This window comes from Enterobacter cloacae complex sp. IR5422 (assembly GCF_049238165.1).
Lineage (GTDB): Bacteria > Pseudomonadota > Gammaproteobacteria > Enterobacterales > Enterobacteriaceae > Enterobacter > Enterobacter roggenkampii.
Genome location: NZ_JBMKHT010000025.1, coordinates 1 through 56,872 on the forward strand (window position 1 = coordinate 1; position 56,872 = coordinate 56,872).

Here is a 56,872-nt window from a genome sequence, read left to right on the forward strand (position 1 = left end):
CGGGTCTGGCGGCGTTTACTGGAAAACTCACTGTCGGCAAAAGTCAGTTGCTGGCTCATCCGGTTACTCATTCTGGGTTCAGGTTACAACACGATGATCTCACATCTCGGACTTATTCGCACCTTCCCTAAGTATTAGCTTGAAATTTTGGCGGAAGATCACAGGAGTCGAACCTGCCCGGGAACGCTGGCGTCCCCAACTGGATTTGAAGTCCAGCCACCTCACCGGAGATGACGATCTTCCGCGCCTGCATTGCTACATGGAGGCGGGGCGCATTATAGCTACTTTCAGGCATTTACCACATACCCCACACCACTTTTTTCACCTCTCTTTTGACCTGCACCCCCCTGTTTCAGTTAATTCTTAAGAAAATCCTCAGGTTAGCCTTTCGTGCTCTCCAGTATTTACCGCGATCACAAAAAACAAGAAACGTAATCTGCTAACCAGAAAACGCAATACCCGCCGTTGAAACAATGGTTTAAAACCAATGCAACCGGTCTCAGCGCCCCCTACAGCGTGAAGGATAAAAAAAGATGAGCGAAGTACTGTCAGTAAAAGAGAAGATTGGCTACGGCATGGGAGACGCCGCCAGCCACATCATTTTTGATAACGTCATGTTGTACATGATGTTTTTCTATACCGATATTTTCGGCATTCCCGCCGGATTTGTCGGCACCATGTTCCTGCTGGCCCGCGCGCTGGATGCGATCTCCGACCCGTGCATGGGGCTGATTGCCGATCGCACCCGCAGCCGCTGGGGCAAGTTCCGCCCGTGGATTTTGTTCGGCGCGATCCCGTTCGGCATCGTCTGCGTGCTGGCCTACACCACGCCGGACCTCAGCCTTAACGGCAAAATGGTTTACGCCGCCGTTACCTACACCCTGCTGACCCTGCTCTATACCGTGGTCAACATTCCTTACTGCGCGCTGGGCGGCGTGATCACCAGTGACCCGACGCAGCGTATCTCCCTTCAGTCCTGGCGCTTCGTGCTGGCGACGGCGGGCGGCATGCTCTCTACGGTGCTGATGATGCCGCTGGTGAAGCTGATTGGCGGCGACGATAAGGCGCTCGGCTTCCAGGGCGGGATTGCCGTGCTGTCGGTGGTCGCATTCCTGATGCTGGCGTTCTGCTTCTTCACCACCAAAGAGCGCATCCAGGTGCCGCCGAGCACCACCTCCATGCGGGAAGACCTGCGCGACATCTGGCACAACGACCAGTGGCGCATCGTCGGCGTGCTGACCATCCTCAACATCCTCGCCGTCTGCGTGCGCGGCGGCGCGATGATGTACTACTGCACCTGGATCATGGGCTCGCCGGAAGTGTTCGTCGCGTTCCTGACCACCTACTGCGTCGGCAACCTGATTGGCTCCGTGCTGGCGAAACCGCTCACCGACTGGAAGTGCAAGGTCAGCATCTTCTGGTGGACCAACGCCGCGCTGGCGGTGGTCAGCGTGGCGATGTTCTTCGTGCCGATGCACGCCACGGTGCTGATGTTCGCCTTTATCTTCGTCATCGGCGTGCTGCACCAGCTGGTGACGCCGATCCAGTGGGTCATGATGTCCGATACCGTCGACTACGGCGAATGGACTAACGGCAAGCGCCTGACCGGCATCAGCTTTGCGGGCACGCTGTTCGTGCTGAAGCTCGGTCTGGCGCTGGGCGGGGCGATGATCGGCTGGATGCTGGCTGGCGGCGGCTACGACGCGGCGGCCAAAACTCAGAACAGCGCGACCATTAGCATCATTATCGGCCTGTTTACCCTGGCCCCGGCGGTCTGCTACGTGCTGAGCGCCATCATCGCCAAACGCTACTACACGCTGAAAACCCCCTTCCTGACCAAAATCCTGGGCGAGCTGGCACAGGGCGCGCGCCGCAATCAGCAGGAATTTGAAACCCTGCCGGTCAGCAAAGAATTGCAGAACTAAGAGGACGAAAGCATGAAAATCAGTGATGGAAACTGGCTTATTCAACCGGGCCTGAACGTGGCCTGTCCGGTTCAGGTGTTCGACGTGGAGCAGCAGGGCAATGACCTGGTGGTGTATGTTGCGCCGCGCGACGTGCGCGAACGCACCTGGCAGCTCGACACGTTGATGTTCACGGTGCGCCTGTTTGCCCCGCAGGAAGGGATTGTGGGGGTGCGCATCGAGCACTTCCAGGGCGCGCTGAACAACGGCCCGCACTATCCGCTGAACGTTCTGAAAGACGTGAAGGTCGAGATTGAAAACAACGCCGATTTTGCCGAGCTGAAAAGCGGCAGGGTCAGCGTGCGCGTCACCAAAGGCGAGTTCTGGGCGCTGGATTTCCTGCGCAACGGCCAGCGTATTACCGGCAGCCAGCTGAAAAATAACGGCTACGTGCAGGACAGCAATACCCACCGCAATTACGTGTTCGAACGTCTGGATCTGGGCGTGGGGGAAACGGTCTACGGCCTGGGCGAGCGTTTTACCGCGCTGGTGCGCAACGGCCAGACGGTCGAAACCTGGAACCGCGACGGCGGCACCAGCACCGAGCAGTCCTACAAAAACATCCCGTTCTACCTGACCAACCGCGGCTACGGCGTGCTGGTGAATCACCCGGAAAACGTCTCGTTTGAAGTGGGCTCCGAGAAAGTCTCTAAGGTGCAGTTCAGCGTGGAAGGGGAGTATCTGGAGTACTTCGTGATCGACGGCCCGACGCCGAAAGAAGTGCTGAACCGCTATACCCGCTTCACCGGGCGTCCGGCGCTGCCGCCTGCGTGGTCATTTGGCCTGTGGCTCACCACCTCGTTCACCACCAACTACGACGAAGCGACGGTCAACAGCTTTATCGACGGCATGGCCGAACGGGACCTGCCGCTGCACGTGTTCCACTTTGACTGCTTCTGGATGAAGGCCTTCCAGTGGTGCGACTTCGAGTGGGATCCGGTGACCTTCCCGGACCCTGAAGGGATGATCCGCCGCCTGAAGGAGAAAGGGCTGAAGGTCTGCGTGTGGATTAACCCATACATCGGCCAGAAATCCCCGATCTTCCGGGAGCTGAGAGAGAGGGGCTATTTGCTCAAGCGTCCGGACGGCTCCCTGTGGCAGTGGGACAAATGGCAGCCGGGGCTGGCGATTTACGACTTCACCAACCCGGATGCGTGCCGGTGGTATGCCGACAAGCTGAAAGGCCTGGTGGATATCGGCGTCGACTGCTTCAAGACCGACTTTGGCGAGCGTATTCCGACGGACGTGCAGTGGTTCGACGGGTCCGATCCACAGAAGATGCACAACCATTACGCCTACATCTACAACGAGCTGGTGTGGAACGTGCTGAAAGAGACGGTGGGAGAAGAAGAGGCGGTGCTGTTTGCCCGCTCCGCGTCCGTGGGTGCGCAACAGTTCCCGGTTCACTGGGGCGGCGACTGCTACGCCAACTATGAGTCGATGGCCGAAAGCCTGCGCGGTGGGCTGTCGATTGGCCTGTCCGGCTTCGGGTTCTGGAGCCACGATATCGGCGGGTTCGAAAACACCGCCCCGGCGCACGTCTACAAGCGCTGGTGCGCGTTCGGGCTGTTCTCCAGCCACAGCCGCCTGCACGGCAGCAAATCCTACCGCGTGCCGTGGGCGTACGATGACGAGTCTTGCGACGTGGTGCGCCACTTCACCCAGCTGAAGTGTCAGCTGATGCCGTACCTGTACCGTCAGGCGGCGCTGGCGCGCGAGTTCGGCACGCCGATGCTGCGCGCGATGATGCTGGAGTTCCCGGACGATCCGGCGTGCGATTACCTTGACCGTCAATACATGCTGGGGGATGCCCTGATGGTCGCTCCGGTGTTCTCCGAGGCGGGGGACGTGCAGTTCTACCTGCCGGAAGGGCGCTGGACGCACCTGTGGCACAACGACGAAATTCAGGGCAGCCGCTGGCATAAGCAGCAGCACGATTTCATGAGCCTGCCGGTCTACGTGCGCGACAACACGCTGCTGGCGCTGGGTAACAATAACCAGAAGCCAGACTACGCGTGGCACGAGGGGACGGCCTTCCAGCTGTTTAACCTGGACGATGGCGCAACGGCGGTAAGCGAAGTGCCTGCGGCGAACGGCGCGGTGGCGTTTACGCTGAAGGCGTCACGTCGGGGCGACATCGTGACCTTTACCGGCGCGGGAGACGCGCAAAACTGGTCGGTGTGTTTGCGCAACGTGCAGAAAGTGCACGGCGTGAAGGGCGGCTCGCACGCGGGCAGCGAGTGGGGCGTGGTGGTGAAAGCCGAGGGGGATGAGGTGGCGGTTCAGCTCTGAGGTGGAAAATGCCCGGTGGCGCTGCGCTTACCGGGCCTACGGTAATTATGCGGTCTGATGCCCTCACCCACAGGGAGAGGGAACCAAAACCTCGTAGGCCGGGTAAGGCGAAGCCGCCACCCGGCTTTTTACTGTGCCGGTGCCATCGCCGACACCACGCCGCCCGTCATCGTCTGCTCTACCTGCTGCTTATCCATATTCACCGCGCTCAGCTTCCCATTCACCGTTGGCTTCAGCGGCGCACTGGCTTGCACGCTGCCGCTGGCGGTGAGCTGAATATTGCCGTCACCTGCAATCGGCAGCGCAGGCCAGCCCCACTGCTGCAGCACGCTGAGCGGAACGCCGCGCCCGTTGAGGCTCACCGTGGTCTGCCGCTGCGGCAGCTGGGAAACGGTCGCCGTGGCTTCCAGAATACCTTTCTCGGTAAATGCGCTCAGGTCGGTAATATTCACCGTGGCGGCGTTGGCATTCAGCGCCAGCGACGGACGGCGCACGTCCACGCGGTTAAAAGTCGCCGCCGCGCCGTTCAGGGTTGCGCTGCCGCCCCAGACGCCCCACTGGCGATCTTTCACCAGCTGCAGGTTTGCGCCATAGCCGTCCAGCGAGGTGATCTGCCACGGGAAGGCGGGATCGATGTCGATCACCAGGTTGCGGCTCAGGCCAAATTTTTGCAGCGTGACGCTGTTCAGCCATTCCGGCAGAGGCGCCATCCACAGCGCTTTCCAGTTTTGCGGCAGGGTATACTCCAGCCCGGCAATGGCGACATCGTCCAGCACCAGCGCTTTACCGTCGCGCAGCCAGTTACCGGACGTGCGCACCATGCCGCCTTCCCAGCGGGAGGTGAACTGGCGCAGCGCCATGCCCTGCGGGGAAAACTCCGCATTCAGGATCGGGTCAAACAGATGCAGCGAGCCGTAGATAAACTCGCTGGCGTTCATCGACAGGCGGCCTTCCTGGCTCTGCCAGTCACCTTTGCTCAGCGTCAGGTTGCGCAGGCTTAAATCGAGGTCGGTCACCGCCCAGTCCGGGCCCTGAAGCCGGGCGTCGGTCACGTCCAGACGACCAATCTGCAGAGAGGGGATAGTGGCCAGCGGTGCGAAGAACGCCGTCAGCGTTTTATCGCTCTGCAGGCGGATCTCGTTCAGGCGCATCGTGTCGATAATCCAGCTCCCGTCGGCGTTGCGCAGGGCCGAGCCGGTGAGCGAGCCCCGGGCCATATCGGCGCCAATCGTATTCAGCACCACTTCCTTGCCGTTAAGCTGGCCCTCGATCAGCACGTTGGTGGCCGGTACGCCGTTGAGGGTCAGCGAGCCTGCGCTCATCTGGATCTGCGCGTGATTACCCAGCACGTTGCCCGCTTCCGGCTGCCACGGGCTGACGCCGCCCGTCACCTTCTGCGCGCTCAGATCCCATTCGGTATTCGGGCTGTTAAAGGCCATATTGTTCAGCTGCAGGCGATCCGCCTGGAAGGGCAGCGGCGCGGTCTGCGGGGAGAGATTCAGCGTGCCGTCGAACAGGGTGATGGTGTCCATGTGCAGCGGATCGGTTATCTGGCGGCTGCTGAGGCCGATATCCACTTTTTTGGCCACCAGCGTGGCAGGTTTACCGTCCCGGCCGAAGGTGACGTTTTCCAGAATGATGTGGGATGGTGACGAAAAGCGGTGATTCATCTTGTCGAAACTGAGCTCGTAGTCGGTATTCACCGTTACCCAGCTGCTGACCTGAGTCGCGCCCCAGCGGGTCTGGAGCAGAATATAGAGCGCCAGTATCACAATGAGCAGGGCTACCAGAAGATAGACGAGTAGCTTTCCAATAAATTTCATGGTCTTCCATCCCGCAAAACGCACATAAGGGAGTTATGCACGATTTATGCGCAATCCTCAAGGCGGGAATGGTGTAAATAGATGTCACGGCAGACATTGACTGCCTGCCGTGAAGGGGATCAGTTCTTTTCAGGCGGGAAAACGAGGTTCAGCACGATAGCGGTGATACCGCCCGCGGCAATGCCGGAAGAGAGCAGGTTTTTCACCCAGTCCGGGGCAAACTGCAGGATCAGCGGCTGCTGAGAAACGCCCAGACCGACGGCCAGCGACAGCGCAATAATCATGATTGCGCGGCGGTTCAGCGGCTCGCGGGAGACGATACGCACGCCGGAGGCCGCGATCGTCCCGAACATCACCAGCGTTGCGCCGCCCAGCACCGGCTCAGGGATGTGCTGCACAAAGCCGCTCACCGCCGGGAACAGGCCGAGGACGATCAGCATCAGCGCCACCACGAAGCCGACATAGCGGCTGGCCACGCCGGTCAGCTGGATCACGCCGTTGTTCTGACCGAAGCAGGAGTTCGGGAAGGTATTGAAGACCGCAGAGACAAACGAATTCAGACCGTTCGCCAGCACGCCGCCTTTCAGGCGCTTCATGTACAGCGGGCCGGAAACGGGCTGCTCGGAGACGTCGGAGGTGGCGGTGATGTCGCCGATGGTCTCCAGAGAGGTGATCATAAAGACCAGCATCAGCGGCAGGAGCAGACCCCAGTCAATGCCCAGACCGTAATACAGCGGCGTAGGGACAGTGATCAGCGCGCTGTTGGCTGGCGCGGCGTTCTCCGGCAGCATGCCCAGCGCCCACGCCAGCAGGTAGCCTGCCGCCATGGCGATCACCAGCGAGGCGACGCGCAGGTAAGGGTTACGCTGACGGTTAAGCAGAATAATGATGGCCAGCACGACGCCCGCCAGCAGCAGGTTTTTCGGCGCGCCGAAGGTGTGGTCGCTCATCGCGGCATAACCGCCGCCGATGGAGGTGAGGCCCACCTGAATCAGCGACAGGCCGATAATCATCACGACGACGCCGGAAACCAGCGGGGTGATGACGCGGCGAGCCAGGTGCAGAACGCGGGAGATCACCATCTCCGTACAGCTGGCCAGCATCAGGGTGCCGAACAGCGCCGCCATCATGGTTGGAACATCCGCGCCGCCGGTTTTCAGGGCCGTACCGCCCATGATCAGCGGCGCCACAAAGTTAAAGCTGGTGCCCTGAATAGACAGTAAACCCGACCCCACCGGACCCCACGCTTTAATCTGGATAATCGAGGCCACGCCGGAGGCGAAGAGAGACATGCTGATAATGTGCTGCGTGTCCTGCGCCGGTAAACCGAGTGCCTGACAGATCAGCAGCGCCGGGGTGATCACCGCAACAAACATCGCCAGAAGATGCTGGCAGGCGGCGAAAAGCGTCTGCGGCAGCGGCGGGCGGTCTTCAAGGCGGTAAATCAGTTCGCTATTTTGCTTCTGCGCAATCGGTTGCGCATCAGGCGACTCTATGGTGTTAACGGACATCGGCGGCAATCCCACGGTGGAAAAGCGGGCATTTTATCTGACCACCTGGTAAAAGCAAACGATTGCCAGCAAAAAAAGACAAGAAAATCTGCCGCTGTGAGCAGGTTTTCTACATCCGATGAGGAAAAAAAATTACACTTTTTGCGCCGGAAGCTCATGAAGAGCGCAAACCGGCCCAGGATAACGCCGCGTGTGTATGGAACACGCGCAAAAAAGGAGCCTTCTATGATTCATCTCGATACGTTGTCGACCCTTGTTGCCGCAACGCTGGTGTTACTGCTTGGCCGTAAGCTGGTACATAGCGTTTCCCTTCTGAAAAAATACACCATTCCTGAACCTGTCGCTGGCGGCCTGCTGGTGGCGCTGGCCCTGCTGGTGCTCAAAAAAAGCATGGGCTGGGAAATCGATTTTGACATGTCCCTGAAAGACCCGCTGATGCTGGCCTTCTTTGCCACCATCGGCCTGAACGCCAACCTGGCAAGCCTGCGGGCGGGCGGTAAGGTGCTCGGCGTATTTTTGATTGTGGTGGTGGGGCTGCTGCTGATGCAAAACGCGATTGGCATCGGCATGGCAACCTTGCTGGGGCTGGACCCGCTGATGGGGCTGCTGGCGGGGTCGATTACGCTGTCAGGCGGTCACGGTACCGGGGCGGCGTGGAGTAAATTGTTCGTCGAGCGCTACGGTTTTGAAAATGCAACGGAAGTGGCGATGGCCTGTGCCACCTTTGGCCTGGTGCTGGGTGGCCTGATTGGCGGCCCGGTGGCGCGTTATCTGGTGAAGCATTCCACCACGCCGGACGGCAGGCCGGACGACGAGCTGGTACCGACCGCCTTTGAAAAGCCTGACGTTGGGCGCAGTATTACCTCGCTGGTGCTGATTGAAACCATCGCGATGATCGCCATCTGCCTCACCGTGGGCAAAGTGGTTGCGCAATGGCTGGCGGGCTCCGCGTTTGAGCTGCCGACGTTTGTCTGCGTGCTGTTTATCGGGGTGATTCTGAGCAACGGCCTGGCGCTGATGGGCTTCTACCGCGTGTTTGAACGGGCGGTGTCGGTGCTCGGCAACGTCTGCCTGTCGCTGTTCCTGGCGATGGCGCTGATGAGCCTCAAGCTGTGGGAGCTGGCCTCGCTGGCGCTGCCGATGGTGGCGATTCTGGCGGTGCAGGCCCTGTTTATGGCGCTGTACGCCATGTTTGTCACCTGGCGCATAATGGGCAAAAATTACGATGCGGCGGTGCTGGCGGCGGGTCACTGCGGGTTTGGTCTGGGGGCAACCCCAACGGCTATCGCCAACATGCAGGCGATCACCGAACGCTTTGGGCCATCGCACATGGCGTTTCTGGTGGTTCCGATGGTCGGGGCGTTCTTTATTGATATCGTCAACGCGCTGGTGATTAAGCTGTACCTGATGCTGCCGATGTTCGCCTGAAATCAGGCGTTGGAATAGCGTTCGGTTTCCGGCATCCAGCGCTCAATTAACGCTGCCGCCTGCTCGGGGTAGCGTTCATGAATGTGGCGGGCGAGGCGCTGAACCTCGGGGATCATGGCCTGATCGCGCAGTAAATCCGCGACTTTGAATTCCGCATTCCCCGTCTGACGCGTGCCCAGCAGTTCACCGGGTCCGCGGATCTCCAGGTCTTTTTGCGCAATCACAAAACCGTCGTTGCTGTCGCGCAGCACCTGCAACCGCATCTGGGCGGTTTTCGAGAGCGGCGCTTTGTAGAGCAGGACGCAGTGGGACGCTACCGCGCCACGGCCGACGCGCCCGCGAAGCTGGTGGAGCTGGGCAAGGCCAAGGCGCTCCGGGTTTTCGATAATCATCAGGCTGGAGTTCGGCACATCCACGCCCACTTCGATGACCGTGGTCGCGACCAGCAAATGCAGCTCGCCCTGTTTGAACGACTGCATCACCGCCTGCTTTTCAGCGGGCTTCATGCGTCCGTGAACCAGACCCACGTTTAGCTCCGGCAGGGCGAGCTTTAACTCTTCCCACGTGGCTTCGGCAGCCTGCGCTTCCAGCAGTTCCGACTCTTCAATCAGGGTACAAACCCAGTAGGCCTGACGCCCTTCGTGGGTGCAGGCGTTGCGCACGCGGTCGATGATATCGCTGCGACGCGTGTCAGGAATGGCAACCGTCGTGACCGGCGTACGGCCCGGGGGGAGTTCGTCGATGGTGGAGGTATCCAGATCGGCGTAAGCCGTCATCGCGAGCGTGCGCGGGATCGGCGTGGCGGTCATGATCAGCTGATGCGGGTGGAAGCCCTGCTGCAGTCCCTTTTCCCACAGCGCCAGACGCTGATGCACGCCGAAGCGGTGCTGTTCATCGATAATCACCAGCGCAAGGCCGTTGAACTGCACCTGCTCCTGGAAGATAGCGTGCGTGCCGACAATCATCTGCACCTGCCCGCTGGCGATGGCTTCCTGCTGCGCAAGCCGCGCTTTGCCCTTTTGTTTTCCTGCCAGCCAGCCTACTTCAATCCCCAGGGGCGCGAACCAGGCGCGGAAATTGTTGGCGTGTTGTTCCGCCAGCAGCTCGGTCGGCGCCATTAACGCGACCTGTTTACCGTGGGCAATGGCGCGCAGGGCTGCAAGGGCGGCAACCAGCGTTTTACCGGAGCCTACATCGCCCTGTACCAGGCGCATCATCGGCACGTCGAGCGCCATATCGCGTTCAATCTCGGCGGTGACGCGCGCCTGCGCACCGGTGGGTTTAAACGGCAGAGAGGCCAGCAGCTTATCTTTGAGCGCATCATTCTGGCTTAACGGCTGAGCGTGGAAACGCTGCGCGCCAGCGCGAAGCGCCAGCATGCTCAGGTTATGGGCCAGCAATTCCTCAAGGATAAGACGCCGTTGGGCGGGGTGTTTGCCGCTTTCTAAGTCGCTAAGCTGCAGCGTGGGCGGCGGACGGTGCAGGGTTCGCAGCGCTTCGGGCAGGCTCATCATGCCCTGCGCCAGCTCGGGTGGCAGCAGCTCGGTAATGGCGCAGGTGTCCAGCAGCTCCAGCGCCTGATCGGTAAGCTTACGCAGCGTCGCCTGCTTGATACCTTCGGTCGTCGGGTAAACCGGGGTAAGTGTCTCCTGCAGTTCCGGCGTGCTGAGATCGCCCTGCACGCGGTACTCGGGGTGGATCATCTCTGCGCCGTACTTCCCGCGTTTGGCTTCGCCATAGGCCAGCACCCTGCGGCCTGTCGCCAGGCTGTTTTTCATCGCCGCGCTGAAGTTGAAGAAACGCATGGTGAGAATGCCGGTGCCGTCGCTGATCTGGCAGGTCATCATCCGGCGTCCGCCGAAGGTGATGTTGCAGTTCAGGACTTCGCCTTCAACGGTGGCGTAAATGGCGGGAAGGAGATCGCCAATCTTATAAAGCTGGGTGCGGTCTTCATAACGCAGGGGGAGGTGAAGCAGGAGATCCTGCACGGTGTGCAGGCCAATTTTGGCCAACTTACTGCTTTGCGCCGCGCCCACGCCCGTCAGGCTGTTGAGCGGGATAGCATCCAGCAGGCGGCCTTTCATCGCTTACCCGGCGTACTGCATGGTGGCCCACCACTCGGCATCGGCTTCAATTTCGCCCTGCGCGTTGACGTGGGGGTAAGGCAATTTTTTCTGCTTCGCAACGCGAGCCAGCACCGGATAACCGCCTTCAAACAGCAGGCGCTGCTGTTCATTTTCCGGCAGCATGCTGTTGCTGCGCTCGTACATGCCGGCGTTCTGACGCTGGCGCTGCGCTTCATACAGAATGAGCGCGGATGCCACGGAGACATTGAGAGACTGGACCATACCGATCATTGGAATGATGATGTCCCGATCCGCCAGATCCAGCGCTTCCTGTGAGATCCCGGTTTTCTCCTGACCCATCAAAATGCAGGTCGGGCGAGTGTAGTCGATCTCGCGAAAATCCACGGCTTTAGCGGACAGGTTAGTGGCAAGGATTTGCATCCCGCGCCCTTTCAGGTGCGAAACGGCATCGCCAATTGTCTGGTGAGATTTGACGGAAACCCAGCTGTTACTGCCTGCCGCCGCCGAGACCATGGTACGCATCCGGTGACCCGGCCAGACGGCGTGCACTTCATGCACACCGACGGCATCGGCGGTACGGACGATAGCAGAGACGTTATGCGGCTTATGGACCTGCTCCATGCAGACCGTCAGGTCAGGCTGACGCCTGGCGAGCATTTCGCATATCCGCGCGTAACGTTGTGAATTCATACCACTAGTTTCGGTTACGGGTGACTTTAATCACGTCCGGCATGACGCGGATCTTGCGCATGATATTCGCCAGATGCACGCGGTCGCGGGCGGTCAGACGAATAAAGGCGCTGTACACGCGGCCATCTTTTTCTTCCGTATTCAGGCTTTGAATATTGGAAGAGGCCGTGTTGATCGCTGCCGTCAGGTTCGCCAGGGCACCCTGGTGGTTGAACATGTCCACCTTAATCTCGGTGATAAATTCCTGCGCCGTCTCTTTATCCCACTCGACCGCCATAAACTTCTCGGCTTCTTTCTGGTAGCCGCGAATGTTACGACAGGATTCGTGGTGGATAACCAGCCCTTTACCTGGGCTGACGTGCGCAATAATCGGGTCGCCTGGAATTGGACGGCAACATTTTGCGAAGGTGATCAGCACCCCGTCCGCGCCTTTGATTGGCAGATGAGCATGGCCGGATGCGCCTGGCGCAGAAGGTATTGCTTCGCCCTGCTGCAGGTTTTTCGCCACCACGACGCTCATGGCGTTGCCCAGACCAATTTCCGCCAGCAGATCGTCAAGAGACGTGAGCTTCATACGGTCGAGCTCGCGCTGGATATGCTCCGGTGGGATCTCAGCCAGCTTGCGGCTGCCGCCCAACGCGTGGTTGAGCAGACGACGCCCCAGGCTGACGGAATCATCACGCTTGAGATTTTTCAGCAGCTGACGGATTTTAGCGCGCGCTTTGGAGCTCACGACAAAGTTCAGCCAGGCCGCGTTCGGACGTGCGCCCGGCGCGGTAATAATTTCCACCGTCTGGCCGCTGGCGAGCGGCTGAGACAGCGGGTAAGGTTGTCTGTCGACGCGCGCGCCCACGCAGGCATGGCCGATATCGGTATGCACGGCGTAAGCGAAGTCGACCGGCGTTGCACCCGCAGGGAGTTCGACAATGCGACCTTCGGGGGTGAAAACGTAAATCTCATCCGGGAAGAGATCGGATTTCACGCTCTCGATAAATTCAAACGAGCTGCCCGCACTCTGCTGAAGTTCCAGCAGGCTCTGCATCCAGCGCTGGGCGCGGATTTGTGCGGTCGTGCTGCTTTCGCCACCGTGCTCTTTATAGGCCCAGTGCGCGGCAACACCCATCTCTGCCATCTGGTCCATGTCTTCGGTGCGAATTTGCACCTCAACAGGCACGCCGTGCGGCCCGATCATCGAGGTGTGCAAAGATTGATAGCCGTTCGCTTTTGGAATGGCGATGTAATCTTTCATCCGCCCCGGACGCGGTTTGTAGAGGCTGTGCATCTGCCCCAGCACGCGATAGCAGGTGTCCGAGTCATGGACAATGACGCGGAAGGCGTAGATATCCATGATCGAGTGAAAACGCTGCTCTTTGAGCACCATTTTGCAGTAGATGGAGTACAGGTGTTTCTCGCGACCGCTGACGCGGCACGGAATTCCCGCTTCCTGCAAGCGCCCTTCGATTTCAGAGAGGATTTTTTGAATCATCTCCTTACGGTTGCCGCGTGCGGCTTTCACAACCTCTTTAATCACGCGATAGCGGTTCGGGTACAACGCTTCAAAACCCAGCTCTTCCAGCTCGGTTTTAATGTGGTGAATACCTAAACGGTGCGCCAGCGGACTGTAGATTTCGAGGGTTTCACGGGCAATGCGGCGACGTTTATCCGGGCGAAGTGAGCCCAGCGTGCGCATGTTGTGGGTGCGGTCAGCGAGTTTGATGAGAATGACGCGGATATCCTGCACCATCGCCATAATCATCTTGCGGAAGTTTTCGGCTTGCGCCTCTTTCTTGTCGCGGAAATTCAGCTTATCAAGCTTAGAGACCCCTTCCACCAGTTCGGCAACGCTTTTGCCAAACAGCTGTTCCATGTCCTGGTAAGTGGCAGGGGTATCTTCAATCACGTCGTGCAGCAGCGCGGCCATCAGCGTTTCGTAGTCGAGTTTCATCTCGGCCAGAATACAGGCCACCGCTACCGGGTGCGTGATGTAGGGTTCACCGCTTGAACGTGTCTGGCCCTCGTGAGCGTCACGTGCAACGAGATACGCCTGCTGAAGACGCTTAATCTGGTCTTCAGGCAGGTAGATTTGAATCAGTTGATTCAGGCTTTCAAACAGATACAAGGGCGACCCGCAGGTTTAATTAACGACGACCTTCAGCAATAGCGGTTACGGCCTGCAGTTCTGCGGCTTCCTGCTCTTGCTGCTCCTGGCGCTCACGCACGTCGAGGATCTGGTTGTTGATCAGACCTTCTTCGATTTCGCGAAGTGCAATAACGGTGGTTTTATCGTTTTCTTCCGGTACCAGCGGATCTTTACCGCCTACCTGCATCTGACGAGCGCGACGCGCGGCGACCAGCACCAGGTCAAAACGGTTACCAATTTTCTCTACAGCGTCCTGAACAGTTACGCGTGCCATACTTAAAATGCTCCACAGGTGAAGAAATGACTGGGCATGATACTGAAAGTGGGTTCAGTCTGCCAACAGTTTGGTGATTAATGCGTCATGTCGCTGCTTCTGGCGGCTCATACGCAGACGTTCTGCACGAAGAATGGTTTTGAGATCGCTCAGTGCGGCATCAAAATCATCATTCACAATAAGGTAATCATATTCCGCGTAATGGCTCATTTCTGCAACAGCCTGTTCCATACGCTTTGCGATGACTTCTTCGCTGTCCTGACCGCGCCCACGCAGGCGGCGATCCAGCTCATCTTTCGATGGCGGTAAAATAAAGATACTGCGCGAGTCAGGCATTTTCTTGCGAATTTGCTGTGCACCCTGCCAGTCGATATCCAGGAACACATTCACGCCCGTGGCCAGAACCTGCTCAATGGTTTCACGCGAGGTACCGTAGTAATTACCGAATACTTCCGCGTGTTCAAGAAACGCGTCTCTGCCGATCATCGCTCTGAACTCGTCGTGATCCACAAAGAAATAGTGTTCACCGTGCACTTCACCCGGACGCGGCGCTCGCGTGGTGTGAGAAACAGAAACCTGTGTGTCGTACAACGGTTGGGTTTTTAACAGTGCCTGAATAAGGCTGGATTTACCCGCGCCACTAGGGGCAGAAACAATATACAGCGTGCCTTGAGCCATGAGAGTCTTTTGTATGTGTTAACGAAGAAGTCCTACATACGGGCTTATTATACACGTCACTGCCGTGTGACGTAGCCTTTGTCACACTTTTTCCCCTGGATTATTGAATTTTGCGTGCCGTTTTCAGGTTTTATCTGTGGTTTTCAGCAACCCAAAGAAATACCGGATAGCGTCTCGCATTGTGAATCGTTGCCGTTAGCGTTGTTTCAGGCATCGGGATATACCTCCAGCAACACAAAGGAGGAGTAGCAATGTGGCGATGGATAAGCGGGTTAATGCTCTTGTGGAGTGGCTATGGCGCGGCGGTGTGCCCGGTGTGGTCGCAGGCAAAAGCTGAGAAAGAGATGGCGTCGTTAAGCGCGCAAATCAAACGCTGGGATGACGCTTACTGGAAGCAGGGCGTGAGCGAGGTCAACGACGAAGTTTACGACCAGCTTAACGGGCGCTTAATGCAGTGGCAGCACTGTTTTGGCAGTGAGCCTTCAGAGGAGAAACTCCCTGCGCTGGTGGGAAGCGTAAAACATCCTGTTGCCCATACGGGCGTACATAAAGTGGCCAGCAAAGAGGAGTTGAGACAGTGGATACGTGCGCGGCAGCATCTGTGGATGCAGCCCAAAGTTGACGGTGTGGCGGTAACGCTGGTCTATCGTGACGGAACATTAACCCAGGCCATCAGTCGTGGTGATGGCCTGAAAGGGGAAGACTGGACCGGGAAGGTGCGTTTGATCCCGACTATTCCGCAAAAGCTCACCGGCAAGCTGGCGAACAGCGTCTTACAGGGTGAGCTTTTCTGGCTAAGCGACAATCACATTCAGCGGCAGATGGGCGGGATGAACGCTCGCGCAAAGGTGGCGGGGGCGATGATGCGGCAAAAGGATAACTCAGTTTTGAGCAAGATCGGCGTGTTCATCTGGGCCTGGCCGGATGGGCCGAAAGATATGCAGACATCTTTAGCTGAGCTGTCTCAGGCCGGTTTTACGCTGTCGGCACGGTATACGCTACCCGCCGAATCTGTTGATGCCGTCGAGAAACAGCGCGCCGCCTGGCACGTAACCGGATTACCCTTTGCCACGGATGGCATTGTGGTGCGTTCGGAGGATGCGCCCGCAGGGGAAGGCTGGTTACCGGGCGAAGGCAACTGGCTGGTTGCGTGGAAATATGCGCCTGCAGCCCAGGTGGCCGAGGTGAGTGATATTCATTTTTCCGTGGGGCGAACGGGCAAAATGTCCGTTGTAGCCGCACTGGAACCTGTGCAACTGGACGATAAACAGGTACGGCGGGTGAGTCTGGGCTCGGTGGAGCGCTGGCAGAGGCTGGATATTGCCTCAGGGGATCAGATACAGGTCAGCCTGGCCGGGCAGGGTATTCCCCGGTTTGATAAGGTGGTCTGGCGCGGGACGGACAGACATAAACCCGAGCCTCCAGCCTCGCGTTATCATGCGCTGAGCTGTTTCTATGCTTCTCCGGAATGTATGGAACAGTTCTTTGCCCGACTGACCTGGCTCAGCTCAAAGCAGGTGCTTGATATTGAAGGATTAGGCGAGTCAGGCTGGCGCACCCTCTGGCAGGCACATCATTTTGAACACCTCTTTTCGTGGCTGTTATTAACGCAGGCGCAAATGCAGGCTACGCCTGGCTTTTCCTCCGCGCGCGGACTGGCGCTCTGGCATCGATTTAATCTGGTGCGCGAGAAGCCATTTATCCGCTGGCTCATGGCATTGGGTGTTCCGCTGACACAGGCTTCGCTGAAGGCGATGGGGAACGTAACGTGGCAGACGCTGAGCGAACGTAACGTAAAGAACTGGCAAAGCCTGCCGGGAACGGGAGAGAGGAAGGCGCGACAAATTGTTGCCTTCATCCACGACCCTGGCGTTGCCGGGCTGGCATCCTGGTTAGGCAAGCAGGGTCTGCCTGGATTTTAGAGCGAGCTTGCTTTAGCTTTGCGCCAGGGGGTATGTCTGTCTGGCGAACTGAAGGTTTCGCGGAGCTGATCGTAGTCATAGATGTGGCGGCCGCCATCAATTACCGGGATAAGTGTGGGAGCCTGATAGCACGCCGCAAGCACCGAGCTGCATTGATCAACACCCGTTGTGATTCCAAGCCACGTCAACATCAACTCATAATTGCTTGCTGTGGGCCACGCTTCATGCACCCACCCCACCGATCTTTTTTGAGCATTCAGGGCTTGCTGGCTATACCAGATAAACTGGGGGACCTGGTAAGCCTCTTTGCTTGGGTTGCGTGAGCCATGCATATAGATGGAGTTCAGCTGCGGGTTTTTTTCCAGCCCATGGTCTGAAAAATAGAGCAGAGAGGATGCGCTGCCCTGCAGACGTTTAGCTACTTCGCCAATGAAGTAGTCGGTAAACAGAATCGCATTATTGTAGCAATCTTCATACTTGTTGCCGGTATGCAGAATATTTGCGGATGGCGGATACCGATCGCAGGCCATCTCATGACTGCCGTTGATATGCAGGAAAATTAACTTCCTGCCGGGGGCTTTAAGCGCCTCATCCAGGGCAGGTAAAAGCTCGGTGTCATAACGGGTTTCAATCCACTGGGCTTTATGGCTAATAGAAGCAATCGCCACAATATAGTTATTGCTCTTGCCTGTATTACCCTGGGCGCTAATCCATTCGGTGTGATAGCCCGTTTTTTTAGCGACGCTAACGATATTGTCAGCAAGCTTATCGGTGGTGAAGTGGTCTGGATCAGCTTTACTTAATATCATCGGCACGGAAAGCACGGTGGCTGACGCAGGGGCAATAGCATTGCTAAAAATGAGGGAGTCCTTCGCCAGCAAGGATTCCACTGGCGTGGTATCCTGGTGAAAACCGTAGAGCTTCATATTGCTGCGACGTGCGGATTCACCCACGATAACAACATAGTTTTCGATGCCCGTTTCATGATACTGCAACGCAGGATAATTGACGCTGTGCTGGCTAATTTTCTCCGCCAGCGCGTTATCGCGATGGGCAATAATGAACTCTGCGCCGGTGTAAAATGGCGTATTGGTTAAAATCCGGGAGCTTAGCGGATAATAAACTTCAAGGTCGTGGCGTTTTTTTAGCCAATTTGCCGTCGAATACCAGCCAAAATAAACGGCAAGAAGAACGAAGCCGATAGTTTTGACGCGGGAAGAAACATGCTCGCTAGCTGCTTTGATTGCGAACCAGGTGACAATAAAGTAAGCAAACGCGGCTGGTAAACAGTGCAGGTATAAACCTGACATGCTTTTCGCTTCGGCAACGTGAGTGCCGAGAATACTCATCGCGAATACCGTGTTAAATTCGCTCTGGTAGACGCTCCAGGTACTGTAAGCAATCGCAAAATTTAACGTGAGCAGGGCGGTTAAAAAAAATGCGAGGATCTTGCCGGGAAGCGAGCGAAAGATCGCTGCGGCGCAGACCAGTAAGAGCGCATTACAAATCGCAATGCGCACTGCGAATCGCGCAGGTTGTGTTAAAAATACTGGCCATAACTGAATCAGCACGGAAACGAGCAGCAAAATTAAAAAATGGCTGCTGAGTTTTTTATTAATAATCAGTGCTGACGTTTTGGCAAAGGACATTGTTTTAACGCAAGTTTATGGGGACAAAGATGCGACAGTTTATCGCGTTTGGCCCGGTTATATGAGATAACAAAAAGTGCTTTTTACTACTTTGTTGTGGTTTTGTTGAGAATTCAATGTGTGTCCTGCGTGTAATGAAAAACAGGCAATCCCAGTTTTAAGCGCAGTGCCAGCAAGCGAGCCGTAAAGCCAAATAATAACGTGGCAATGACCACAACATCATGGCTCGAAACATAATGTTGTAAAGCAATATACAGAACGGCAGACGCAAAGGATATTCCGGCGTAAAGCTCTTTCTGGAAAACCAGTGGAATGCGCTTGCAGAACATATCGCGCAGCACACCGCCGAATACGCCCGTGACCACGGCGGCAATGTTAGCGATAACAGGTCCTTCCCCCATATCGAGCGCGATTTGTGCTCCGATAATCGAGAAAACCACCAGACCTAAAGCGTCAAGGACTAAAAACAGGCGGCGAAGATGGGGCATGACGGGCGCCACTATGGTGGTTAACACGGCAGCTGTCGCCACGATAATGACGTACTCGGGGTGTTTGACCCAGCCAAGCGGATAATGTCCCAGCAGAATATCGCGTACCGAGCCGCCGCCCAGCGCGGTCGCTGTAGCAATAATGATCACGCCGAAGGTGTCCATACGGCGACGTCCGGCAGCAAGTGCGCCGGTCATGGCTTCTGCGGTGATGCCAATGAGATAAAGGATGTGAAGCAGCATATTTCCTCCGGTGTGAACGCGGGGGAGGTTAGCGATTTGTGCGCAAGATCACGATTGAGTTTTTCTAAGGCGACTGCGTTTGCCCTATAAATTTTTATCAATTTATGTTGAATAAGCTTGATGAAAGGCGGTGACGCGCAAAATCAGGTGCCGGAATGGATTAGAAATAATAATGGGTGGTGCCGTCGACACCACCCGATAAGGCATTACTCAATATTCTGGATCTGCTCGCGCATTTGCTCAATCAGCACTTTCAACTCAATCGCTGAATTCGTCACTTCCGCATTGATCGACTTAGACGCAAGAGTGTTCGACTCGCGGTTGAACTCCTGCATCATAAAGTCCAGACGGCGGCCTACCGCTTCTTTTTTCTTAAGAATGTTGTAGGTCTCTTTAACGTGCGCTTCCAGACGGTCCAGCTCTTCAGCGACATCAATACGTTGCGCCATCAGCACCAGCTCTTGTTCCAGACGGGTGTTTTCCAGCTGAACTTCTGCCTCTTCCAGTTTGGCGACCAGGCGCTCGCGCTGCCACTGCAGCACTTCCGGCATATGGGTGCGAACCTTAGCCACTTCTGCACTCACGCCTTCAAGGCGCTGCTCAATCATCGCTTTCAGCGCCTGACCTTCGGTTTCGCGGGCAACGATAAAGTCATCCAGCGTGCCGTCGAGGGCGGCCAGAATTTCAGCGGCAATCGCGTCCAGATCCTGCTCGCCGGCGGCCATGACGCCAGGCCAGCGCAGAATATCAACCGGATTGATTTCGCCTTCATCGCTCTGCATTTTGACCCAGTTCGCCGCATTCACGAGCTGTTTCGCCAGTTTTTCGTTGAGGATCAGCTCGCCCTGTGCGCTGGCATCAGGCTCAAAGCGCAGGTTACATTCCACTTTACCGCGAGTCAGGCGCGTACGGATACGCTCGCGAACAACAGGCTCAAGGCTGCGGAACTGCTCCGGCATACGGAAATACGTTTCCAGGTAACGCTGGTTTACCGAGCGCATTTCCCATGTAGCGCTACCCCAGCTACCCTTGATTTCACGCCGGGCGTAGGCGGTCATACTGCGGATCATAGACATTCCCGTTTTTAAAGGAGAGATGGGGGGATTATAGCTTTCGGGGGCTTCTCAGGATAGGAATAAGCGTCCTTTATCCGTATAATGCGCAGCCACATTCGTTTCAAGCCGGAGAATCCATCATGCGTCCATCAGGTCGTAGCGCCAATCAGGTGCGTCCCGTCACCCTGACCCGTAACTATACAAAACACGCTGAAGGCTCCGTGCTGGTTGAGTTTGGTGACACCAAAGTGCTGTGTACCGCATCCATCGAAGAAGGCGTTCCGCGCTTCCTGAAAGGTCAGGGCCAGGGCTGGATCACCGCCGAGTACGGCATGCTGCCGCGCGCGACCCATACCCGTAACGCCCGTGAAGCGGCAAAGGGTAAGCAGGGCGGTCGTACCATGGAAATTCAGCGTCTGATCGCGCGTGCGCTGCGCGCCGCCGTTGATCTGAAAACCCTCGGCGAATTCACGATTACCCTGGACTGCGACGTGATTCAGGCCGATGGTGGCACGCGTACGGCCTCTATTACCGGCGCCTGTGTAGCGCTGGCCGATGCTCTGAACAAGCTGGTTGCTGCCGGTAAGCTGAAAACCAATCCAATGAAAGGCATGGTTGCGGCGGTCTCCGTAGGCATCGTTAACGGTGAAGCGCTTTGCGATCTGGAATACGTTGAAGATTCCGCTGCAGAGACAGACATGAACGTGGTGATGACCGAAGACGGTCGCATCATTGAGGTGCAGGGCACGGCAGAAGGCGAGCCGTTCACCCACGAAGAGCTTCTCTCCCTGCTGGCGTTGGCCCGAGGGGGAATCGAATCCATTGTCACGACGCAGAAAGCGGCGTTAGAAAATTGATTTTAAAGGCGACCAATGAGTCGCCTTTTTTTTGCCTGTAAGACAGAAAAACCAAAGGAGCTAATCCATGAAATCGTATCAGCGCCAGTTTATTGAGTTTGCGCTTAACAAGCAGGTACTTAAGTTTGGCGAATTTACGCTGAAATCCGGGCGTAAAAGTCCTTATTTCTTCAACGCCGGGCTGTTTAATACCGGGCGCGATCTGGCACTGTTAGGCCGTTTCTATGCCGAAGCGCTGGTGGATTCCGGGATTGATTTTGACCTGCTGTTTGGCCCGGCCTATAAAGGCATTCCGATTGCGACCACTACCGCGGTGGCGCTGGCGGAACATCATGATCGCGACGTGCCGTACTGCTTTAACCGCAAAGAAGCCAAAACCCACGGTGAAGGCGGGAATCTGGTCGGCAGCCCGCTGCAGGACCGCGTCATGCTGGTGGACGATGTGATCACCGCGGGCACGGCGATCCGCGAATCAATGGAGATTATCCAGGCCAACGGTGCAACGCTGGCTGGCGTGTTGATTTCGCTGGATCGTCAGGAGCGTGGTCGCGGAGAAATTTCCGCCATTCAGGAAGTGGAGCGGGATTACAACTGCACTGTGACGTCAATAATCACCCTGAAAGATCTGATTGCGTATCTGGAAGAGAAGCCTGAGATGGCGGACCATCTGGCAGCGGTAAAAGCGTATCGCGAAGAATTCGGGGTTTAAGTGCATTGCCCGGTGGCGTTGTGCTTACCGGGCCTACCCGTTCGTAGGCCGGATAAGGCGAAGCCGCCATCCGGCGATGGCGTTACTGTAATTGTGCTGCGACTAACGGCCAGCGGGCGTCAAAATCGTCCGTTGGGCGGTATTTGAACTCGCTGCGCACGAAGCGGGAAAGCATCCCTTCACAAAACGCCAGAATCTGGCTCGCCAGCAGCGTTTCATCAATGCTGTATCCTTCACCCTCACGCATTTTCTTCTCGCGCAGAACCTGGCGCAGCTGCGCTTCAATGCGTTCGAAAAGCTGGTTAATGCGGCCCTGGAGTCTGTCCTGCTCAAACATCAGCGCGTGGCCGGTCAGGATACGGGTTAAGCCCGGATTGCGTTCACCGAAGCCCAGGATTAACAGCACTATCAGACGCAGACGCGCGGTAGTGTCTTTTTCGTCTTTCAGAATCAGGTTGATGCGCGTGATCAGGCTGTCTTCAATAAACTCGATCAGACTGTCGAACATCCGGGTCTTGCTCGGAAAATGACGGTACAGCGCCGCCTCAGACACGCCTACGGAGGCGGCCAGTTTAGCGGTGGTGATGCGTTGACTGCCATCGCTGGATTCAAGCATCAGAGCCAGAGATTGAAGTATTTCTTCGCGACGATTCCTTTTCGCGGTTTGTTTTTCTGCCATGTTACAAAATACCCCTGAAAATAAGCACTTGCCAGGCTGGCATCCACACAGCGACCGCAAACGGACGTTTGCGGTTTGTTATTGCATTATGACGCTGTGAGATACGTGTTTGTCGGGCCGTTACTTGCGCCCGGAATGGCCGAAGCCGCCTTCGCCACGGTCGGTGGCGTCAAAGTCTGCCACCAGGTTAAATTCTGCCTGTACCACCGGTACAAAGACCATCTGTGCGATACGCTCACCCGGTTCAATGGTGAAGCTGTCCTGACCACGGTTCCAGACGGAGACCATCAGTTGACCCTGATAGTCGGAGTCGATCAGGCCCACCAGGTTACCCAGCACAACGCCGTGCTTATGGCCCAGGCCAGAACGCGGCAGGATAACCGCTGCCAGCGACGGGTCAGCAATGTGAATCGCCAGGCCAGTCGGAACCAGGGTCGTGGCACCCGGAGCCAGTTCTACGGCGTCATCGAGACAGGCGCGCAGGTCAAGACCGGCAGAGCCGGAGGTGGCATAGGTTGGCAGCGGGAATTGCTCGCCAACACGCGGGTCCAGAATCTTAACGTCGATTTTTTTCATCATAACGGGTAACGATCTCGTCGAGTAAATGTTGGCCCAGGAGTTCCTTGCGCTCAAGCGGTAAGACTTTATCTCCATCCTGCCAGAAAAGGTGCAGTGCGTTGCTGTCGCTGTTAAATCCTTGTGTGGCCAGCGATACGTCGTTCGCGCAAATCAAATCGAGGTTTTTGCGGGTACGTTTTTGCCGGGCATATTCTTCCACATTATTCGTTTCTGCGGCAAACCCAACAACGTATGGACGGTGGCTTTTTAGTGCGGCGACACCGGCAACAATGTCCGGGTTTTTCACCATTTTTAGTGTTAATTCATCGCCTTGCTTTTTAATTTTAGCCTCGGCGATCGTCTCAGCACGATAGTCTGCCACGGCCGCACAGCCGATAAAAATCTGCTGGCTTTGCGCATGTGCCTGCACGGCGGCTTCCATCTCCAGCGCGGTGGTAACGTCAATTCGCTTCACACACGCAGGGGTAGGCAGAGAGACCGGGCCGCTCACCAGCGTGACGTTCGCACCACGCTTCGCGGCGGCGGCGGCAATCGCAAAGCCCATTTTGCCGGAACTGTGGTTGGTGATGTAGCGCACCGGATCCAGCGGCTCGCGCGTGGGGCCCGCGGTTATCATGATGTTGAGATGTTGCAGATCGTTGACAGGCGAAAAGTGGGCCGCGGCCATATCAACAATCGTCAGCGGATCAAGCATGCGGCCCGGGCCAACATCGCCGCATGCCTGGCTACCGCTGTCCGGACCCCAGATAAGCAGGCCGCGTGAGGCCAGCGTCTCAAGATTGTGCTGCGTAGCCGCGTTACGGTACATCTGCTGGTTCATGGCAGGCACGACGGCAACAGGCGCAGGTGTGGCCAGACAAATGGTGGAGACCAGGTCGTTTGCCATACCGGCCGCTACCCGGGCGATTAAATCAGCCGTGGCGGGCGCGAGGATAACCAGGTCTGCCCATTTCCCAAGCTCAATATGGCCCATCGCGGCTTCGGCGGCCGGATCGAGCAGGCTGTCAGATACCGGGTATCCTGAAACGGCCTGCAGGCTCAGAGGAGTGATAAAGGCTTTACCGCCTTCGGTTATCGCGACCCGTACATCTGCCCCGCGCTCGCGCAGACGACGCACCAGCTCCGGCGCTTTGTAGGCAGCAATACCGCCGCTCACGCCAAGAACGATTTTTTTACCGGCCAGGCTCATCATGATTCTTTCCTGTTGGGGTTCACCAGAGAGCGGGCATTTTATCACAATCCCCAAAACGGGGTGATTTTGTCCTTCGACCACTTTGCGAGGCGCTACGCAAGAACGCAACGTGGTCGTCGAGTGCCTGACTGGCCTGTGGCAGCATGCGGTTAAAAAAGGGAGAAAGAGCATGGAAGAAGAGGATGAGCCGCTGCTGCCGCGCGAAAAACTGCTGCGCTATGACGTCACCCTGTTAAAAGATGATGAACTGCTGGCGCTCTTTTTACGTACCGGAACGCCCGGTAAAACGGTATTTACGCTGGCAAAAGAGCTGATCGTACATTTCGGTTCTCTGCACGGTTTGCTGACCGCCGAACTGGCGCAGTTTAAGCACGTAGAAGGGATCGGTGTGGCGAAATATGCCCAGTTGCGGGCCATTGCTGAACTTGCCCGCCGTTTTTACAATGTCCGCATGGAGAAGGACGATCCGATCCTGACGCCAGCGATGACGCGTGAATACCTGCAAAGCCAGTTAACCGATATCGAGCGCGAGATCTTTATGGTGATCTTTGTCGATAACAGAAACCGGGTACTGAAACATAGCTGCCTCTTTGCCGGTACGTTAAGCCACGTTGAGGTGCATCCGCGAGAAATTGTGCGGGAAGCGATAAAAGTGAATGCAGCGGGCGTGATCCTCGCGCATAATCACCCCTCAGGCTGTGCAGAACCGAGCAGAGCGGACAAAGAAATCACCGAGCGCATTATCAAATGCTGTCAATTCATGGACATTCGTGTGCTGGACCATCTGATAATTGGCCGCGGAGAGTACATTTCTTTTGCAGAACATGGCTGGATTTAGGCTATTTCTCGCGATCCATCGGGATCTTTGTCTGTTCGGGACTTGAGCACACCGCCGAGTCAGCGTATACTACGCCACCTTTGAGAATCTCGGGTTTGGCATTTGGGCCTGGCAATCGAGAGTTCACTTAGAACTATGCGATGACCGGGCTGTAAAGCCTGACGAGGCGCCGATACCCCATACGAAGCTCGAGCTAATTTGATTTTTGGAGAATAGACATGTCCCGAGTCTGCCAAGTTACTGGCAAGCGTCCGGTGACCGGTAACAACCGTTCCCACGCACTGAACGCGACTAAACGCCGTTTCCTGCCGAACCTGCACTCTCACCGTTTCTGGGTTGAGAGCGAGAAGCGTTTTGTCACCCTGCGCGTATCTGCTAAAGGTATGCGTGTAATCGATAAGAAAGGCATCGATACAGTTCTGTCTGAACTGCGTGCCCGTGGCGAAAAGTACTAAGTACTTAAAGAGGAAATAAATCATGGCTAAAGGTATTCGCGAGAAAATCAAGCTGGTTTCTTCTGCTGGTACAGGTCACTTCTACACCACCACGAAGAACAAACGTACTAAGCCGGAAAAACTGGAACTGAAAAAATTCGATCCAGTTGTACGCCAGCACGTACTGTACAAAGAAGCTAAAATCAAATAATTTTAGTCTCCTTGTATCGAAAAACCCCGCAACTGCGGGGTTTTTTGCATTCTGTATCTCAACGGAGGAACCATGCCTGAATTACCTGAGGTAGAAACCAGCCGTCGCGGCATTGAGCCCCATCTGGTCGGCGCGACGATTCTTCACGCGGTTGTCCGTAACGGGCGTCTGCGCTGGCCGGTGTCCGATGAGATCCATGCCCTGAGCGATAAACCCGTCCTTAGCGTGCAGCGCCGCGCGAAATACCTGCTGCTGGAGCTGCCCGACGGCTGGATCATTATCCACCTGGGGATGTCCGGGAGCCTGCGCGTTCTTACCGAAGAACTGCCTGCGGAAAAGCACGACCACGTCGATCTGGTGATGAGCAACGGCAAAGTGCTGCGTTACACCGATCCACGGCGCTTTGGCGCGTGGCTGTGGACGAAGGAGCTGGAAGGGCATAACGTGCTGGCGCATCTGGGCCCGGAGCCGCTCTCAGACGCGTTTAACGCGGAATACCTCAAGGCGAAGTGCGCGAAGAAGAAAAGCCCGATTAAGCCCTGGCTGATGGATAACAAGCTGGTGGTCGGCGTGGGGAATATCTACGCCAGCGAATCGCTGTTTGCGGCCGGGATCCACCCCGATCGGCTGGCCTCGTCGCTGTCGGCGCAGGAGTGTGAGCTGCTGGTCCGCGTGATTAAAGCCGTATTGCTGCGCTCGATTGAGCAGGGGGGGACAACGCTGAAGGACTTCCTGCAAAGTGACGGCAAGCCGGGCTATTTTGCCCAGGAACTGCAGGTGTATGGCCGTAAGGGCGAACCGTGCAGAGTCTGCGGCACACCCATTATTGCCACGAAACACGCCCAGCGCGCCACGTTCTACTGCCGTCAGTGCCAGAAATAGGGCTACTTGAGCTTTTCCATCAACGCCTGGTGGACGTTAACCGGCAGGAAATGGGTAACGTCCCCGTGATGGCGCGCCACCTCTTTCACCAGCGTGGACGAGATAAACGACCACTCTTTGGAGGGCATCAGGAATACGCTCTCCAGTTCCGGCATCAGGTGGCGGTTCATGTGCGCCAGCTGCATCTCATATTCGAAGTCTGCCACCGCGCGTAAACCGCGGATCAGAATGTTCGCCTGCTGGGTGCGGGCGAAGTTCGCCATCAGGTCGCTAAACCCGACCACCTCAACATTCGGCAGGTGCGAAATGGCATCGGTGGCGAGCTGCACGCGCTCGTGGAGGTCAAACATCGGCTTTTTGCTGGGGCTGGCGGCAATCGCCAGGATCACCTTGTCGAACATGCACGCCGCACGGGTGATGATATCAAGATGACCGTTGGTGATCGGATCGAAGGTACCCGGATAAATCGCTTTTGTGCTCATGGCTCACGTTTTCTCTGAGTAGCCGCGGCAGAGCGCCCACAGCTCGGTGTATTTGTTGAAAGTATACTGGGCATTGACTACCGCGAGTAACCAGCCCTGCTTACCGTCCAGCACGCCACCACGCAGCAGCAGCGTTTTCAGAAACGCGCCCAGCGTGTGGGTGAAGATTCCGGTCAGCGAGGCCTTCTTGCCGCGCTGGTGACGCTCCTGCGCCCATGCGGTGGCATAGTTGAGCTGTTTGCGCTGGAAGCTTGCGAAATCGCGGCAGGTCAGGTGCAGCAAATCGCCCGTCAGGGGGATGACCTGGGCATTGTCGCAGGCCAGGGATTCATGCACCAGATTGTCGTTGTACTGATACCGCTCGCGCTCGTAGAGGCGCGTCACGCGGTCAGGATACCAGCCGCTGTGGCGCATAAAACGGCCAAGGAAGTAGTTGCGGCGGGCAATGCTGTATACAGCACCAGGTTGAGGTGAGGAAAGCACCGCCTGAATGGCCTGCTGAAGCTCCGGCGTGATGCGCTCGTCAGTATCGAGCATCAGGACATAATCTCCGGTGGCAAACCCCTGCGCGCGCTGGCGCTGGATGCCATAGCCTTGCCAGTCAGTATCAATAAAGACTTTTGCGCCCGCTGCCCGGGCAACGTCCACCGTGTTGTCCGTACTTCCGGAATCAAGAATGACTATCTCGTCAGCCCAGGCTACCGACGCCAGGCAGTCCGGAAGCAGGTCGGCGGCGTTTTTGGCGATCATCACGACCGACAGACGCGTTGACATCAGTGGCTCCGCTGGGGCAGGTAAGGTTGCAGAAGTTGCAGCAGACGGGTCAGGGCACCCTGGTTCTGGTGCAGCACTTCGACCGCATGTCGCCCGTACCACAGGCGATAATCTTCGTCAGTCAGAAGGGTTGAGACCTCTTTAACTACGGAGTCCGCATCGGTCACGGTAATTAAACCATCGGCCTGCTGTAATTTCGCGCAGATATCTTTGAAGTTAAACGTATGTGGCCCCATCAGCACCGGAATCGCGTGGGCTGCCGGCTCGAGCGGGTTATGGCCGCCGCGCTCCACCAGGCTGCCGCCGACAAACGCGAGGTCAGCAATGCCGTAGAGCAGCATCAGCTCGCCCATCGTATCGCCAATCACCACCTGGGTGCTGCCAGACGGGATCTCCCCGCTGCTGCGCAGCGTGAAGCTGAAACCGCCTTTTTGCACCATTTCACGGGCATCTTTAAAACGTTCCGGATGGCGGGGCACGAGGATTAGCAGTAAATCAGGGAAGCTTTCCAGCAGCTTGCGGTGCGCCTGCAGGATGATCTCTTCTTCACCGTCATGGGTACTGGTCGCAATCCAGACCTGACGACGCGGGGCCCACTGGCGGCGAAGCGTGATGGCGCGGGCGGCGAGTTCAGGGGTAACCGAAATATCAAATTTCAGGCTGCCCGTCACCGCAAGCTGGTTGCGTTTGAGGCCCAGAGAGATAAAGCGTGCCGCATCTTCTTCATTCTGCGCGGCAATCAGGGTGATCTTGCTCAGCAGGCGGCGCATAAATTTACCCAGCTTGCCGTAACCTTTCGCCGAGCGCTCTGACAGGCGCGCGTTGGCAATCACCAGCGGAATTTTACGGGCATGCAGGGCGGAAATCATGTTTGGCCACAGTTCGGTTTCCATCACAATCACCAGCTTCGGGCGAACGGTATTCAGGAAACGATTCATGGCGCAGGGGAGATCGTAAGGGAGATAGACGTGATGAACGTCTTTGCCGAAAGCGGATAACGCGCGCTCCGAGCCGGTTGGCGTCATCGTCGTGACGGTGATCGGCAGCGACGGGTAGCGGTGACGCAGGGCGCGAACCAGCGGGATTGCCGCCAGCGTTTCACCGACAGAAACGGAATGCAGCAAAATACCGTCCGGCGCGACTTTATTGCGGCAGAAGCCATAGCGTTCAGCCCAGCGTTTACGATACGCAGGCGCTTTACGGCTACGAAGCAACAGTCTCAGCCACACCAGTGGCTGAATGATGTAGAGCAGAGCGGTATACAACAATTCCAAGCGATTATCCGTTTTTTTAGTTTCGGCGGGCAAATTCTAAGCATTTGAGCCGTCTAAAGCTATCTCTTTGGTGTTTTAAGACACCCATTTGCCTGCGTTACGCTCATTCGCCTGAAAAAAAACGGGCAATTTCTTGCCCGTTTCATGTCTAACCGTTTAGCGCTCCGCTTCGGGGAGGGCATTCAGATGGTAGGTTACGCGCTCCGAAAGCCCGCGAATATCACCGCCAGTGATAAAGAAGCTGTCATCTTTTTGATTCGGATTGCTGACGTCGTAGCCCAGCATCTTGTTGATGAGCGTTGCCACCTGATAATGGTTGAGAGGTACCTGCGGGCTGATCTCCTTCATGGCGTAAGCTGGATCGTTGCTGAAGTAGAGGAACGGTACCTGAGCAATTGGCATTTCAACAACCGAGTGGCCAAACAGACCGTTATCGCCCACGCGTTCACCGTGATCGGAGGTGATAAACACCAGCACCGGCAGTTTGGATTTTGCCAGCGCGGTGCGAATCGCGGACGCGAGTTCTTTGTCATACAGGCGGACCGCATCGTCATACTCGTTTTTCTTCTGCGCCACATCATCACTCAGACGCGGCGTAGAGAATTTCGCGAAGCCCTGCGGGATATTACGCTCGTACGGGATATGTGGAGCACGGCTGTTGAGCACCATCAGGAACGGTTTGTTCCAGTCCAGGGTTGCTTTCTCAACGGATGGCGTCAGAACAACGTCTGCGCCGACATCTGGTGCCGGGCGGATCTGGGTATCTTCCCACAGATCGATATCATGGATGCCAATCCAGTTGCTCAGCCCTTCCAGCCCCTGGGCGGAGATAAAGGCGGTCTGATAACCCTGTTTCTTCGCGTTGGCGAAGATATTGGTGGATTTCGATTTATAGGCCCCGTAGTTATCCGGCTCGCGCAGATTATTCACCAGCATCGGGATGGCCACGCGGGTGGACACGGCGTTGGAGACAATCAGGCGGCCCGTACCTTGATACTGCTGGAGCAGCGCTTTCAGCTCAGGCGTGGTATCGCGTTCGTAGCCCAGAGCGCTGACGTGGTGCGGATTAAGGCTTTCACCTATCGCCAGAATAATCGAATATTTACCCGCGCGCGTATCCTTAACAGATTTGACCTGGTAGGGATCGTAGTGGGTCAGATTCTGGTTTTCGCCTGACATCGCTTCCGGGATCAGGCGTATGGCGCTGAAGCTCATCGCAGACAGGCCGTTACGCAGCAGGGAGTGGCGCAGGTCCGGGTTGAACTTGTACATCTGCCCGTCGATCGCTTTGTAGAACTGACCGACAAACATCACGACAATCGCAAGCAGGCAAGGAAGCGCAATCCATTTGTGCCAAAGCGGCGCCAGACGACGCGCAAAGACCAGCGCAAACACGACCGCCACAATCATGATGGCGAAGTAGATGCCCAGTGAACCCAGGCTGTCGGTGATCCCACTGGCAATGTCTTTCGTTTCCACGAACGCCAGCCAGACTTCGCTCGGGCCATAGAACTGACCGTAGAACTGGTAGTACACCGCTTCCGAAATCTGAACGATAAACGTGACGGCCAGCAACAGGCGAGTCAGGAAGAAACGCGCGCTGGCTGCGGCAAGCAGGGAAATGATCAGATACAGCGAGATATCACCGGATTTCGGCTGGTAGACGTGATCTTTCAGCAGAATGATGATTTCTGAAAGCGAGAACAGCAGCAGGAATGCCAGCGTCAACCCCAGGGTGCGCAACAGATTGCTGCGCGGGGTGAACGAAGAATGTGTCGTTGTTTTGAACATGGAAGGACTCTATTCCGATCAGAACTTTTTAGTCAGCGGGCGAATGGCTTTACCAAAGCCAAAGCGCAGTGCGCGAACTACCGTAGGACGATTGTGCAATCCTTTTCGCCAAATACCCTCAAACAGGGCATACCAGCGTGCAGCGACCGCTTCGCGGGAATAGACCTGTAGGCGTTTTTCACCCTGTTCGCGCATCTGACGATACAGTTCAGGGGAGTTTTTCAGACGCATGATGGCATTGAAGGCTTCATCAGGGTTTTTGGCGATCAGGTAGTCCAGCTCGCTTTCGCGGATCGCGCGATAAGACGGCTCGTCATCGCAGACCATCACCGTTTTCCCCAGCCAGTTGTTAATGAGCTTACTGGCAGGCTTACGCGCCAGTTTATGATCGTGTGATTTGCGGAAGCTGATGCACACGTCCACGTCCTGGTAGTTTGTCCAGTTATCGAACGAGATGCGGAGCTCAATACCTTGTTCGGCAAGACGTTGCTTAAAATTCCCTTCGCGGTATTCGTCCGGGAAACTGTCTACACGGCCGAAGAATGCGACGGTTTTGATTGTCTCGTCGGTGCGTTCGCGTGGTTTTACGCCCGGCTGTGGCCAGTAGGGGACGAAAATACGATTGCTATGGTTGTCTACTTCCGGATTCTGGTCGACGACAACATCGGCGCCAATCACGGGAGGGCGGTCCGCACGCGCGACCACGGTGAAGCCACGCCACGGCTTCACGCGGGAACCAAAGTCGTCGTTATGCATCAGGTTAATGGCATCTGGCCTGCATTCAGAGCCAAACGAACACTCGATTGCGTCACCATAATAGTGCTTTAGCGCCAGGGTAGTCTGGAACGTCCAGCCACCGCGGCCGCCACAATAAAATCGCTCCGGAATATCGTCAGGATTGACCTGGTTATCCAGGAGAGTCTGGAAATCTGCGTAGTTTTTAGCGATGAAATCCGCGCGGGAAACCGCGTGTAATTTAAGTTTGGTCATAATTTCCGTTAGCCAAGAATTTTTTTAAGACGGAAGTAGCGACGTCCCAGACGCCACCGTTGGCGGAAGCCGCGCGCATTTTGCCAAATCAGAGTCCAGATACCGCGATCGAAAAGCTCACGGGTGATCTCGCGTTTTTTGGCCATATCTTCAATGTTATTAATGCTATGCAGGATCCCAAGACCCTCTTTGGCGATTTGCCAGCGGCAGGCGGGCACGCGTTTCACCTGTTCCGGATAGCGTTTGTTGATGGCGTCCAGCATCTCCAGAATCTTCATATAATGGCGCGAAGAGCGCATGCGCGTGTCGTCCGTGCCAGGCGTATGGGAAACGGAAGCGGAGTGGATTAGGTAGTCGTAATAGGTCTCATCAATATACTGCACGCGTCTGGCGGTGAGCAGCACTTCCGTAGTCCAGGGGATGTCCTGATGGCGCAGACCCTGTTCAAAGCTGAAGCCCTGCTCTTTGATAAAGGCGTGGCGATAGATGTTCAGCCACGTCACGTGCAGGAACTTGCGCGATTCGAGCGCCATCTGCAGCCAGGTCGGGCCGTCCAGCACGTCGGTTGACGCAAGTTTATCTGAAGGGAAGATCTTCTTCGACGGGCGTCCGTCGTCATAAATGTAGGTACCGTTGCAGGTCGCGACGTCCAACTGCCCGGCGAGTGCAATCTCAAGCAGGCGCGGATACATACCCGGATAGATAACGTCATCAATATCCGGAAACGCGATGTAATCGCCCGTTGCTGCGGCCAGACCGGTATTACGGGCCGCAGAGACACCCCCATTAGGCTGGTCGATGACGTTAAAATGACTGAATTCACTGGCGTAGCGGGCGATGATATCTGCGGAGCCGTCAGTTGAGCCGTCATTAACGATAACAAGTTCCAGGCTGTGCAGATTCTGTTTCTTTATGCTGTCAAAAAAAGCGCTCAGGAAATTCTCGCCATTATAGACGGCGACAACGAGGCTTAATTGAGGCGTTCCAGACATGCTTACTCCGTAATTTAACGCGGTGAGATGCGGCTAACGAGCGATACAGCAACGTGCAATGGCTTTTCGACAGCCGGCAGGCAAAAGAGTTCTGATAGGTAACGTTGCGCCGATGCGTATTGTCAACGGCGCTATGTATACGCAATCAGGAGGTTGTTTCTGTTCGTTTAGCGGGCCGTAACGCGCACATTCCCACAAGCAACCCGGTTAACAGCATATATTGTTCCAGGTAGTGATCTTTCAGATTGTGGTCAACCATGGTGCGGGAGAAGAAACCAACCGTAAACAGCAGCAGGAACATGCCCGCCATCATATTGCCATGGCGGAACTCGCGCCAGCCGATGTACCAGCAGCCTGCCAGCAGAATCAGCCAGCCTGCAATGCCCGCGATGCCGTTCTGGATACCAAACTCAATCAGGCCGTAGTGGCTGTGCGGAATGTTAATGCGATTGTCCTGCGTGTCGCGACGCAGCACATAGCGGAAGGCCTCTTTGCGAGGCCCCATTCCCGCAGGGTGTTCGCCCACCAGTTTCCAGCCCTGATGGAAGAAGCTCGCGCGACAGCCGTTGGAGTGGTTCATTGGACGACCGAGATCGTTAGTCGGTACTGTTCCGTTGGTTTTGTTATAGCAAAAACTGGTGAAAGGCGCGTTCCAGCCTGTTACGGCATCATCTTCCAGACTTTGCCAGCGCGGATCGGTTTTCCAGGAGGCATAGCCCAGAAGCGCAGAAGCGATAGTAATGCCCAAAAGAATGCCACCGGTGAGCAACACCCGGCTGCGACGCATGCTATGCAGGCTAAGCAGAATGAAGGTGGAGAACAGGCTGCCAACCAGGCCGATCGTTCCCCAGCGGGTATCGACTAACGCCGTGCAGACAAGGTTACACAGCAGCATAAAGGCGAGGAACGGTGTCTTCAGGCGTAAGAAACGCTGATGAAGCAGGCCGCGCGTAAGCAGTTCGGCGAGCAGGAAACCGGTGATCATATTGACCTGGAAGCTCATGCGCGTGCGGTTATAAACAATCCGCGTTTCGCCCCAGTGGATCACGCCGTCTCGCCAGTAAAGCCAGACGGTATCAAGGAGGTGGATACAGACGACGCCCCAGAAAAAAAGGACGACGAGAGTAAAGAACCGGGCTGCCGATAAAGAGGGGAAGCGCTCCTGAATCACCGGTAATAACACCAGGCCCGTACAGAAAAGCAATACCGGACGTAACCACTGTCCATCCCAGGTCGACACCATTTCTTTAATATCTGGCGCGACAAAAAAGCCGTTAATCAGGATAAAGAAGGTTAATGCCCACAGCACAATAAGCACGAACTTAATTTTGTTTAAGTCCAGCGCTTTTCTCGCCACTGAAGAGCTAAAGAAAAGACCGAGCGCCACCACAATATTAGGATAAATCAGTCCATTACGATGAAAAGGTAGCTGATCGTTTGGGATTGGCCAGATAAAACATAAAGCCAGTACAGACAGTACTAAAAGACCTGTCAGGATGTTACGAGTATTTGTCATAATTTTGGTACTGGTAAAGGATCTCGGCGTTAATACCGGTTAGTTAACAATGCCATATGCAGATTCCACTGATTATGAGTGGAATAAAAGCCTGAGAAAATTACCACAGAAGCCATTACTACAGAAGGACAATGTTTGTAAGCAAGATTAATCCGCCTGTGCATTATCGTAATACCCGCGTATATAATCGGCGGCCTGGACAGCGGTTTCAGCTAAACGACAGGAAATATATGCATATTGTTCACACTGAAGCAGACGGCGGCAAAGGCGGGCAGCCTCTGCGCATTATCAACGAATCGCTTGGGATGATTCAGCGTGGCCATCAGGTGACTCTCCTTTGTCCGGAAACTGCGCCGCTCCACGCGCTGGCACGCAATGCCGGTCTGACGGTGGTCACGATGCCGTTGAAGCGTAAGAACCTTAAAAACCTGCAGGTGCTGCGTCGCTGGATGAAGGATAACCGTCACTCGATTGACGTCATCAACAGCCATAACTCTGCCGATACCTGGCTGGTGGCGCTGGCGAATCTGACGCTGTCCAACCCTGTACCACTGGTGAGAACCCGTCATGCGTCCGGCGTACCGCGCAACAACTGGACGACCCGCTGGCTCTTCCGCACGGCCTGCGCGCATATCGTGACCACCGGCGAGGCGCTGCGCCATCAGGTGGCAGATATTGGCGTGCCGATGTCCCAGAGTACGTCGGTACCAAGCGGTGTCGATACGCAGCGTTTCCATCCGGGAGATAAGCACCAGGCCCGGGTTCATTGTGGTTTGTCGCAGGACGATTTCTGGCTGGGCGTGGTATCGCATTTGCGCCCGAACAAAGGCCATAGCGTACTGCTGCGCGCCCTGGCGAAAATCGCCAATCCACACATCAAGCTGGCGATTGTCGGCGAAGGTCCGCACAAAGCGACGCTGGAACAGGAAATCACCGCCCTGGGGTTACAGCAGCGCGTGGTCATGGCGGGACATCAATCCGATCCGGAACGCTGGTTCCCGGCCTTTGATATTGCGCTCAGCCCTTCGCACGATATGGAAGGTGTTCCACAGGGCGTGCTGCAATCGTTAGCCACCCGTATTGCCACCATTGCGACGGATGCAGGTGGAACGGGAGATGCGGTGATTAACGGGCAGACGGGAGTGCTGGTCGCGCAGCGCGACGAAAACGCGCTGCACGATGCCATAATGAAACTCTATGACGACTCAGCCCTTCGCGAGACGCTCGCGCAACAGGGATATGACTACCTGAGCACGCACTTTACCCGCGAATGTATGCTGGACGCGATGGAGAAAGTCTTCTCCGATGCCGCTCAGCGCAGCAAATCGCGATAAAGCGCCTGTAGCTCTTTCGCCATTCTGTCCAGGGTGAAGGGCTCGGCGGTTGCACGCGCAGCGGCGGAGTAATCGACACCCTGTTCACGGCCTTTCAGCCACAGCGAGATGGCCTGCAGGTAGCCTTCGCTGTCCAGCGCATCGCGCACCCAGCCGTTTTGACCCTCGGTTATCCACTCCGCCGCGCCGCAGCCGTGGCTGGTAAGCAGCGGCAAACCACAGGCCAGCGCTTCCACGCAGACGTTCGGGAAGGGATCGTAGAGCGTCGGCAGGATAAGGGCATCCGCCGTGCCATAGACTTCACGCACGTTGGCAACGGGGCCCAGGAACTTCACTCGTGAGGAAATCCCCAGCGCCTGCGCCAGCTTTTCGAACTTCCGCGCATGTTTATCGCGGCCGGCAATCAGCAGCCAGACGTCAGGATGCGCCACAATGGCGCGCAGCGCGGTGGCGACGCCTTTACGGCTGAAGCCTGACCCAACATACGCCAGCACCGGTGCGTCAGGAGGAATACCCAGGGCATCACGCTGCGAAAGGGCGCGGACCTCAGGGCTAAACTGAACGGTGTCCACGCCGTTGTAGATCACCGTCAGCTTGTCGTCCGGCAGCCCGAAGCGCCGCGCGATATCATCGCGCACCATCTTCGAATTACAGATCACCTTGCGCAGCTGCGGATGGGTATACATCTGCGCCTCGGCCTGCAGAATGTAGCGGTGATAGCGGCTCAGAGATTGCGCCCAGCGCGCCAGCGGCGACAGAATGCGGCCATATTGCTCAAGCCAGGTGGCGTGAACACCGTCGCCCGCCCGGAAGATGGTGGCTCCCGGTATGCGTTCGTGGCTTTGCACAATATCAAACTGCGCAAAATGCGCGGCGGCTTCGAGGGCAAAACCGGATTCACGCGCGATGCGATTGCGAAACGGCGGATTGACCGTCAGCGTTTTCCAGCCTGCGGCATCCTCCCACTGGCGAGCAATCAGCGTGACATCAAGCGAGGTATCCTGCGCCAGCACGTTTAGCGCACGTGAGACAAAACGCTCTGCGCCACCGTTGGGGTTGTAGGTCTGTCGGACAATCGCCAGCTTCATGCAGGTGTTTCCGTTTCCAAGAGCATCGTATCGATGGCGCTCAGCACCTGCTGCGGGGTGATGGCGGTGATGCAGTCTGAGACACCGCTGTCTCCGCAGCCCGCTTTGCCGCAAGGCTGGCAGGTAAACCCGGCCACAATCACACGATAATTTACCCCCCACGGCGCCCATTTGATGGCGCCGGTAGGGCCAAAGATGGCGACGGTTGGCGTACCGACGGCGCTCGCAAGATGCATTGGCATGGAATCCACGCCGAAGTACACCCGGGCGTGCTTCATGAGCGCGCCCAGCTCTTTCAGGTTCAGCTGACCGCTTAAATCAAAGACCGGCTGGGTGAGGGCTGCGCGCAGCGCATCCATATAGGCCTTCTCTTCTTTTGACGGTGCGGCGGAGAGGACGATCGGCAGGCCGCGCGCCGCCAGGTTATCAATGGTCGCTGCCAGCTTTTTGATATCCCAGGCCTTAAACATCCAGCGCGAGGTCGGGTGAACCAGAATGTAGGATTTACTCGTGAGCCCAAACCCGGCCAGCTTTTCGGCCACAGAGGCTTCTGCCGCGTCACCGGGCACAAAAAGCGTATGTTTGTCTTCATCGGACTGCGGATGAATGCCGATCCGGCGCAGGGCATCCAGATTAACCTCCACCATATGACGGCTGTTGTCCTGAATCGCCGGATAGAGCGTGGTGAACGATTTCACCCAGCGGCGACGCGCCAGGCCACCGCGCTTATCCGGCTTAAAGCCGACGGAGACGCGCGGTTTCAGGCGACGCGCCAGGCGCGCGCCGTGCCAGTGTTCGGTCAGGTTAATCAGCACGTCATACTGACGGCCTTTCAGGGTGTTCAGCAGGGCGCGGTAGAGGCGGAATTGTTCAAACCAGCCCTTCTTGCGCCAGTTGCGCCCAATAGTGTGCACCTGGTCGATATGCGGGTGGCTGGTCAGCATCGCCTGGGTATCGTCATAAACCAGCGCATCGACTTCCACGTTCGGCCAGTTCTTTTTCAGCACGGTAAAAACCGGCGAGGTAAGCAAAACGTCACCGTGGTGACGAAGCTTAATAATCAGCACGCGCTTTGGCGGGCGCTCCGCTGAGAAAAAATCAGACATAGGCTCTCTCTGCTGCCAGCAAAGGCTCTAATTGCGCAAATACCGCAGCGGCGCTGAGATCGCTCAGCTGCGATGAGTGTTCCGGGCGGCAGATATATTGATTTTTTCCATAGCCGCCGATCAGGCCCGGGTCCGTTGGGCCGTAAAGCGTAATATTAGGACGGTCCAGCGCCGCCGTCAGGTGGCTGAGTCCCGTATCCACGGAGACCACAGCCGTAGCGCCTGCCAGCGCCTGAGCGACGCCATCCAGCTTCATGCGCGGCAGAACGTCCACATAATCAAACCCTGCCGCCAGGCGTTTGGCGCGCGCTTCTTCATGGGGAGCGCCCCACGGGAGTTTGATACGTAACCCCGCACTTCCCAGCAGGCCGATCAGTTCGCGCCAGTGCGCTTCCGGCCAGTGCTTGTCGTCGCGGGTCGTTGCATGAAGGAAAATCAGGTAGGGTGCGTCTGTTTGTTGCGAACCGTGCAAAAAATGCTGCGAAATGGCGTAATCGCCCTGCGTTTCCGGCTTTGCATAGCCAAGACTCTTTGCAAATAGCTCGCGGGTACGTTCCACCGCGTGCTGCTGCTTCGCGATGTGGTGGCGGAGGTTATAGAACAGGCTCGCCAGCGGTTCGCGGGCGGTTTGCCAGTCCATGCCGTGCTTTACGCCTCGCGCCAGTCGCGTCACCAGCGCGGCGCTTTTGACCAGCCCCTGCGCGTCGATGATGGCATCATAACGCTGCACCTGTACCGCCTCGCGGAAGGCTTTGCGTTCGGCTTTAATCGGCGCGGAGAACCACGCTTTCCGCCAGCGGCGAATCGCCACCGGGATCACGCGGTCAACCGCTTCATGCCAGGTGGGGATCTGCGCGAAGCCCTCTTCCACCACCCAGTCAAAACGAATGCCCGGTACGGCCTGCATGGCGTCCGTCAGTGACGGCAGCGTGTGCAGAACATCGCCCATCGACGAGGTTTTAACGATCAGTACCCGCATTCGTTATCCTTCTTCGCTCAACAGCAGTTCGTTAAGCTCTTCAAGAACGCGCTGCGGGGTAATGTCGATCAGGCTCTGATGATAACCTTCAGCGGCATCGCCTTTGCGCACCTTGTGGTAGCCAGTGATCAGGCGAATAACGCGCGCTTTATGGGAAAGCGGAGGCGTAAAGTCCGGGCTGCTTGGCCCATACAGTGCCACCAGCGGACGGTTGAGCGCAGCGGCGACGTGCATCAGGCCTGAATCGTTGGTAACCACAGCGTGGCAGGCAGCAATCAGGATAACCGCCTGCTCAAGCTGCGTTTCTCCCGCCAGGTTGCGGCACCAGGCCTGCTGTTCATTACTGAGCGTCGCGAGAATTTCGTTGCCCGCCTCGTGGTCTTTTGCCGAACCGAACAGGACAATCTGGTAGCCTTCGTCGATCAGCTGTTTCGCCAGCTCTGCATAGTGGTAGTGCGGCCAGCGTTTTGCCGGGCCGAACTCGGCGCCAGGGCAGAAGCCAATCATCGGACGTTCAGCCGAAAGGCCAAACGCGCTGCAGGTCTGGGATTTTTCACCGTCGTTAACCTGAAGCTGGGGCCAGAGCAGCGGCTGCGGCAGGTCTTTCGCGCTGCGCATCACGCCTTTGTCATAGGCCAGCGCCACGTAGCGCTCCACCATTAATGGCCAGGCCGCTTTATCCAGCACGCGCGCATCGTTCAGCAGGCCGTAGCGCATTTCGCCGCGCCAGCCGGTGCGATGCGGAATGCCCGCAAAGAAGGGCACCAGGGCAGATTTAAAGGAGTTGGGCAGAACATACGCGCGGTCATACCGCTTCTCGCGCAGGCTATGGCCGAGCTTGCGGCGTTCGCCAATTTCCAGCGCCCCGTGGCCGAGCGGCATCGGGATCGCTTCATTCACTTCCGGCATACGCGATAACAGCGGACGGCACCATGCGGGTGCCATCACGTCGATTATCGCCTGGGGATAGCGCGCCTTGAGCGTGCGATAGAGACTTTGCGACATCATCATGTCGCCCACCCATGACGGGCCGATCACCAGAATCTTCATACTTACGCGTCGCGGTTCAGCCAGGCCATATACTCCGTTACGCCTTCGGCAACGGTTTTGAACGGCTTGTCATAACCCGCTGCGCGCAGGTTAGTCAGGTCAGCCTGGGTGAACGCCTGATAGCGGCCTTTCAGCTTGTCCGGGAACGGAATGTACTCGATGCTGCCTTTTTTATGGTACGCCAGCGTGGCGTCAGCCACCGCCTGGAAGGACTCTGCGCGGCCGGTACCCAGGTTGAAGATGCCGGACACGCCGTTTTCCCAGAACCACAGGTTTACGGCTGCCACGTCGCCCACGTAAACGAAGTCACGCTTAAAGCCGTCGCTGCCTTCGAACAGTTTTGGACTTTCACCGTTATTCAGCTGGGTGTTCAGGTGGAACGCCACGCTCGCCATGCTGCCTTTGTGGCCTTCGCGCGGTCCGTAGACGTTGAAGTAGCGGAAGCCGACGATCTGCGAGTTCGCTTCTGGCAGTACCTGACGCACGTACTCGTCGAACAGGAATTTGGAGTAGCCGTAGACGTTCAGCGGCTGCTCATATTCGCGGGCCTCGATGAAGTCCGAGGTACGCCCGCCGTAAGTGGCGGCAGAAGAGGCATACAGGAACGGAATTTCACGCTCCAGGCAGTAGTGCAGGATCTCTTTGGAATACTGATAGTTGTTGTCCATCATGTACTTGCCGTCCCACTCTGTGGTGGAAGAACACGCACCTTCGTGGAAGATGGCTTCGATCTCGCCGAACTCTTCACCCGCCATAATCTGGATAAGGAAGTCTTCTTTATCCATGTAGTCAGCGATGTTCAGATCCACCAGGTTGACGAACTTGGTGCCGTCTTTCAGGTTGTCAACCACCAGGATGTCGGTGATGCCTTTGTCATTGAGAGCCTTAACAATATTGCTGCCGATAAAGCCTGCGCCGCCGGTAACGATGATCATAACTGTAACCTTTGAAGTGTGGAGCCCGGGGACAATCCCGGACGCTAATGTTTCTATCATATCATTAGTATGGCTGCCCTTCAGCCATTCACCGACATAGCGCAAGGGTACACGTGATTTATGCTGCAAAAACGACAAGAGATGACGTGTCATCTCGTCATGAACTATAGGTTTGGGTAATATGTCCCGAAATTTGCCGAGTCTGGAGAATTGCAATGCGTGGTGATTTTTACAAACAGTTAAACAGCGACCTCGAGACCGCACGTGCGGAAGGGTTGTTCAAGGAAGAGCGTATTATCACGTCTGCCCAGCAGGCGGACATCACCGTTGCCGACGGCAGCCATGTGATCAACTTTTGTGCGAACAACTACTTAGGTCTTGCGAATCACCCTGAGCTGATTGCCGCTGCCAAAAACGGCATGGATACCCACGGCTTCGGCATGGCCTCCGTACGCTTTATCTGCGGAACCCAGGACAGCCATAAGCAGCTTGAGCAAAAGCTGGCAACCTTCCTCGGAATGGAAGATGCGATTCTGTACTCCTCCTGCTTTGACGCCAACGGCGGCCTGTTCGAGACCCTGCTCGGCGCAGAAGATGCCATTATCTCCGACGCCCTGAACCATGCGTCCATCATTGACGGCGTGCGCCTGTGCAAAGCGAAGCGTTTCCGCTACGCCAACAACGACATGGTTGAGCTGGAAGCGCGCCTGAAAGAGGCCCGTGAAGCGGGCGCTCGCCATGTGCTGATCGCCACCGACGGCGTGTTCTCCATGGACGGCGTGATCGCCAACCTGAAGGGCGTATGTGACCTGGCAGATAAATACGACGCGCTGGTGATGGTCGATGACTCTCACGCCGTCGGTTTTGTCGGCGAAAATGGTCGCGGCTCCCACGAATACTGCGACGTAATGGGCCGCGTGGACATCATCACCGGCACGCTGGGCAAAGCGCTCGGCGGCGCATCCGGCGGCTATACCGCTGCGCGTAAAGAGGTGGTGGAGTGGCTGCGCCAGCGCTCGCGTCCGTATCTGTTCTCCAACTCCCTGGCACCGGCGATTGTTGCCGCCTCCATCAAAGTGCTGGAGATGGTGGAGTCCGGCGCTGAACTGCGCGACCGCCTGTGGTCCAACGCGCGTCTGTTCCGTGAAAAAATGAGCGCCGCAGGGTTCACCCTGGCCGGTGCTGACCACGCGATCATTCCGGTGATGCTGGGTGATGCGGTCGTGGCGCAGAACTTTGCCCGCGAGCTGCAGAAAGAAGGGATTTACGTCACCGGGTTCTTCTTCCCGGTGGTGCCAAAAGGTCAGGCGCGTATCCGCACCCAGATGTCTGCGGCGCATACGCCTGAACAAATTGAACGTGCGGTGGAAGCCTTTACCCGCATCGGTAAACAGCTGGGCGTCATTGCCTGAGGACGTGTGATGAAAGCGTTATCCAAACTGAAAGCGGAAGAAGGGATTTGGATGACCGACGTGCCGGAACCGGAAGTCGGTCATAACGATCTGCTGATCAAAATTCGTAAAACGGCTATCTGCGGTACTGACGTTCACATCTACAACTGGGACCAGTGGTCGCAGAAAACCATTCCTGTACCGATGGTTGTCGGTCACGAATATGTCGGTGAAGTGGTGGGTATCGGCCAGGAAGTGAAAGGCTTCAAAATCGGCGACCGCGTCTCCGGTGAAGGTCACATTACCTGCGGCCACTGCCGTAACTGCCGCGGCGGGCGTACGCACCTGTGCCGCAATACCATCGGCGTGGGCGTGAACCGTCCGGGCTGCTTCGCGGAATACCTGGTGATCCCGGCCTTTAACGCCTTCAAAATCCCGGACAATATTTCTGACGATCTGGCCTCCATTTTCGATCCGTTCGGTAACGCCGTGCACACGGCGCTCTCCTTCGATCTGGTCGGTGAAGACGTGCTGGTCTCCGGCGCGGGCCCCATCGGCATTATGGCGGCAGCTGTGGCGAAGCATGTAGGTGCGCGCAACGTCGTGATCACCGACGTAAACGAATACCGCCTGTCGCTGGCGCGCAAAATGGGCGTCACCCGCGCGGTGGATGTCTCGAAAGAGAGCCTGACCGACGTGATGGAAGAGCTGGGCATGACCGAGGGCTTCGATGTGGGTCTGGAGATGTCCGGTGCGCCACCGGCGTTCCGCACCATGCTCGACACCATGAACCACGGTGGCCGTATCGCGATGCTGGGTATCCCGCCGTCGGATATGTCCATCGACTGGAACAAAGTGATCTTCAAGGGGCTGTTCATCAAGGGTATCTATGGTCGTGAGATGTTCGAGACCTGGTACAAGATGGCGGCGTTGATTCAGTCCGGTCTGGATCTGTCCCCGATTATTACTCACCGTTTCTCTATAGATGAGTTCCAGCAGGGCTTTGACGCGATGCGTTCCGGCCAGTCAGGGAAAGTGATTCTGAGCTGGGATTAACCGCGAAAGCGCCTTCGGGCGCTTTTTTTACGGCCTCTTCACGTTTCTTACATCCGCAATCAGATTATTTCGATTTTTCCTTCGCTTTTTTACCCGCACACTTATAAAGTTTGTTGACGATCCGTTTACTTTACAGAGCCTATGTTCAAGCTTACCGTTTGTTTATTGACCTGTAATTCTGCGCGTTTGCTGCGCGAGGTGATTCCTCCGCTGCTGACGGTGGCAGATGAAATTGTCGTTCTGGATTCCGGCAGTACGGATGCCACCCTTTCTATTTGCCGCGAGTACGGCCTCTCCCTTCATCATCACCCCTATGCTATGCATGGCGTGCAGATGAACCATGCGATCGATCTGGCGAGCAATGACTGGGTGCTATGTATGGATAGCGACGAGATCCTGGACGCGGAAACGGTCGACTTTATTCTGACCCTGAAAGCCGGGGATGAACCTTCCGCCGATCGCGCCTGGCGTATCGCCCGCTACTGGCACGTGCTGGGCGAGGAGGTGCGTACAATCTATCCTGTTTCCTCGCCTGATTTCCCGGTGCGGCTCTTCAATCGTACCCAGGCTCGCTTCAACCAACGACCCGTAGATGACAAAGTTGAAGGTAAGATTGTCGCCGTGAAAATGCCGGGGCGGGTGCGTCACGACACGTTTTATAACCTGCATGAAGTGTTCAACAAGCTCAACAGCTACACCACCCGGCTGGTGAAGTACCAGCCGGCTCGGCCTTCGATCGGACGCGGCATCATCAGCGCCATCGGGGCGTTCTTCAAATGGTATCTGTTCAGCGGAGCCTGGCGTCAGGGCAAGGTTGGGGTCGTGACGGGTCTGTATGCCACAGCCTACAGCTTTTTGAAATATTTCAAATCCTGGTATCAGCATCAGGAGAAAAAAGAGCCCGTTGCGAATGAGCAGACGGACTCTCAGATTGCGAAATAAGCGTCAGGCTTTCTTACCCCATCCCTGCCACTGCTGCTGGACGTATTTCACCAGCGTACTGTTACTGATGCTGTCTCCGATGACAGAGAAGAAGCGGGTCGCGTAGACCGGTTCAAGCGGCTGCTTCGGTACGCAGCGCTTCACGCCGCGGAACGGATTACGCGGCGCCGTCGGGACGGGCTGCGCAGAATTCGGCGTAGAGCTATCCACCTGCGGCTCGTTCAGCAGGTCGCTCGGGCGCACCAGCGTGATATCGGAAGGTAAGGTCGGCAGCATTTGCTGCAGGACGCGAACGGTAGACGGGTGGGGGTGACCGATGGCAATGGCCGAACCATTGCGGCGGGCCAGCTGTACCGCGCGATTAAACTGCACGCGAATATCGGCTTCGTTCTGGGTATCATCCAGGAACACCTTGCGCTTAATCACCTTTACGCCCGTTCCCTGAGCGGCGCGCATCGCCTGGCTGTTGCCGATGGTCATGCTGTCGAGGAAGTAGAGATTGTAACGCTCCAGCGCCTGCATCACTTTTAGCATCCCGTACAGGCTGGAGGTCATCGCGCTGCCCATATGGTTGTTCAGCCCTACGGCATACGGCACCTTGTTGTAGGCGTCGCGGATGATGCGCTCGATCTCCTCGCTGCTCATATCCGGGCGCAGGGTATCTTTTTCCAGCGGCTGCTTGCTGAGCGGGGCCATAGGCAGGTGGATGAGAACCTGATGCCCGCTGCTGTGGGCTTTGGTCGCCATCTCACGCGCGTGGGGGGCATTCGGCAGGACGGCAACGGAGATGGCCGACGGCATCGCCAGCACCTGGTTTTCATAATGTGGGCGATAACCGAAGTCATCAATCACGATAGCGAGCTTACCGGCGTATACCGGTGCAGCCAGCGCCAGCGCGCTGACGACGGAGAAAACGATTCGACGAAATTGAAGCAAAACTTATCTTCCCAACCACGGCTGTGGATTGACCGCCTGACCCTGACGACGAATTTCGAAATAGAGTGACGGGCGGCCCTGACCGCCACTGCTGCCCACAAGGGCGATGGGTTGGCCAGCGCGCACCTGCGTGCCGACGCTGACCAGCGCGCTCTGGTTGTAGCCGTAAAGACTCATGTCGCCTTTACCGTGCTCGACCACTACCACAAGCCCGTAACCCTGCAGCCAGTCGGCCAGAATCACGCGGCCATCGGCGATGGCTTTCACTTCGCTACCTTCAGACGCACCGATAACGATCCCTTTCCAACGTAGCTCACCCTGCAGCTGTTCGCCATAGCGATGCAGAATTGAACCGCGAACGGGCCAGAAAGCCTGACCGCGAGGAGAGCCGAGGCCGCCGGTACGCGACATCAGGGAACGTTCGCTTTCGCTTGGCTTGTAGGTCGTGCCTTTGCGGGAGGCTTTCTGCTGCTTGTCGCGAACGGCCTGCGCCTCGCGAGCCTCTTTTTCGGCGCGCGCTTTCGCTGCGGCTTCCGCACGGGCGATGCTGTTGCGCAGTTTTGATTCGTTGGCGCGCATTTCGCTCAGCTGGCTCTGACCTTCCTGAATGGAGGACTCGAGACCGGCCAGGGTTTTCTTACGCTCGTTGCGTGCCTGCTCAAGCTTTGCCTGCTGGGCCTGCTGATCGTAGAGCAGCGTCTGCTGCTGGCTCTGCTTCTCTTCCAGCTCGGCTTTTTGCGTGGAAACCTCTTCGCGCGTCTGCTTCAGCTGCGCGATCGTCTCCTGACGCGCCTGGTTCAGATAGCCAAAGTAGGCCTGCAGGCGCTGGCCGCGCTGGCTCTCTTCGCCGCTGAGGATCAGCTGGAGTCCGGTATGTTCACCCTGGCGGAATGCGGCATCAAGCTGTGCGGCAAGGTTGCGCTCCTGCGCATCGCGCTGGCGCTCGAGTTTGGCAATCGACGCGTTCATCTCGTCGATCTGCTTATTCAACTGGGCAAGGGTGTTTTGCGTTTCACGGAGTTTACGCGTGGCAGCGGAGATGGCCTCTTCCTGCTGCTTAAGCTGGGCGAGCAGGGCGGCGCGCTGTTGCTGCTGTTGGCGTACCGCACGCTCTTTGGCGGCGATATCGGCCTGAATGGATTTCAACTGGTCGCGGTCATCCGCGTGGGCGGATGCGGCGCACAGCAATACGCCAGCGCTGAGTGCGCTGGCGTAAAACAGAGGTCTGACTGATAACCTAAGCGGCTTCACGACCCATGTGATTGAAAAAATCGCCTTTCCCCTCATGGGGAGCGATTATTCCACGATGAACAGCGGCTTACCAGTCATCTCTTCAGGGATCGGCATACCCATCAGCGACAACATGGTTGGCGCGATGTCAGAAAGCTTGCCGCCTTCTACGGCTTTCACTGATTTATCACCCACATAAATCAGCGGAACCGGCAGGTTGGTGTGGGCGGTGTGCGCCTGTCCGGTCGCCGGGTCGCGCATCTGTTCAGCGTTACCGTGATCCGCGGTGATCAGCAGCTGGCCGCCAACGGATTCAACCGCTTTCGCCACCTGCTCAACGCAGTGGTCCAGCGCTTCAACCGCTTTCACTGCCGCTTCCATCACCCCGGTATGACCGACCATGTCGCCGTTCGGGTAGTTACAGATGATGGTGTCGTATTTGCCGCTCTCGATGGCCGCAACCAATTTTTCAGTCAATTCTGCAGAGCTCATTTCTGGCTGCAGATCGTAGGTGGCGACTTTCGGGGAGTTGATCAGAATACGTTCTTCGCCTTTGAACGGCTCTTCAACGCCACCGTTAAAGAAGAAGGTCACGTGTGCGTATTTTTCCGTTTCGGAGATACGCAGCTGCGTTTTGTCGTTCTTCGCCATCCACTCACCGAAGGTGTTTGCCAGCGAGGCGGGTGGGTACGCGCACGGCGCTTTGATGTCTGCCGCGTATTCGGTCAGCTGGATGAAGTCGATGTTTACCACTTTCTTACGGGCAAAACCGTCGAAGTCGCTGTTGACGAACGCGCGGGTAATTTCGCGCGCGCGGTCAGCGCGGAAGTTCATGAAGATCAGCGCGTCGCCGTCTTCCATGGCGGCATCGGCCTGGCCTTCAGCGCGAATCACGGACGCTTTCACGAATTCGTCGTTTTCATCGCGTGCATAAGCCGCTTCCAGCGCTTCAACGGCGGTCGCAAACTGGAATTCCCCTTTTGCCAGGGTCAGCAGATCATAGGCCTGTTCAACGCGATCCCAGCGGTTGTCGCGGTCCATGGCGTAGTAACGACCAATGATGGAGGCCACGCGGCCTTTACCCAGCGCGGCGAATTTGTCTTCGAAGGCTTTCAGGGAGCCTTCCGCACTGCGTGGTGGCGTGTCGCGACCGTCCAGGAAGGCGTGCAGATAGATTTTTTCCGCACCGCGCTCAGCGGCCAGTTCAACCATCGCCATGATGTGATCTTCGTGGCTGTGAACGCCGCCAGCAGAGAGCAGACCCATGATGTGAACGGCCTTGCCAGCAGCAACGGCTTTATCAACCGCGCCACACAACGTTGGGTTGGAGAAGAAGGTGCGTTCTTTGATTTCAACGTCCAGACGCGTCAGGTCCTGATACACGATACGCCCGGCGCCCAGGTTAACGTGACCGACTTCGGAGTTGCCCATCTGGCGGTCCGGCAGGCCCACTTCCAGGCCAGACGCGTCAATCAGCGTATGCGGACGTTTTGCCCACAGGGCATCCATGACCGGGGTTTTGGCGTTGAAAATAGCGTTATCCTGGCTGTCTTCACGGTAGCCATAGCCATCCAGAATCACCAGTACCATAGGTTTTTTAGAAACCGACATTGCGACAACCTCATGCTCAAGAGTCAAAATTTGCGTAATTTTACTACAGCTGAATCGATCAAATAGCCGCAGAAGATCAAAGAAAGCGCAGGGGCAAGGGACTCGCCAGACCATTTTGAGGCATTTTTTTAGGTGGCATGCCGCAGAAAATGGATTAGGTTAGGGTCGCTGGCTGTATTTGCCAGAACGCACAGGTATACTCCTGTCCTGGTTTTTTTAATCACTAAGTCGGGAGTAGTTACCCTCCATGCAAGAAATTATGCAATTCGTTAGCCGCCATCCGGTTCTGAGCATCGCGTGGATTGGCCTGCTGGCTGCTGTGCTGTTCACCACATTTAAGAGCCTGACGTCTAAGATTAAGGTTATCACCCGTGGTGAAGCGACGCGTCTGATTAACAAAGAAGATGCTGTCGTGGTCGATCTGCGTCAGCGTGACGATTTCCGCAAAGGGCACATTGCAGGTGCGATTAACCTGCTGCCTGCTGAAATCAAAGCGAACAACGTGGGCGAGCTTGAGAAGCATAAAGCCCAGCCGATTATCGTTGTTGACGGTACCGGCATGCAGGCGCAGGAATCCGCCAGCCTGCTACATAAAGCAGGCTTCGAAAACGTATCTGTGCTGAAAGAAGGCATTTCCGGCTGGAGCGGGGAAAATCTTCCTTTGGTACGCGGTAAATAAGGAGTTCAGTCATGGCCCATATTGAGATCTACACCAAAGCGACGTGCCCGTTCTGCCACCGTGCGAAAGCGTTGCTGAACAGCAAAGGCGTCACGTTCCAGGAACTGCCGATTGACGGTGACGCGATTAAACGCGAAGAGATGATCCAACGTAGTGGTCGTACGACGGTTCCACAGATTTTTATTGATGCGCAGCACATTGGCGGCTGTGATGACTTGTATGCGCTCGACGCCCGTGGTGGACTCGATCCGCTGCTGAGCTAAGAGACTTTAGGACAATTAAAAAGGGTATTTCCATGTCAGAACAAAGCAATAATGAAATGATTTTCCAGATCCAGCGCATCTACACCAAAGATGTCTCTTTTGAAGCGCCAAATGCGCCGCACGTTTTCCAGAAAGACTGGCAGCCAGAGGTTAAACTTGATCTGGATACCGCATCAACCCAACTGGCTGATGACGTGTATGAAGTCGTACTGCGTGTGACCGTGACCGCTTCTCTGGGCGAAGAGACTGCTTTCCTGTGTGAAGTACAGCAGGGCGGTATCTTCTCCATCGGCGGTATCGAAGGCAACCAGATGGCGCATTGCCTGGGTGCGTACTGCCCGAACATTCTGTTCCCGTATGCACGTGAATGCATCACCAGCCTGGTTTCTCGCGGTACATTCCCGCAACTGAACCTTGCGCCAGTTAACTTTGATGCGCTGTTCATGAACTATCTGCAGCAGCAAGCTGGCGAAGGTGCTGAACAACATCAGGATGCCTGATGAGCACTGTTAATGCGTCAATGACTGTGATCGGTGCCGGCTCATACGGCACCGCTCTTGCCATCACGCTGGCAAGAAATGGTCACGATGTGGTCCTGTGGGGCCACGACCCAAAACATATCGCGACGCTACAGCGCGACCGCTGTAACGTGGCGTTTCTCCCGGACGTTCCGTTCCCTGACACCCTGCACCTTGAAAGCGACCTTGCGACCGCGCTGGCGGCCAGCCGCAACATTCTGATTGTGGTTCCGAGCCATGTCTTTGGCGACGTGCTGCGTCAGATTAAGCCGCTGATGCGCCCGGATGCGCGCGTTGTCTGGGCGACGAAAGGACTGGAAGCCGAAACCGGACGCCTGCTGCAGGACGTTGCCCGCGAAGCGCTGGGTGATGCGATCCCGCTGGCGGTCATCTCCGGCCCGACCTTTGCCAAAGAGCTGGCCGCTGGCCTGCCGACGGCGATTTCACTGGCCTCCACCGATCGGGCCTTCTCCGACGATCTCCAGCAGTTGCTGCACTGCGGCAAGAGCTTCCGCGTTTACAGCAACCCCGATTTTATCGGCGTGCAGCTGGGCGGCGCGGTGAAGAACGTGATTGCGATTGGCGCCGGGATGTCCGACGGCATTGGTTTTGGTGCCAACGCCCGTACGGCGCTGATCACCCGCGGTCTGACCGAGATGTCCCGCCTGGGCGAAGCGCTGGGTGCCGATCCGGCCACCTTTATGGGAATGGCGGGCCTGGGCGACCTGGTGCTGACCTGTACCGACAACCAGTCTCGTAACCGCCGCTTTGGCATGATGCTCGGACAGGGCAGCGATGTGAAAGACGCGCAGGAGAAGATTGGCCAGGTGGTGGAAGGCTACCGCAATACCAAAGAAGTCCGCGAGCTGGCGCACCGTTTCGGTGTCGAAATGCCAATAACCGAGGAAATTTATCAGGTATTGTATTGCGGAAAAAATGCGCGCGAGGCAGCATTGACCTTATTAGGTCGTGCGCGCAAGGACGAGCGCAGCAGTAACTAGTCGGAACCGTTGTCACCTGAATGACCCAGCCAGCGCAGAACTGGCTGGTCATTAACTATCGTCTGGAGTAAGCAATGCCGTGTGAAGAACTGGATATCGTCTGGAATAACATTAAAGCCGAAGCCCGGGCGCTGGCCGACTGTGAGCCTATGCTGGCCAGTTTCTACCACGCAACGCTACTCAAGCACGAAAACCTCGGCAGCGCGCTGAGCTATATGCTCGCCAACAAGCTGGCGTCCTCGATCATGCCCGCGATTGCGATTCGTGAGGTGGTGGAAGAGGCTTACGCCGCTGACCCTGAAATGATTGCGTCTGCCGCCTGTGATATCCAGGCGGTGCGCACCCGTGACCCGGCGGTCGATAAATATTCTACGCCGCTGCTGTACCTGAAAGGCTTTCACGCCCTGCAGGCGTACCGCATTGGCCACTGGCTATGGAATGAAGGCCGCCGCGCGCTGGCGATCTTCCTGCAAAACCAGGTTTCCGTGACGTTTCAGGTTGATATTCACCCGGCGGCGAAGATTGGCCGCGGGATCATGCTCGACCACGCCACCGGGATCGTTGTCGGGGAAACGGCGGTGATTGAAGACGACGTCTCGATTCTGCAGTCGGTTACCCTGGGCGGTACCGGGAAAACCAGCGGCGATCGCCATCCGAAAATTCGTGAAGGGGTGATGATTGGCGCGGGTGCCAAAATCCTCGGCAATATCGAAGTCGGACGCGGCGCGAAGATCGGCGCAGGCTCCGTGGTGCTCCAGCCGGTGCCGCCGCACACCACCGCCGCTGGCGTACCGGCGCGCATCGTCGGTAAGCCAGACAGCGATAAGCCGTCCATGGATATGGATCAGCACTTCAACGGCATTCACCATACCTTCGAGTATGGTGACGGCATTTAACTTCTGAGAATGGCGCCCGGATATCCCAGCTGGCGCCATGCTTCATACACCACCACCGACACCGCGTTCGACAGGTTCATGCTGCGGCTGTCCGGCATCATCGGAATACGGATTTTCTGCTCAGCGGGCAGGGCATCCAGGATCGTGGCCGGCAGGCCGCGGGTTTCCGGGCCAAACATCAGATAGTCACCTGCCTGATAGCTTACGGCGCTGTGCGCTGGCGTGCCTTTGGTGGTCAGGGCGAACATGCGCTGCGGCTGCTCTGCTTCCAGAAACGCGGCGTAATCGTGGTGGCGAATAACGGCGGTAAATTCATGATAATCCAGCCCTGCGCGACGCAGGCGTTTGTCGTCCCACGTAAAGCCCATCGGCTCAATAATGTGCAGACGAAAACCGGTGTTGGCACACAGGCGGATAATATTGCCGGTATTCGGCGGAATTTCTGGTTCGAATAAAACGATGTTAAGCATGCTGCCCCCTTAATTGCGGGGGCAGGATAGCAGAAAAGAGAGGAACTACGCGACGCCGGGTTCCTGCGAGCGGCTGTACAGCATTTTGTAGACGGTTGCCGCCGCGGCCACCAGGGCGGGCACGCTGAGGATCATTAAAATACTGTCCGCCTGCCACTGCATGGAAAGAAGCTGGGCGCTGGTCATGGTTCCCGCCACGCCGCCAAAGCGGCCGATCCCCTGCATCCAGGCGATGCCCGTCGCGCGGCACTCGGTAGGGTAAAAGGTGGCGGCCAGGGTCTGCATGCCCGACTGCGCACCGTTCATCGCGATCCCCATCAGGAAGATCAGCCCGCCAAACAGGGCGATATGGTTATGCTCAATGCCCAGTAACAGAATAAGGCCCATCGTCAGGACGAAACCACACGCAACCACCCTGTGCGCTTCCCAGCGGTCCATCATCCAGCCTGCGAGCAGGATCCCCGCGGTACCGCCGAAGGTGAACAGCGAAGTCAGCCATGCGGATTCCGCCAGGGCATAGCCCATGCCCTGCATCAGCGTCGGCATCCAGCTCAGCAGGACGTAATAAATCACCAGTCCCATAAAGTAGGTGATCCACAGCATCAGGGTGCCGGGTAGCCAGGGCATGGAAAACAGCTGCGACACGCTCCCTTTTTTCGACGCGACCTTCTCCTCCGCCAGGAAAAAGCCCGTGACGCCCTCCAGCGTGCTGCGCGAGAACCGGCTGGCGATACGGCGGACCTGCATGACATCTTTCCCGCGCTGCACCAGAAACTTCACCGACTCCGGTAAAAGCAGCGCCAGCAGCAGCGTTAAAACCAGCGGTGCAATTGCGCCGGTCAGCAGCACGCTTCGCCAGCCGTGGTGGGGAATCAGCCAGGACGAGATCGCGCCGCCGCCCGCCGCACCCAGAGGGAAGCCGCAGTACATGGTATTGATCGCCATGGCGCGACAGCGCTGGGGGGCAAACTCGGAGATCAGCGTAATGGCGTTCGGCATGGCGGCACCGAGCCCCAGGCCGGTCAGGAAGCGCCACAGCGTCAGGGTATTCAGGCTTTGCGCCCAGGCCGTCCCCAGGCTCGCAAGGCCGAAGAACAGGCACGAAAAGACCAGCACGCGCTTGCGCCCCATCCGGTCCGATACCGGACCGGCAATCAGCGCGCCCAGCGACAGCCCCAGCAGCGCGGCGCTCAGCACCGGCCCCAGATCCTGCTTGTGGATCCCCCATTCTGCCGACAGCGTAGGCGCGATGTAGCCCATCGCCGCCGTATCAAAGCCATCGATCGCCAGAACCAGAAAGCCCAGCACAATGAGCAGCCAGTGAAACCCTGAAAAGCGGCTGTCGTCGATCACCTGCTGAATATCCACCTTACCTGAATAGGTCATACGCTCCCCTCTGATGTGATGTTGTTTTTGTGTTCTTGTCTTTGCTTGTCTATACAATTGCGGGCGACAGGTAGATGTCAAATTTTCTTATCCAATATGTTATCTGGATGTTATTTTTGGCATAAAAAAGCGCCCGAGGGGGAGATCGGACGCGTGAGAAGAGGTGTTAACGAGGGATAATTCAGGCCGCGTTTCCCTGAGCAAGCGGAGCCAGCGCGGCCGGTAATTTGCTCAACTCCTGCACCAGAGAATCCCTGCTGATTTCGCTAATCGTTTTTGCACCGGTCAGCGTCATCGCTACCTTCATCTCTTTTTCGATCAGGTTAAGCAGATTCGCCACGCCCGCCTGGCCCGCGGTCGCCAGGGCGTACAGATACGCGCGCCCCAGCAGCACGCTGTCGGCACCCAGTGCAATCATGCGCACCACGTCCAGCCCGTTGCGGATCCCGCTGTCGGCCAGGATGGCAATATCGCCTTTCACCGCATCGGCAATGGCCGGCAGGGCGCGGGCGGAGGAGAGCACCCCGTCGAGCTGGCGGCCGCCGTGGTTAGAAACCACAATCCCGTCTGCGCCAAAGCGGACCGCATCGCGGGCATCTTCCGGGTCGAGGATCCCCTTGATCACCATCGGGCCATCCCAGAATTCGCGGATCCACTCCAGGTCTTTCCAGGAGATGGACGGATCGAAGTTGTTCGCCAGCCAGCCGATGTAATCCTCCAGCCCGGTGGGTTTACCCAGATACGCCGAGATATTCCCGAGATCGTGCGGACGACCGTTCAGGCCGACATCCCACGCCCACTGCGGGTGGGTCACGGCCTGCCAGTAACGACGGAGCGCAGCGTTCGGGCCGCTCATGCCGGAGTGGGCGTCACGATAGCGCGCGCCGGGGGTCGGCATATCAACGGTAAAGACCAGCGTGGAGCAGCCCGCCGCTTTGGCGCGCTCCATCGCGTTACGCATAAAGCCGCGATCGCGCAGGACGTACAGCTGGAACCACATTGGCCGCTTGATGGTCGGGGCGACCTCTTCAATCGGGCAGACCGAGACGGTAGAGAGGGTAAACGGAATGCCTTTGGCATCTGCCGCGGCGGCGGCCTGCACTTCACCACGGCGGGCGTACATGCCGCACAGGCCGACAGGTGCGAGCGCTACCGGCATGGAGAGCGTTTCGTTGAACAGTTTCGTCTCAAGGCTGAGGTCAGACATATTCTTCAGCACGCGCTGGCGCAGCGCCACCTCCGACAGGTCTTCCACGTTGCGGCGCAGGGTGTATTCGGCATACGCCCCTCCGTCAATGTAGTGGAACAGGAACGGGGGCAAAATGCGCTGCGCCGCGGCGCGATAGTCACTGGCTGCTGAAATAATCATGCTTTGTTCTCCCTGGAAATATCACTGTCGCCAGGCAGACGGGTAATACGCGCCTGTCGGGCCTGGTCTTCATCGAATCGTTTAATCGTGGTGTGCACGAAACCGAGATGCGCCATCATCGCTTTGCGTGCGGCCTCGGCATCGCCGGCCAGAATGGCGTTGAGCACCGCCTCGTGTTGTTCGGTCAGCTGGGCAAACACCGGCGGAACCAGATACATCCGCTGGCGGCTCTGCTTCACGGAGGATTGCAGCAGGTCGAAGAACCCGCGCATGGTCTGGAGCAGCACCACGTTGTGCGACGCCTCGGCAATCGCCAGGTGAAAGCGCACGTCCGCCTGGGAGGCGATATCCGGGTCGCTGCTTTGCGTGGCCTCAAAGCAGGCGATGAGTTTCTCTTTGTCGGCCTCGGTTGCCCGCATGGCCGCGTGCCAGGCGGTACTGGTTTCGATGGCGTGACGCGCTTCAAGGATGTCGAAGCTGTAGTCCGGGTCGTTCTCCATCAGCGTTTTCAGCGGCTGAACGATGTTTTGCTCGGACCAGTCGTCATGCTGCCAGCGTACAAAGGTGCCGCCGCCGCGACGGCTTACCAGCACCCCTTCGCTGACCAGCGTCGCCAGCGCCTCGCGCAGTGAGTTGCGCGACACGCCAAGCTGGGCGGCGAGCTGGCGTTCGGCGGGCAACTTCATGCCCGCTTCCAGCTGTTGTTCTTCAATCAGCGCCCGCACGCGAGAGGCAATCTCGTCGGACAGGCGTCTGGGCATCACTATCATGGGATCATCCAGGTTAAGACATAGGCCTGCAGGGTGGTGATCACTCCGACCATGCAGGTGAATATCAGGCTGTGTTTCACGGTAAAGCGGAACAGATCCGACTCTTTACCGACCAGTCCCACCGCCGCACAGGCAATGGCAATGGACTGCGGGGAGATCATTTTCCCGGTCACGCCGCCCGTCGTGTTCGCGGCCACCAGCAGGACGTCCGACACGCCAATCTGCTGGGCCGCCGTTGCCTGCAGTGCGGCAAACAGGGCGTTAGACGAGGTATCGGAACCGGTCAGGAACACCCCCAGCCAGCCGAGGAACGGCGAGAAGAAGGTGAAGGCGTGGCTGGTATGGGCCAGCGCCAGTGCCAGCGTTGATGACAGGCCGGAGTAGTTCGAGATAAACGCGAACGCCAGCACCATGCCGATGGAGTAGATCGGCAGCATCAGCTCTTTAACGGTCGCCGCAAAGGTCTGTACCGCCGCCGCAGGCTTCATGCGCAGCCACACCACGGAAAGAATAGCGGCAAACAGGATGGCGGTCCCGGTGGCGGAGAACCAGTCGAATTTATAGACCGCAGCATACGGCGTGGCGGCGTGCACCACCGGCGGCATACGGGCGACCATCTTGTCGAGGAACGGCACCGAAACGTTAATGACCATGTCGTACAGCGCGCCGCCCGGGGCGAACAGAGCTTTAAACGGCGGGATGCTCCACAGCGTAACCGTGGCGGTCAGGAACAGGAACGGCGACCAGGCGCGGATCACCTGGCCTGCGGTGTAGCCGGTGCGGGCCAGCGTTTGATCGACCTGTGAGGCGCCCATGTCGGCGAAGCGGAAAATACGAACCGGCTGCCAGCGTTTCAGGAACAGCGTCAGGCAGACCAGCGACACCAGTGAAGAGATGATGTCCGGCAGCTCCGGGCCAAGGAAGTTCGAGCTGAGGTACTGGGCAATCGCGAACGAACCGCCCGCCACCATCACCGCAGGCCAGGTCTCCTTCACGCCGCGCCAGCCGTCCATAATCGCCATGATCCAGAAGAGGACGATAATGGTCAGGAACGGCAGCTGGCGGCCAACCATCTGGCCAATCTCAAAGCTGTCCAGACCGGTCACCTGGCCCGCGACCAGAATCGGAATACCCATCGCGCCAAACGCCACCGGCGCGGTGTTCACAATCAGGCACAGGCCCGCGGCATAGAGCGGGTTAAAGCCCAGCCCCACCAGCAGCGCGGCGGTGATCGCCACCGGTGCGCCAAAGCCTGCCGCGCCTTCCAGAAACGCCCCGAAGGAGAAGCCGACAATCAGCATCTGCAGGCGCTGGTCCGGCGTGATGGAGAGAATCGACGAGCGGATGATGTCAAACTGCCCGGTTTTCACAGAGATTTTATAGACGAAGACCGCCGCGATGATGATCCACGCAATCGG

52 protein-coding genes and 1 tRNA gene (1 of these 53 cut by a window edge) are annotated in these 56,872 nt (G+C 57.2%); 19 read left to right on the top strand and 34 right to left on the bottom strand.

What is annotated here, in order from left to right; all coding sequences use genetic code 11:
* Nucleotides 1-148: 148 nt before the first annotated feature.
* Nucleotides 149-243 (bottom strand) — tRNA-Sec (locus ACOTXT_RS13425).
* Between the two features lie 290 nt (nt 244-533).
* Here ACOTXT_RS13425 and ACOTXT_RS13430 point away from each other — a divergent pair.
* Both ACOTXT_RS13430 and yicI read left to right on the top strand, forming a co-directional pair.
* Nucleotides 534-1,925, top strand: coding sequence for a glycoside-pentoside-hexuronide family transporter (locus ACOTXT_RS13430; protein ID WP_333165784.1), 1,392 nt, complete (start codon nt 534-536; stop codon nt 1,923-1,925).
* 12 nt (nt 1,926-1,937) lie between these two features.
* Nucleotides 1,938-4,256 carry an alpha-xylosidase gene (gene yicI / locus ACOTXT_RS13435; protein WP_333165781.1) on the top strand — a complete coding sequence of 773 codons (2,319 nt, stop codon included), beginning with the start codon at nt 1,938-1,940 and terminating at the stop codon, nt 4,254-4,256.
* Between the two features lie 128 nt (nt 4,257-4,384).
* Here yicI and ACOTXT_RS13440 read toward each other — a convergent pair whose 3' ends face one another.
* Complete coding sequence (locus ACOTXT_RS13440; RefSeq protein ID WP_039267080.1) at nt 4,385-6,079, bottom strand: AsmA family protein; 1,695 nt, start codon at nt 6,077-6,079, stop codon at nt 4,385-4,387.
* 119 nt (nt 6,080-6,198) lie between these two features.
* Nucleotides 6,199-7,590 carry a xanthine/proton symporter XanP gene (gene xanP, locus ACOTXT_RS13445; protein WP_055322287.1) on the bottom strand — a complete coding sequence of 464 codons (1,392 nt, stop codon included), beginning with the start codon at nt 7,588-7,590 and terminating at the stop codon, nt 6,199-6,201.
* A 225-nt stretch (nt 7,591-7,815) separates the two neighbouring features.
* Between xanP and gltS the strand changes: the two genes are divergently transcribed.
* Nucleotides 7,816-9,018: a sodium/glutamate symporter gene (gltS, locus tag ACOTXT_RS13450; protein WP_055322288.1), complete on the top strand. Its 1,203-nt coding sequence runs from the start codon at nt 7,816-7,818 to the stop codon at nt 9,016-9,018.
* Between the two features lie 2 nt (nt 9,019-9,020).
* On the opposite strand, the gene recG is transcribed toward gltS, so the two are convergent.
* Genes recG through gmk form a run of 5 tightly spaced genes read right to left on the bottom strand, consistent with a single transcriptional unit; the run spans nt 9,021 to nt 14,887 of the window.
* A complete protein-coding gene (recG, locus tag ACOTXT_RS13455; RefSeq protein WP_021242409.1) occupies nt 9,021-11,102 on the bottom strand; it encodes an ATP-dependent DNA helicase RecG in 2,082 nt (693 codons plus the stop codon).
* A 3-nt stretch (nt 11,103-11,105) separates the two neighbouring features.
* The gene (trmH, locus tag ACOTXT_RS13460; protein ID WP_032654439.1) at nt 11,106-11,795 is read right to left on the bottom strand and encodes a tRNA (guanosine(18)-2'-O)-methyltransferase TrmH; all 690 of its coding nucleotides are present in this window, start codon (nt 11,793-11,795) and stop codon (nt 11,106-11,108) included.
* A gap of 4 nt (nt 11,796-11,799) precedes the next feature.
* Nucleotides 11,800-13,914 carry a bifunctional GTP diphosphokinase/guanosine-3',5'-bis pyrophosphate 3'-pyrophosphohydrolase gene (gene spoT, locus ACOTXT_RS13465; RefSeq protein ID WP_008502673.1) on the bottom strand — a complete coding sequence of 705 codons (2,115 nt, stop codon included), beginning with the start codon at nt 13,912-13,914 and terminating at the stop codon, nt 11,800-11,802.
* 19 nt (nt 13,915-13,933) lie between these two features.
* The gene (gene rpoZ / locus ACOTXT_RS13470; RefSeq protein WP_000135058.1) at nt 13,934-14,209 is read right to left on the bottom strand and encodes a DNA-directed RNA polymerase subunit omega; all 276 of its coding nucleotides are present in this window, start codon (nt 14,207-14,209) and stop codon (nt 13,934-13,936) included.
* Between the two features lie 54 nt (nt 14,210-14,263).
* Nucleotides 14,264-14,887: a guanylate kinase gene (gmk, locus tag ACOTXT_RS13475; protein WP_010426438.1), complete on the bottom strand. Its 624-nt coding sequence runs from the start codon at nt 14,885-14,887 to the stop codon at nt 14,264-14,266.
* A gap of 251 nt (nt 14,888-15,138) precedes the next feature.
* Between gmk and ligB the strand changes: the two genes are divergently transcribed.
* A complete protein-coding gene (gene ligB / locus ACOTXT_RS13480; RefSeq protein ID WP_055322290.1) occupies nt 15,139-16,809 on the top strand; it encodes an NAD-dependent DNA ligase LigB in 1,671 nt (556 codons plus the stop codon).
* On the opposite strand, the gene ACOTXT_RS13485 is transcribed toward ligB, so the two are convergent.
* The 3 genes from ACOTXT_RS13485 to ACOTXT_RS13495 all read right to left on the bottom strand — a co-directional run bounded on the left by ACOTXT_RS13485 (nt 16,806) and on the right by ACOTXT_RS13495 (nt 20,259).
* Entirely contained in the window at nt 16,806-18,458 is a 1,653-nt protein-coding gene (locus ACOTXT_RS13485) for a phosphoethanolamine transferase (RefSeq protein ID WP_055322291.1), read from the bottom strand. The genes ligB and ACOTXT_RS13485 overlap by 4 nt on opposite strands.
* Nucleotides 18,459-18,571: 113 nt before the next feature.
* Complete coding sequence (locus ACOTXT_RS13490; RefSeq protein WP_055322292.1) at nt 18,572-19,189, bottom strand: trimeric intracellular cation channel family protein; 618 nt, start codon at nt 19,187-19,189, stop codon at nt 18,572-18,574.
* Between the two features lie 206 nt (nt 19,190-19,395).
* Nucleotides 19,396-20,259, bottom strand: coding sequence for a YicC/YloC family endoribonuclease (locus ACOTXT_RS13495; protein WP_008502687.1), 864 nt, complete (start codon nt 20,257-20,259; stop codon nt 19,396-19,398).
* A gap of 125 nt (nt 20,260-20,384) precedes the next feature.
* Between ACOTXT_RS13495 and rph the strand changes: the two genes are divergently transcribed.
* Nucleotides 20,385-21,101, top strand: a complete 717-nt coding sequence (gene rph, locus ACOTXT_RS13500; RefSeq protein WP_006812424.1) for a ribonuclease PH — start codon at nt 20,385-20,387, stop codon at nt 21,099-21,101.
* 67 nt (nt 21,102-21,168) lie between these two features.
* Nucleotides 21,169-21,810, top strand: coding sequence for an orotate phosphoribosyltransferase (gene pyrE / locus ACOTXT_RS13505; protein WP_055322433.1), 642 nt, complete (start codon nt 21,169-21,171; stop codon nt 21,808-21,810).
* 82 nt (nt 21,811-21,892) lie between these two features.
* On the opposite strand, the gene slmA is transcribed toward pyrE, so the two are convergent.
* The 3 genes from slmA to coaBC all read right to left on the bottom strand — a co-directional run bounded on the left by slmA (nt 21,893) and on the right by coaBC (nt 24,257).
* On the bottom strand, nt 21,893-22,489 hold the full coding sequence (gene slmA, locus ACOTXT_RS13510) for a nucleoid occlusion factor SlmA (protein WP_008502690.1): 597 nt from the start codon (nt 22,487-22,489) through the stop codon (nt 21,893-21,895).
* Between the two features lie 120 nt (nt 22,490-22,609).
* Entirely contained in the window at nt 22,610-23,068 is a 459-nt protein-coding gene (gene dut, locus ACOTXT_RS13515; protein WP_008502691.1) for a dUTP diphosphatase, read from the bottom strand.
* The gene (gene coaBC / locus ACOTXT_RS13520) at nt 23,046-24,257 is read right to left on the bottom strand and encodes a bifunctional phosphopantothenoylcysteine decarboxylase/phosphopantothenate--cysteine ligase CoaBC (protein WP_025910617.1); all 1,212 of its coding nucleotides are present in this window, start codon (nt 24,255-24,257) and stop codon (nt 23,046-23,048) included. Before coaBC ends, dut begins: the two co-directional genes overlap by 23 nt.
* Nucleotides 24,258-24,429: 172 nt before the next feature.
* On the opposite strand from coaBC, the gene radC reads away from it, so the two are divergent.
* From radC to mutM, 4 genes are all read left to right on the top strand, one after another.
* A complete protein-coding gene (gene radC / locus ACOTXT_RS13525; protein WP_008502693.1) occupies nt 24,430-25,098 on the top strand; it encodes a RadC family protein in 669 nt (222 codons plus the stop codon).
* 218 nt (nt 25,099-25,316) lie between these two features.
* The gene (gene rpmB / locus ACOTXT_RS13530; RefSeq protein WP_002436699.1) at nt 25,317-25,553 is read left to right on the top strand and encodes a 50S ribosomal protein L28; all 237 of its coding nucleotides are present in this window, start codon (nt 25,317-25,319) and stop codon (nt 25,551-25,553) included.
* Nucleotides 25,554-25,575: 22 nt separating this feature from the next.
* Nucleotides 25,576-25,743: a 50S ribosomal protein L33 gene (rpmG, locus tag ACOTXT_RS13535; RefSeq protein ID WP_003024094.1), complete on the top strand. Its 168-nt coding sequence runs from the start codon at nt 25,576-25,578 to the stop codon at nt 25,741-25,743.
* Nucleotides 25,744-25,815: 72 nt separating this feature from the next.
* Entirely contained in the window at nt 25,816-26,625 is an 810-nt protein-coding gene (mutM, locus tag ACOTXT_RS13540; RefSeq protein WP_008502694.1) for a bifunctional DNA-formamidopyrimidine glycosylase/DNA-(apurinic or apyrimidinic site) lyase, read from the top strand.
* Nucleotides 26,626-26,627: 2 nt separating this feature from the next.
* Here mutM and coaD read toward each other — a convergent pair whose 3' ends face one another.
* The 7 genes from coaD to ACOTXT_RS13575 all read right to left on the bottom strand — a co-directional run bounded on the left by coaD (nt 26,628) and on the right by ACOTXT_RS13575 (nt 34,444).
* Entirely contained in the window at nt 26,628-27,107 is a 480-nt protein-coding gene (gene coaD, locus ACOTXT_RS13545; RefSeq protein WP_055322065.1) for a pantetheine-phosphate adenylyltransferase, read from the bottom strand.
* Nucleotides 27,108-27,110: 3 nt separating this feature from the next.
* On the bottom strand, nt 27,111-27,881 hold the full coding sequence (locus ACOTXT_RS13550) for a glycosyltransferase family 2 protein (protein ID WP_047748120.1): 771 nt from the start codon (nt 27,879-27,881) through the stop codon (nt 27,111-27,113).
* Nucleotides 27,881-29,155, bottom strand: coding sequence for a lipid IV(A) 3-deoxy-D-manno-octulosonic acid transferase (waaA, locus tag ACOTXT_RS13555; RefSeq protein WP_025910600.1), 1,275 nt, complete (start codon nt 29,153-29,155; stop codon nt 27,881-27,883). The genes ACOTXT_RS13550 and waaA overlap by 1 nt, the downstream gene beginning before the upstream one ends.
* A gap of 156 nt (nt 29,156-29,311) precedes the next feature.
* Nucleotides 29,312-30,946 carry a sulfatase-like hydrolase/transferase gene (locus tag ACOTXT_RS13560; RefSeq protein ID WP_055322066.1) on the bottom strand — a complete coding sequence of 545 codons (1,635 nt, stop codon included), beginning with the start codon at nt 30,944-30,946 and terminating at the stop codon, nt 29,312-29,314.
* 18 nt (nt 30,947-30,964) lie between these two features.
* The gene (locus tag ACOTXT_RS13565) at nt 30,965-31,936 is read right to left on the bottom strand and encodes a hypothetical protein (RefSeq protein WP_055322067.1); all 972 of its coding nucleotides are present in this window, start codon (nt 31,934-31,936) and stop codon (nt 30,965-30,967) included.
* An 8-nt stretch (nt 31,937-31,944) separates the two neighbouring features.
* Nucleotides 31,945-32,928 (bottom strand): glycosyltransferase, encoded by a 984-nt coding sequence (locus ACOTXT_RS13570; RefSeq protein ID WP_023294801.1) that lies wholly within the window; start codon nt 32,926-32,928, stop codon nt 31,945-31,947.
* Between the two features lie 145 nt (nt 32,929-33,073).
* Nucleotides 33,074-34,444: an O-antigen ligase family protein gene (locus ACOTXT_RS13575; RefSeq protein ID WP_063930199.1), complete on the bottom strand. Its 1,371-nt coding sequence runs from the start codon at nt 34,442-34,444 to the stop codon at nt 33,074-33,076.
* A 230-nt stretch (nt 34,445-34,674) separates the two neighbouring features.
* Between ACOTXT_RS13575 and ACOTXT_RS13580 the strand changes: the two genes are divergently transcribed.
* Complete coding sequence (locus tag ACOTXT_RS13580) at nt 34,675-35,778, top strand: glycosyltransferase family 4 protein (protein ID WP_044597365.1); 1,104 nt, start codon at nt 34,675-34,677, stop codon at nt 35,776-35,778.
* Here the strand turns inward: ACOTXT_RS13580 and ACOTXT_RS13585 are convergent.
* The 5 genes from ACOTXT_RS13585 to rfaD are packed head-to-tail and all read right to left on the bottom strand — an operon-like array spanning nt 35,757 to nt 40,936.
* Nucleotides 35,757-36,866 carry a glycosyltransferase family 4 protein gene (locus ACOTXT_RS13585; RefSeq protein ID WP_055322068.1) on the bottom strand — a complete coding sequence of 370 codons (1,110 nt, stop codon included), beginning with the start codon at nt 36,864-36,866 and terminating at the stop codon, nt 35,757-35,759. The two genes, ACOTXT_RS13580 and ACOTXT_RS13585, sit on opposite strands and share 22 nt — an antisense overlap.
* Nucleotides 36,863-37,972 (bottom strand): putative lipopolysaccharide heptosyltransferase III, encoded by a 1,110-nt coding sequence (gene rfaQ, locus ACOTXT_RS13590; protein WP_023294805.1) that lies wholly within the window; start codon nt 37,970-37,972, stop codon nt 36,863-36,865. Before rfaQ ends, ACOTXT_RS13585 begins: the two co-directional genes overlap by 4 nt.
* Nucleotides 37,965-38,951, bottom strand: a complete 987-nt coding sequence (gene rfaC / locus ACOTXT_RS13595; protein WP_055322069.1) for a lipopolysaccharide heptosyltransferase RfaC — start codon at nt 38,949-38,951, stop codon at nt 37,965-37,967. Before rfaC ends, rfaQ begins: the two co-directional genes overlap by 8 nt.
* A gap of 3 nt (nt 38,952-38,954) precedes the next feature.
* Nucleotides 38,955-40,001 carry an ADP-heptose--LPS heptosyltransferase RfaF gene (gene rfaF, locus ACOTXT_RS13600; protein ID WP_008502706.1) on the bottom strand — a complete coding sequence of 349 codons (1,047 nt, stop codon included), beginning with the start codon at nt 39,999-40,001 and terminating at the stop codon, nt 38,955-38,957.
* A gap of 2 nt (nt 40,002-40,003) precedes the next feature.
* Nucleotides 40,004-40,936: an ADP-glyceromanno-heptose 6-epimerase gene (rfaD, locus tag ACOTXT_RS13605; RefSeq protein WP_023345204.1), complete on the bottom strand. Its 933-nt coding sequence runs from the start codon at nt 40,934-40,936 to the stop codon at nt 40,004-40,006.
* Between the two features lie 215 nt (nt 40,937-41,151).
* Between rfaD and kbl the strand changes: the two genes are divergently transcribed.
* The 3 genes from kbl (at nt 41,152) to ACOTXT_RS13620 (ending at nt 44,325) form a co-directional block, all read left to right on the top strand.
* Nucleotides 41,152-42,348 (top strand): glycine C-acetyltransferase, encoded by a 1,197-nt coding sequence (gene kbl / locus ACOTXT_RS13610; RefSeq protein ID WP_055322070.1) that lies wholly within the window; start codon nt 41,152-41,154, stop codon nt 42,346-42,348.
* Between the two features lie 9 nt (nt 42,349-42,357).
* Entirely contained in the window at nt 42,358-43,383 is a 1,026-nt protein-coding gene (gene tdh, locus ACOTXT_RS13615; protein WP_021242426.1) for an L-threonine 3-dehydrogenase, read from the top strand.
* A gap of 141 nt (nt 43,384-43,524) precedes the next feature.
* Nucleotides 43,525-44,325 carry a glycosyltransferase family 2 protein gene (locus ACOTXT_RS13620; RefSeq protein ID WP_008502710.1) on the top strand — a complete coding sequence of 267 codons (801 nt, stop codon included), beginning with the start codon at nt 43,525-43,527 and terminating at the stop codon, nt 44,323-44,325.
* Nucleotides 44,326-44,328: 3 nt separating this feature from the next.
* Here ACOTXT_RS13620 and ACOTXT_RS13625 read toward each other — a convergent pair whose 3' ends face one another.
* From ACOTXT_RS13625 to gpmM, 3 genes are read right to left on the bottom strand one after another with little or no spacing between them, the layout of a single operon-like run.
* Nucleotides 44,329-45,261 carry a divergent polysaccharide deacetylase family protein gene (locus ACOTXT_RS13625; protein ID WP_055322071.1) on the bottom strand — a complete coding sequence of 311 codons (933 nt, stop codon included), beginning with the start codon at nt 45,259-45,261 and terminating at the stop codon, nt 44,329-44,331.
* Between the two features lie 3 nt (nt 45,262-45,264).
* Nucleotides 45,265-46,524 carry a murein hydrolase activator EnvC gene (gene envC, locus ACOTXT_RS13630; protein WP_333165787.1) on the bottom strand — a complete coding sequence of 420 codons (1,260 nt, stop codon included), beginning with the start codon at nt 46,522-46,524 and terminating at the stop codon, nt 45,265-45,267.
* Nucleotides 46,525-46,557: 33 nt separating this feature from the next.
* Nucleotides 46,558-48,102 carry a 2,3-bisphosphoglycerate-independent phosphoglycerate mutase gene (gene gpmM / locus ACOTXT_RS13635; protein WP_023294812.1) on the bottom strand — a complete coding sequence of 515 codons (1,545 nt, stop codon included), beginning with the start codon at nt 48,100-48,102 and terminating at the stop codon, nt 46,558-46,560.
* A 247-nt stretch (nt 48,103-48,349) separates the two neighbouring features.
* On the opposite strand from gpmM, the gene ACOTXT_RS13640 reads away from it, so the two are divergent.
* From ACOTXT_RS13640 to cysE, 5 genes are all read left to right on the top strand, one after another.
* The gene (locus tag ACOTXT_RS13640) at nt 48,350-48,781 is read left to right on the top strand and encodes a rhodanese-like domain-containing protein (RefSeq protein ID WP_008502714.1); all 432 of its coding nucleotides are present in this window, start codon (nt 48,350-48,352) and stop codon (nt 48,779-48,781) included.
* Between the two features lie 11 nt (nt 48,782-48,792).
* Nucleotides 48,793-49,044: a glutaredoxin 3 gene (gene grxC / locus ACOTXT_RS13645; protein ID WP_008502715.1), complete on the top strand. Its 252-nt coding sequence runs from the start codon at nt 48,793-48,795 to the stop codon at nt 49,042-49,044.
* A gap of 32 nt (nt 49,045-49,076) precedes the next feature.
* On the top strand, nt 49,077-49,544 hold the full coding sequence (secB, locus tag ACOTXT_RS13650) for a protein-export chaperone SecB (RefSeq protein ID WP_008502716.1): 468 nt from the start codon (nt 49,077-49,079) through the stop codon (nt 49,542-49,544).
* Nucleotides 49,544-50,563 (top strand): NAD(P)H-dependent glycerol-3-phosphate dehydrogenase, encoded by a 1,020-nt coding sequence (gene gpsA, locus ACOTXT_RS13655; protein ID WP_008502717.1) that lies wholly within the window; start codon nt 49,544-49,546, stop codon nt 50,561-50,563. The genes secB and gpsA overlap by 1 nt, the downstream gene beginning before the upstream one ends.
* A 74-nt stretch (nt 50,564-50,637) precedes the next feature.
* Nucleotides 50,638-51,459: a serine O-acetyltransferase gene (cysE, locus tag ACOTXT_RS13660; protein WP_008502718.1), complete on the top strand. Its 822-nt coding sequence runs from the start codon at nt 50,638-50,640 to the stop codon at nt 51,457-51,459.
* On the opposite strand, the gene trmL is transcribed toward cysE, so the two are convergent.
* The 5 genes from trmL to lldP all read right to left on the bottom strand — a co-directional run.
* Complete coding sequence (gene trmL / locus ACOTXT_RS13665) at nt 51,456-51,929, bottom strand: tRNA (uridine(34)/cytosine(34)/5-carboxymethylaminomethyluridine(34)-2'-O)-methyltransferase TrmL (protein ID WP_021242431.1); 474 nt, start codon at nt 51,927-51,929, stop codon at nt 51,456-51,458. The genes cysE and trmL overlap by 4 nt on opposite strands.
* A gap of 45 nt (nt 51,930-51,974) precedes the next feature.
* A complete protein-coding gene (locus tag ACOTXT_RS13670) occupies nt 51,975-53,315 on the bottom strand; it encodes an aromatic acid/H+ symport family MFS transporter (protein ID WP_333165767.1) in 1,341 nt (446 codons plus the stop codon).
* A gap of 181 nt (nt 53,316-53,496) precedes the next feature.
* Entirely contained in the window at nt 53,497-54,684 is a 1,188-nt protein-coding gene (gene lldD, locus ACOTXT_RS13675) for a quinone-dependent L-lactate dehydrogenase (RefSeq protein ID WP_333165765.1), read from the bottom strand.
* Nucleotides 54,681-55,454 (bottom strand): transcriptional regulator LldR, encoded by a 774-nt coding sequence (lldR, locus tag ACOTXT_RS13680; protein ID WP_032654503.1) that lies wholly within the window; start codon nt 55,452-55,454, stop codon nt 54,681-54,683. Before lldR ends, lldD begins: the two co-directional genes overlap by 4 nt.
* Nucleotides 55,451-56,872: the 3' portion of an L-lactate permease gene (gene lldP / locus ACOTXT_RS13685; RefSeq protein WP_023294815.1), read on the bottom strand. Its footprint extends 234 nt past the window's final position; 1,422 of the gene's 1,656 nt are visible here — the last part of the coding sequence; its start codon lies off the right edge, out of view; its stop codon occupies nt 55,451-55,453. The genes lldR and lldP overlap by 4 nt, the downstream gene beginning before the upstream one ends.

Bases quoted from the DNA above. Each gene is read 5' to 3' on its own strand.
- ACOTXT_RS13430 (WP_333165784.1), top strand. From the start codon at position 534: ATGAGCGAAGTACTGTCAGTAAAAGAGAAGATTGGCTACGGCATGGGA.
- yicI (WP_333165781.1), top strand. From the start codon at position 1,938: ATGAAAATCAGTGATGGAAACTGGCTTATTCAACCGGGCCTGAACGTG.
- ACOTXT_RS13440 (WP_039267080.1), bottom strand. From the start codon at position 6,079: ATGAAATTTATTGGAAAGCTACTCGTCTATCTTCTGGTAGCCCTGCTC.
- xanP (WP_055322287.1), bottom strand. From the start codon at position 7,590: ATGTCCGTTAACACCATAGAGTCGCCTGATGCGCAACCGATTGCGCAG.
- gltS (WP_055322288.1), top strand. From the start codon at position 7,816: ATGATTCATCTCGATACGTTGTCGACCCTTGTTGCCGCAACGCTGGTG.
- recG (WP_021242409.1), bottom strand. From the start codon at position 11,102: ATGAAAGGCCGCCTGCTGGATGCTATCCCGCTCAACAGCCTGACGGGC.
- trmH (WP_032654439.1), bottom strand. From the start codon at position 11,795: ATGAATTCACAACGTTACGCGCGGATATGCGAAATGCTCGCCAGGCGT.
- rpoZ (WP_000135058.1), bottom strand. From the start codon at position 14,209: ATGGCACGCGTAACTGTTCAGGACGCTGTAGAGAAAATTGGTAACCGT.
- gmk (WP_010426438.1), bottom strand. From the start codon at position 14,887: ATGGCTCAAGGCACGCTGTATATTGTTTCTGCCCCTAGTGGCGCGGGT.
- ligB (WP_055322290.1), top strand. From the start codon at position 15,139: ATGTGGCGATGGATAAGCGGGTTAATGCTCTTGTGGAGTGGCTATGGC.
- ACOTXT_RS13485 (WP_055322291.1), bottom strand. From the start codon at position 18,458: ATGTCCTTTGCCAAAACGTCAGCACTGATTATTAATAAAAAACTCAGC.
- ACOTXT_RS13490 (WP_055322292.1), bottom strand. From the start codon at position 19,189: ATGCTGCTTCACATCCTTTATCTCATTGGCATCACCGCAGAAGCCATG.
- ACOTXT_RS13495 (WP_008502687.1), bottom strand. From the start codon at position 20,259: ATGATCCGCAGTATGACCGCCTACGCCCGGCGTGAAATCAAGGGTAGC.
- rph (WP_006812424.1), top strand. From the start codon at position 20,385: ATGCGTCCATCAGGTCGTAGCGCCAATCAGGTGCGTCCCGTCACCCTG.
- pyrE (WP_055322433.1), top strand. From the start codon at position 21,169: ATGAAATCGTATCAGCGCCAGTTTATTGAGTTTGCGCTTAACAAGCAG.
- slmA (WP_008502690.1), bottom strand. From the start codon at position 22,489: ATGGCAGAAAAACAAACCGCGAAAAGGAATCGTCGCGAAGAAATACTT.
- dut (WP_008502691.1), bottom strand. From the start codon at position 23,068: ATGATGAAAAAAATCGACGTTAAGATTCTGGACCCGCGTGTTGGCGAG.
- coaBC (WP_025910617.1), bottom strand. From the start codon at position 24,257: ATGAGCCTGGCCGGTAAAAAAATCGTTCTTGGCGTGAGCGGCGGTATT.
- radC (WP_008502693.1), top strand. From the start codon at position 24,430: ATGGAAGAAGAGGATGAGCCGCTGCTGCCGCGCGAAAAACTGCTGCGC.
- rpmB (WP_002436699.1), top strand. From the start codon at position 25,317: ATGTCCCGAGTCTGCCAAGTTACTGGCAAGCGTCCGGTGACCGGTAAC.
- rpmG (WP_003024094.1), top strand. From the start codon at position 25,576: ATGGCTAAAGGTATTCGCGAGAAAATCAAGCTGGTTTCTTCTGCTGGT.
- mutM (WP_008502694.1), top strand. From the start codon at position 25,816: ATGCCTGAATTACCTGAGGTAGAAACCAGCCGTCGCGGCATTGAGCCC.
- coaD (WP_055322065.1), bottom strand. From the start codon at position 27,107: ATGAGCACAAAAGCGATTTATCCGGGTACCTTCGATCCGATCACCAAC.
- ACOTXT_RS13550 (WP_047748120.1), bottom strand. From the start codon at position 27,881: ATGTCAACGCGTCTGTCGGTCGTGATGATCGCCAAAAACGCCGCCGAC.
- ACOTXT_RS13560 (WP_055322066.1), bottom strand. From the start codon at position 30,946: ATGTTCAAAACAACGACACATTCTTCGTTCACCCCGCGCAGCAATCTG.
- ACOTXT_RS13565 (WP_055322067.1), bottom strand. From the start codon at position 31,936: ATGACCAAACTTAAATTACACGCGGTTTCCCGCGCGGATTTCATCGCT.
- ACOTXT_RS13570 (WP_023294801.1), bottom strand. From the start codon at position 32,928: ATGTCTGGAACGCCTCAATTAAGCCTCGTTGTCGCCGTCTATAATGGC.
- ACOTXT_RS13575 (WP_063930199.1), bottom strand. From the start codon at position 34,444: ATGACAAATACTCGTAACATCCTGACAGGTCTTTTAGTACTGTCTGTA.
- ACOTXT_RS13580 (WP_044597365.1), top strand. From the start codon at position 34,675: ATGCATATTGTTCACACTGAAGCAGACGGCGGCAAAGGCGGGCAGCCT.
- ACOTXT_RS13585 (WP_055322068.1), bottom strand. From the start codon at position 36,866: ATGAAGCTGGCGATTGTCCGACAGACCTACAACCCCAACGGTGGCGCA.
- rfaQ (WP_023294805.1), bottom strand. From the start codon at position 37,972: ATGTCTGATTTTTTCTCAGCGGAGCGCCCGCCAAAGCGCGTGCTGATT.
- rfaC (WP_055322069.1), bottom strand. From the start codon at position 38,951: ATGCGGGTACTGATCGTTAAAACCTCGTCGATGGGCGATGTTCTGCAC.
- rfaF (WP_008502706.1), bottom strand. From the start codon at position 40,001: ATGAAGATTCTGGTGATCGGCCCGTCATGGGTGGGCGACATGATGATG.
- rfaD (WP_023345204.1), bottom strand. From the start codon at position 40,936: ATGATCATCGTTACCGGCGGCGCAGGCTTTATCGGCAGCAATATTGTT.
- kbl (WP_055322070.1), top strand. From the start codon at position 41,152: ATGCGTGGTGATTTTTACAAACAGTTAAACAGCGACCTCGAGACCGCA.
- tdh (WP_021242426.1), top strand. From the start codon at position 42,358: ATGAAAGCGTTATCCAAACTGAAAGCGGAAGAAGGGATTTGGATGACC.
- ACOTXT_RS13620 (WP_008502710.1), top strand. From the start codon at position 43,525: ATGTTCAAGCTTACCGTTTGTTTATTGACCTGTAATTCTGCGCGTTTG.
- gpmM (WP_023294812.1), bottom strand. From the start codon at position 48,102: ATGTCGGTTTCTAAAAAACCTATGGTACTGGTGATTCTGGATGGCTAT.
- ACOTXT_RS13640 (WP_008502714.1), top strand. From the start codon at position 48,350: ATGCAAGAAATTATGCAATTCGTTAGCCGCCATCCGGTTCTGAGCATC.
- grxC (WP_008502715.1), top strand. From the start codon at position 48,793: ATGGCCCATATTGAGATCTACACCAAAGCGACGTGCCCGTTCTGCCAC.
- secB (WP_008502716.1), top strand. From the start codon at position 49,077: ATGTCAGAACAAAGCAATAATGAAATGATTTTCCAGATCCAGCGCATC.
- gpsA (WP_008502717.1), top strand. From the start codon at position 49,544: ATGAGCACTGTTAATGCGTCAATGACTGTGATCGGTGCCGGCTCATAC.
- cysE (WP_008502718.1), top strand. From the start codon at position 50,638: ATGCCGTGTGAAGAACTGGATATCGTCTGGAATAACATTAAAGCCGAA.
- trmL (WP_021242431.1), bottom strand. From the start codon at position 51,929: ATGCTTAACATCGTTTTATTCGAACCAGAAATTCCGCCGAATACCGGC.
- ACOTXT_RS13670 (WP_333165767.1), bottom strand. From the start codon at position 53,315: ATGACCTATTCAGGTAAGGTGGATATTCAGCAGGTGATCGACGACAGC.
- lldD (WP_333165765.1), bottom strand. From the start codon at position 54,684: ATGATTATTTCAGCAGCCAGTGACTATCGCGCCGCGGCGCAGCGCATT.
- lldR (WP_032654503.1), bottom strand. From the start codon at position 55,454: ATGATAGTGATGCCCAGACGCCTGTCCGACGAGATTGCCTCTCGCGTG.